This is a genomic window from Mycobacterium bulgaricum (genome assembly GCF_041287165.2).
GTDB classification, from domain to species: Bacteria; Actinomycetota; Actinomycetes; order Mycobacteriales; family Mycobacteriaceae; genus Mycobacterium; species Mycobacterium bulgaricum.
In genome coordinates, this window is the sequence record NZ_JBGGKV020000002.1 from 688,302 (window position 1) to 744,143 (window position 55,842).

Below are 55,842 nucleotides of genomic sequence, written 5' to 3' on the forward strand. Positions count from 1 at the left end.
GCGCCACGCCCCGACCACCAGGAGCACCGACTGCAACGTCACCAGACAGGCCGCGACGACAATGCCGATCCGGATCCGCCGAAACACCTTGGCGCGCAGTGCCTCCCCCGGCTCCCCGTAGAGGTGCGGCACGATGACCGGTTTTGCCCTGTGCCACAGCGCTTTGAGGCGCTGCGGTAGCTCCGTCACAACTCCGCCTTGATCGACGCATGCAGCGCGCGCAACGACGACCTGTCCGCCTTGACCTCGAGCACCCGCATGCCGTCGAAGTCCTCGTCGAGAGCCTCGGCCAGCTGGCCGGTCTCGATCTGGCGGCTTTCCACGTGGTAGGCGCGGCACAGCGCACCCACGTCGACGTCGTGCGGGGTACCGAAGATGCGCGACGACACGTCGGAGAAGCGCGGGTCCCCCTGCTCCAGCAGTTCGAAGATTCCGCCGCCGTTGTCGTTGGAGACGACGATCGTCAGCTTGCTCGGCGTCGGCTCGGTCGGGCCGACCAGCAGTCCCGAGCTGTCGTGCACAAAGGTCAGGTCGCCGATCAGCGCGACGGTGCGCCCGCCGGTGGCGCGCTCGTGCGCGAGCGCCGCACCGATCGCGGTCGACACCGTGCCGTCGATGCCGGCCACCCCTCGGTTGGAGCGGACCTTGACGCCTTCGGTGTTGAAGCCGACCAGCGCGATGTCGCGGACCGGGTTCGACGCCCCGAGCACCAGCTGGTCGCCGGAGCGCACCGAGTCGGCGACGGCCGCGGCGACGTGCAGGCCCGTCGTCAGAGGGTGGGAGCGCAGCTGTCCACGGACCGCGTCGACCGCCCGTCGGTTCGCGTCGGCGCAGCGGCTCAACCATTCCTGGGACGGCTCGCCCCCGAGAACGGCGCGGGTACCCGTCGCCAACGAGTTGCCCGAGACATCCGGCCAGCGCGGACCGGTGGTCAGCGCAAAGACCGGAACAGCGGCATCGGCGAGCAGCGCGGAGACCGAGCGGTGCAGCGTGGGACGGCCGAGCATGATGACCTGCTTGGGCCGAAGAATCCTGAGCGCCAAGGGATGTAGGGGCGTCTGTGCATACGGCGCCGTCGGTTCGGCGACGGTCGGCAGGTGTGCCAGATTCGGATGGACGCCCGCGCCGTGTCCGGCGATGACCACCGTGTCCGGGCTCAGATCGATGTCGAGCGGTTGATCGAACGTCACCGGCGGGGTGTAGGTCCACGGCTTTCCGTCGGGACGACCGTCGGGAGCGTAGGGCCTGCCCGGCTCCGCGACGTCGGGGACCAGCGGCTCCCGCAGCGGGATGTCGAACTGCACCGGGCCCGCGTTTGCCGAGCGAGAACCGATCGCGGCGGCCAACACTCGGCACGTCGCCGACCGCCACTGCGCATTCGACGACTCTGACTCGGCATTCTCCTCGGCCAGCCCGACGCTGATCATCGCGCGCACCTGCGTACCGAAGTAGCCGAGCTGTTCGAAAGTCTGGTTCGCGCCGGTGCCGAGCAGTTCGTAGGGCCGGTTCGCCGACAGCACGATCAGCGGCACTCGGGCGTAGTTGGCCTCGACGACGGCGGGCCCGAGGTTGGCGACAGCGGTTCCCGACGTCATCGCCACGCACACCGGGGCGCGTTCGGCGACGGCGAGCCCGATGGCCAGGAAGCCGGCGGTGCGCTCGTCGATACGGACGTGCAGCCGCAGCCTGCCCGCGCGGTCGGCGTCGTGCAGCGCGAAGGCCAGCGGGGCGTTGCGCGACCCAGGGCACAGAACGACGTCTCGGACGCCGCCGCGGACAAGTTCGTCCACGACCACGCGGGCCTGCGCCGTCGAGGGATTCACCATTACAGGGTATCGGCGAAGAAATTGAGGATCGCGGTGTTGACGACCTCTGGCTTTTCGATGAAGCCGAGGTGACCGGTGTCGGGGATCTCCAGGAACCGCCCGTTGGGCAGCGCGTTGGCGACCTCGCGGCCGAGGTGCGACGGCAGCACGACGTCGTCGGCGAAGCCGATCACCAGCGACGGGATCGTCACGTTCTGGTAGGCGGCCAGCCTGTTCTCCAGCGGCGCGATGGTGAGGTGGGTGCGGATGCCCGGTGTCGGCTTCTGCGGCCACATCGTGAACATGTCGATCCAGTCGCGCACCGTGTTGTCGTCGTTCAGAGTTTTCGGCGAAAAGCTCTCCAAGAGACGAACTTTCGCGTCGAACTCGGCAGGCAGCGAGACCCCGGCGTCGGCGAGCGCGCGTTCGCCCTTCCAGAAGAAGTCCCTGGTGCGGTCGTGGCGGCCGCGGGTGGCCATCAGCACCGCCGAGCGCACCAGTTCGGGGCGCGCGACCATCAGCTCCTGGGCGATGTAGGAGCCCATGGAGATACCGACCACCCGCACCGGGGCAAGGCCCAGCTGCTCGATCAGCGCGGCGGTGTCGCCGACCATCGTCTCGGTGGTGAAGCCCTCGGCGTTCTCGGTGGCGCCGATCCCCCGGTTGTCGAACGTCACACATCGGTAACCGGCCCGGGCGAAGACCGGTACCTGGTGTAGATGCCAGGTGCGCCCGGCCCCGCCGCGACCTGCGATGAAGAGCACCGGGTCGCCGGTCCCGCGGTCATCGAATGCCAAATTCACCCCGACGACGCTACTTCACGGGGATTTCGGCGTGATTCTCGCCGCTGAGCGACGATTTTCACGCCGAAATCGCGCGGTACGGAACCGGCAGACCGCCCGCAGCGTCCGAAGAACATGTTGGACGCATATCTGAAGCGCCACGACGGCGTCATCACGCTCGCCCAAGCGCGTGCTGCCGGGCTGAGCCACTCGGCAGTTCGGCGCCGTCTCCAGTCAGGCCATTGGGTCCGGAGATTTCAGGGGGTCTACTTCGCCGACGACCGGCCGTACACCGACGCCGCACGCATACGCGCCGCGGTCTGGAGTTATGGGCCATACGGCGCGGCGAGTGGCCTGTCGGCAGCGTGGTGGCATGGATTGACGCAGTTCGCCCCCGACACGGTAGAGGTGACGATCCCGCGAGGCAGCAACGGCCGACGTCGCCCCGGGTGTAAACCGCGGCGACGAGACATCCCGAGCGCAGACATCGTCGAGATCAGAGGGATGCGAGTGACCAATCTTCCGTTGACCGTCGTCGAGGCGGCAGCCAGGTACGGCGGAGGCGCAAAGCTGATGGATGCCGCTCTGCAGAGAAGGGTTGTCGAACTGCGCGCGCTGTGGCGAATCCACCTGCAGCACAAGGGAAGGTATGGTTCCCCGAGAGCCAGGAGACTGCTCCAAGCTTCCGATGACGGGGCCCAGTCCGTAGCTGAGCGACTTCTACACGCTCTGTTGCGCGAGGCCCGTATCGATGGCTGGAAAGCCAACTATCGAGTCGGTGGCTATCGCGTCGACGTGGGTTTCCCTGTGCAGAAGGTGGCGATCGAGGTCGACGGGTTCGCGTTCCACAGCGGCGCCGACGAGTTCCAGATCGACCGCACGCGACAGAACGACATCGTCATGTTGCGCTGGAAGGTGCTGCGCTTCACGTGGCTCGACCTCACCGAGCATCCCGAACGGGTTGTAGCCCTGATCCGTGCGGCGATTACGGCGTGATTTTCGCCGCTGAGCGACGATTACCACGCCGAATTCGCTTGAGGGCGGCGTCCCAGAGCAGGCCGGTCGAGGCGGCCAGCGTGGTGGGGCTGGCCATCTCCTTGCCCATCAGCGCGGTGGCGAGAGCTTTGGTGCTCGCCGACGCCTTCGACATGTGCCCGGAATCGAACGGCGGCTGCGGGTCGTACTCCATCGACAGCTGAATGGCCTTGGCCTTGGCTTCCCCGCCGATGCGACCCGCCAGCCACAGCCCCAGGTCGATGCCCGCCGACACCCCGGCCGCGGTCACGGTCTTGCCGTCGGCCTCAACGATGCGCTGATCGCCCACCGGCTGCGCGCCGAGGGTCTTGAGCACCGGCAGCGCCGCCCAGTGCGACGTCGCACGCTTGCCGTCCAGCACCCCCGCGGCGGCGAGGATCACCGAGCCCGAGCACACCGACGTCGTCCATGTCGCCGTCTGGTGTGCCCGGCGCACCCAGTCGAGGACCAACTCATCGCGGGCGTGCTCCATGGTGGCGAACCCGCCAGGGATCAGAATCAGGTCGGGCGCGGGGGTTTCGTCGAACGAGTGCGTGGCCCCGACGAGCAGCACGTGCGAATCCGCGGCGATCGGGCCGGGTTCGTGCCACACGAACCGCACCTCGGTGTCGGGCAGCCAGCGCAGGCTCTCATACGGTCCGATGAAGTCGAGCGCGGTGAAACCCGGGTAGAGCATGATGGCGACCTGCATGGTGAATCTCCTTCGGTGTCAGGCGAATGTCTTGCGGTATTGGTCGGGCGAGACCCCGAGCCGGCGAACGAAGTTGCGGCGCAACGTCTCTGCCGAGCCGAACCCGCAGCGCGCGGCGATCACCGTAACGGTGTCGTCGGTCTCCTCCAGCTGACGGCGGGCCGCTTCGGTGCGGACGCGCTCGACGTAGGCGCCGGGAGCTTCCCCGACCTCGTCGGTGAAGACGCGCGTGAAATGACGGGGGCTCATCGCAGCGCGGCGCGCCAGCTCGGGAATGCTGTGCCCACGACCGGGTTCGGACTCGATGGCCTCCTGGACGTCGCGGATCGGGGTGCGCCGGGCACGCGGCATCCACACCGGCGCCGCGAACTGGGTCTGCCCGCCGGGTCTGCGCAGATACAGCACGAGGTAGCGGGCGACGGTCTGCGCTACCTCCGTGCCGTGATCGTCCTCGACGAGCGCGAGCGCGAGGTCGATACCGGCGGTGACGCCAGCGGCGGTCCACACCTTGTCCGAACTGCGGAGGAAGATCGGGTCGGGATCGAAGGTGACCAAGGGGAATTCGGCGGCAATCTGCTCGGCGTAGGCCCAGTGCGTGGTGGCCACGCACCCATCGAGCAGTCCCGCCTGCGCTGCCAGCACCGCACCACTGCACACACTGACCACTCGCCGGGCGCTCGGGGCGACGGCTTTGATCCAGTCGATCAGCGCATCGTCTTTGCGGGCCTGTTCGGTGCCGAAACCGCCGGGCAGCACGACGGTGTCGATCTCGTCGCCGGGATCGGGCAGTGGCTCGGCGGCGAAGGTCAGCCCGGTCCCCGTGCCGACGGGCTGCCCGCCGACCGAGACGACACGGACGGCGTATCCGTCGACGTCGCGGCCGGACAGGAACAGCGACGCACCGGTGAACACCTCGAACGGTCCGACCATGTCGAGGGCCTGCACGCCCGCGAAGCCGGCGATGAGCACCGTGCGCACCATGTGTTCAGTGTTGGCGGCCGACGCGATGGCGTCTAGGTCACGGACCCCACAGATCAGGACACCAGTGGGAAACAGGTGCGCACACGGTCGATCCACCACTGCCTGCGATCTGCCTGCGCCGCCAAAGCCGAGACCCGCGCGGGGTCCGGCCTGACCGTTTCCGCAGGCAGATAGCCATCGACCGCGCTCAGCGGAGAAGAGACGTCCTCGACGAACAGGCTGCCCGTCCCGAGGCCGCAAGCGTGCTCGAGCGTGGGCAGACACCCCGCGGCGACCAATCCCCCGCCGATACCGACCGCGGTGTCGAGAGCGCTGGACACCACGACCGGGATGTCGATCTGCGCGGCGATGGCGAGCATGGCCTGCACTCCACCCAGCGGCGCCACCTTCAGCACCGCGACATCGGCGGCACCGGAGCGCACGACGTGCAGCGGGTCTTCGGCCTTGCGGATGCTCTCATCGGCCGCGACGGGGACGTCGACACGGCGGCGCACCTCCGCCAGCTCGGCGACCGTGCGGCAGGGTTGCTCGAGGTATTCGAGCGGCCCGCCCGCGCTGAGCGCCCGGGCCGCGGCGACCGCGTCATCGACGCTCCATCCGCCGTTGGCGTCGACGCGGACCGTCAGCCCGGCGGCGCGGACGGCCTCGACGCGCGCCACGTCGTCGGCCAGCGTCTGCCCCGGCTCGGCCACCTTCACCTTCGCCGTCCGCGCACCGGGGAACCGTGCGAGCACGCCGGGCACGTCGCCGGCGGCGACGGCGGGAACGGTGGCGTTGATCGGGATGCGGGACCGGACCACGGCGGGAAGCGGACGGTAGGCGGCGGCGATGCCCGAGGCGAGCCAGTGCGCCGCCTCGGGCGGCTCGTATTCGACGAATGCGCCGAACTCACCCCAGCCGGCGGGGCCTTCGATCAGCGCCACCTCGCGGGTGGTGATGCCCCGGAAACGGACCCGCATCGGCAGCGCGACGACATGCAATCGTTCCAGAACGTCGGCGAGTGCGACCACACCACCATCGTGCGTCAGCGCGGCACGGTCTCGCGTTGGGGGGCCTTCGGAAGCACTTTGAGTCCGGCGACGGCGGCGATGATCCCGGTCAGGAACACCGCCTTGCCCAGCGTCGCGCCCTCGTCTCCGCTGAGCATCGCGTAGCCGACGGTCAGTGCGGCACCGAGACCTGTCCACACCGCATATGCCGTGCCGATCGGGATGTGCTTGGCGGCCCAGCCGAGTCCGCCCATGCTGCCCAGCAACGCGACGAGGAACACCGCCGTGGCGACGGGGGCGGTGAAGCCGTCCGTCTTGCCGAGCGCTGTCGCCCACACCGCTTCGAGAACCGCGCTGACGATCAGAACGAACCACGCCATGATCAGCTCACCACTTTCAGCCCGACGACGCTTCCCACCAACAGGCACAGCAGCAGAACCCTTGCCGTGGAGGCGGCTTCCTTCTTCGTGGCGATCGCCCACACGACGGTCAGCGTCGCTCCGATGCCGACCCAGACGGCGTACGCCGTACCGGTCGGCAGGGAGGTCATCGAGTACGCCAACCCCGCCAAGCTGGCGGGCATCGCGACCGCGAACGCGACGGTGGGCCGCCACCGCTTGAAGTTGTCCGACATTCCGAGCGCTGTCGCCCAGACCGCCTCGAGGAAGCCGCTGAGGACGAGAACCAGCCACGCCACAAGACCCTCCTGCGAGTCAGTCTTGTCCGTGCGGGTACTGCTCCCTCGTCCGCCGGCACCCGGGATCGGGCGCCACACCAGCCACGTTACACACGAGTTCCAGAGTCGTCATGCCCCGGAAACAGATGGTGACGAGGGTCTCCGGCGCAAAAAACACGCGCCCTGACGGCTACCGTCAGGACGCGTGCGTCGCGGGGACCGGATCAGACCGTCGCGCGGTCGCGTCCCTCCCAATGAGGTTTGCGCAGCTCCTTTTTCAAGATCTTGCCGGTGGGATTGCGTGGCAGCTCATCGGTGATGTCGACCGATTTCGGACATTTGTAGGCGGCCAGGCGCTCCCTGGCGAAGGCGATGAGTTCGGATTCGGACGCCTCACCCTCGATCACCACCACAGCCTTGACGACCTCGCCCCACTTCTCGTCGGGCACACCGATGACGGCGACCTCCACGACGGCGTCGTGCTCGGCGAGCACGCGCTCCACCTCGATGGAATAGATGTTCTCGCCGCCCGAGATGATCATGTCCTTGAGCCGGTCCTCGACGAAGATGTAACCACCGTCGTCCACCCGGCCGATGTCGCCGGTGCGGAACCAGCCGTCCTCGGTGATGGCCTCGGCGGTCGCGTCCGGCCGGTTGTGATAGCCCTTCATCAATTGCGGTGAGCGGAACCACAATTCGCCCTGCTGACCTTCGGCCACATCTTCGAGGGTGTCAGGGTCCACGACGCGGACCTCGGCGTTGGGAACGAGCGTGCCCGCGCTGGAGAGCCGCTCCTCTTTTCCGGGATCGCGGTGTGCCTCGGGGAGCAGATGGCTGATGACGCCACAGAGTTCGGTCAGCCCGTAGGCCTGCATGAAATCGGTGTTCGGCCAGGCCTTCAGCGCGGCACGTAGCAGCGGCAGCGGCATCGGAGACGCGCCGTAGGCGAACGTCTTGAGCGAGCCGAACAGCTTGACGGCGTCCTCGCCGGCCTCCAGCACCTTGGCCAGCACCGCGGGCACGAGGAACGTCCTGTTGGCGCCCTTGAGAATCGCCCCGGCCAGCGTCATGCCGTCGACGTCGCGGGTCATCACGCTCGGGAAGCCGTCGTGAATCCCGAACTGTACGTAGGACGATCCGCCGACGTGGAACAGCGGCATCGACACCATGTTCTTGTCGCCCTCGTCGAACTCGAAGCCTTCGTGGGCGTTGATGGTGTGGGCGATGATGTTGGACTGCGTCAGCTCGACGCCCTTGGGGCGGCCCGTTGTTCCTGACGAATACATGATGATGCAGACGTCGTCGGGTTCGACGTCGCCGGACCGGTCGGCGGGCGTCGCCTGCTCGAGGATGGCCTCGTACTCGTCGTCGCCTTCGGGCTTGACGGTGATGACGTGCTCGATATGGGTGAGCTTGTCCCGGATCTTGTCGACCGAGGCCGCGAACTCGTCGCCGACGATGAGCAGCTTGGCGCCGGAGTCGTTGAGCACGTAGTCGAGTTCGTCGGCGGCCAGCCGGAAGTTGATGATCGCGGTGGCGGCGCCGAGAGACGCGGCGGCGAAAGTCAGCTCGACGCAGGCGGGATGATTCTTGTCGAGAAAGGACACCACGTCACCGCGCGCGATGCCGCCCTCCTTGAGCGCACCGGCCAGCCGGCGAACGCGATCGTTCCACTGCGACCACGTCCAGGAGCGGTCGAGATAGTCCATCGCCTCGGCGTCGGGCTGAGCGATCGCCCAGTGCGCAAGGCGTTCGTCGAGGAATTGGGGTGCGGGCAGATCGGCCATGGTCAGAAGCGTGCCACGCCGGTGCGCTGCGCTGACGGGATTTGCCCAATCTCGAATAAGTGACTCACAGTTTCATCCTACTGGCGCGAGCTATGAGCTTTTTGGCCAAACAAGTAAACGCCCGTTTGCCTTACGTGACGAGCGGCGCCAGGTACATCTGGGCGTATCGGGCCACCGCGTCGTCGTCGGTGACGTCGAGGACCGCGGTGCTGAACTGCACCAGCGACGCCGCGAGCCGGATGTGCACCTCGGCCACAGCGAGCAACTGGTCGTCGGGCATCGTCGCACCCGCGGCCCGCAGTGCTTTCGCCATCGCCGTCGCAGCGCTGACGAGGAACAGCCGGGCCTCGTCGACCATCTCGGCCGTCGCGGCGAAGTCGCCGTCGAGTTGCAGGAACCGGCGCATCACCGGCTCGCCGGTCAGCAGCCGCACGCCTTCGCGGAACGCAGCGACGGCCGCCTGTTGCGGGCCGGAATCGATGGCCACCGTTTGCAGCCGTGCCATCGCGAAGTCGAAGGTCTGTCGGCCCAGTTCGGTGATCAACGCGTCGCGGCTGGGGAATCGACGGTACAGCGTGCTACGGCTCACGCCGGCCTGCCGCGCCACCACGTCCATGCTCAGCCTGCCGACACCGACGAGCGCGACCTCTTCGGCCGCGGCCTTGAGGATCGCCGATTCCTGCTCGGTGGGGCTGTCCGTGTTTCGAGCACGTCGCATCGCGATGTCAGCCCGCCGGGCAGCGGCCGGCCGGCGGCGCGAACGAGTCCAGCGCGACGGAGCGGTGCAGCCGAACCAGCTTCTCGTACTCGATTCGGTTGCGCGCCAGGGGAATGAGCAGCACCCGGTCCGGCAGCGTGCGCCATGCCACTTGGAGAAGCCGGGTATACAGTGCGAATTCGCGGTCGTGACGGGGTTCCCAACGGAACCCCGTCATGTCTCGGATACCCGGATGCAGGATGCCGAACGAACACACCGTGACGACGCGGCCCGCCAGGGGCCGCAGGGCCAGCCACCCCGGTGTCAGCGCCAGCCGCATCAGCGGCGGAAGAACGAGTGTCGGCAACGGCAGCTTCGTCAGGTTGTCGGTGACCGTGCGCAGGAACGGATTCGATGCCAGCCCTGACTCGACCATCGATTCGTAGTACGCGGCCGCCTCGGTGTAGGTCGCAGGAAGTTTCGCGTTCTTGCCCGGCAGCTCCAGCGAGCGGAAACCGCCCAGCAATTGCTGGTACGCGACCTCACGCTCCTGGTCGGTCATCGTGATGCCGGTGCAGGGAGTGAAGGAGTTCAACACGAGGAACAGCCCGCTGACAGCGATCCAATTCCACAGCTGGGGGTCCAGGGCGCTGTAGCGGACGTCGGCGAAGTCGCCGGTGCCACGCCCGCGTACGTCGCGGTGCATCGTCTTGAGACGTTCGCCCTCGGCGGCGCGGTCGGTGGCATCGCCCCAGATGGCCAGGAGGGCCGAAAAGCTGCTGCGGACACCGCGATCGGCGAAGTTCGAGGCGAACCGCCCGGTCTTGTCCACCGCGGCAGCGACCGGCACCAGCGCGACCTCGTCGAACGCCGCGGCACCGAAGAAGCCGCCGAGCACACTGCCGGAGTGTTTACGGAACTCGTGGATGACCTTGGGCCGGACCGTGCCCGACACGGGTGGATTGGTTTCCCCGGCGATCGCAACCATGGCGCCTCCCGACGTCGTCGTTGACACAAAGACTAGCCGCATGTGTCAACATGTCACCATCCTTACGCGCCGGTGCACACGCCGGAGTCACGGATCGCCCTGCCGTACACGTTGGCGGTCGCGACGTTGGCGTTGATCTGCCCCGCCGGCAGGCGCCGCGTGATCTTGTCACTGATCTGGGTGAACTGGTACCACAGTCGATAGATCGAATCACCGTGGAACAGCGGCGAATACTCGCTCTGATCGGGGTAGTTGACGATGAACAGCGTGTGCGCTCGAGGGTCGAGGAAAGCGGCCGACTGGTCGAGATTTGCGGCGACCACATTGCCGGCTTGCCTGACCCCGGGGACAGTCCAGTCGTCGTCGTGGTCTCCCAGGAATTGCTGAAATCCGTACACCTGTGCCATGAGTTGGTCGTACTGGGCGTTGAACCACTGGCAGGCCTCCCGCTCGGCGGCGAGCATCTCCGGCGTCACGCGGTTCTGCCACAGGTTGTAGGGGAACACCGTGTAGTCCGGGGCCCACTGCGACGGGTACGGGGCGAACACCGGCATCGTCGGCACCGCATCGTCGACGTCCGGCTGTGCGTGGCCTGCGGGTGCGAACAATACCGGCACCACCAGTAGCGCTGGCAGCCAGCGAAACATGCTCAGGTACCGCCGAATTCGGGTCGCAGAATCGGCGACAGCGCGGTCAGCGGGATATGTGCCTGCACGGCGCCGCCATCCATCGACCACTGCATGATGCCCGGAGTGAAGTTCGTCGGGGAGTCCCGGCCCACCGGATAGTCCGGCATGTACAGCACGAGTTCGTCGGGGGTCAGCGCCCACGCCTTGTAGCCGCCGGAATACACCTTGTCGGGAGTCCAGCGGTCGGCGACAAAGGGATAGCTGCCGGGCTGGTGCGGCGGCGGTGCGGTGTCGAGGGCGCGGACAATGAACGGGTGCGCCAGGGGCGGGATGGCCGCGAGGTCGGTTCCCGGCTTCAGCACATCGACCAGTTGTAGCCTTCTCCCGGCGGACATGTCGAACGTGAAAGTCCGGTAGGCGTTGTTGAAGTCGGGTCCGTCGGCGTGGTAGGTCTCGCGGTAGACGAGGCTCGCGATCGGCCCGCGCCGGAACACCTGAAAGTTCCCCTCGCCGAAGCTGTCTGCGGCCATCTTCACGCCGACGGTCTTCCAATTGTTCACGAGTGCGCTCAGGTAGTCGCGCACCACGGGCCCCGCCGCCGGGTCGTCGATGAACTCGGCAGGAATCGCGATCTTGATGTCGCGGAGCGCGTTTCGCTCGGAGGCGACCGTGGTGCGGCAGTACTGGCCGTCCCAGGTTGCGCCGAGACCCTCGCAGAACGACACTACCGACGCCGACGCGGTCGGTGCCGCCGCCAGCACACCCGCAGCGGTCAGCACCGCTGCTGCGATCCCGGCAGTCCGCCTCACGGCGCTCAGGGCAGCTCGACTTTGCTTGCACGCCATCGACCGTCGACGTGCTCCATGGTCATCTTGACCCGGCTCCGGTCGATCCGCGGATCGGGGGCAGCGCTGTTGGCCACCGACTGATCGACGAACAGCAAGACGACGACCTTGTCTTTGCTTTCGGATTGGATCGCCGACTCCACGACGACACCGTGCGCCGTGGCCTTGTTGTCGATCAGCAACTGACGCAACTGCATGCTCGACTGCGAGTACATGTCCTTGAACTCGCCGGTGGCGCCGTCGAGCACCTGGTTGAAGTTCTCGTCAACCTTGGCCGAGTCGATGCTGGTGAGCACTTGCGCGTACTGCACGGCGGCAGCTTGCGCCTGCTCTCCCGAGCGGGTGACCTGGTGGTCCTGCCACAGCTGCCAGCCCAGGAATCCCGACGCTGCAAGGCTGCCTGCGAGGAGCAGCGCGACACCGACGCCGAGCAACCGCCGTCGCCAGGATCGGCCCGGCTCAGGAGCGTGTTCCCCGGCTTCGGCCGTCTCGGCATCGGCCGTCTCGTCGACGGTTGTGTCGCCGTCGGTTGTCTCGCCTTCGGTTGTCTCGTCGAGATCCGAGTCGGTGGTGACGGACATGTCAGCTCCTTACCTCTGTCAGCGGGGCGGTTCGATCGGCAGTGTCGGACCGCCGTACGGAGTGGGAATCGTGTAGCGGCCCTTGGGTGTCGGGTCGGTGGTGCGCCCCAGGTCGGCGCCCGGAGGCGGCCCGGCAGTGTCGTCCCCCGCGGGCCGCGGGGCGTTCTTGGCGCCGCGCACCAGGACGCCAGGGTGGTCGTCACGGCAGTAGGTGTACATGAAGGGTTCGGGATAGTCGGCCGACGACGGAGGCAGCCGGGGAGTGCCGTAGTCGCACGAATACCGCGGGTAGATGTCGCCGGTCGCCCAGAGACCGTTGTCGTGCATGATGCTTCCGATGGCGTCGAGCACCGACGTGCGGTAGGTCGGGAACAACGCGTTCAGCGCCGGGACGCGCAGATAGAGCAGCTGCGAGGTGGAGGCGAGGCTGCCGAGCAGCTGCAACATCGTCTCCGAGTTGTCGGTGAACAGGTTGTCGACCGACGCCAGCGTCTCCGGCGTCCGGTTCGTCAGCGTGCGGAAGCCCTCCCGCATCCGGTTGACCCCATCGAACGTCTCGCCGAGATTGGCCGACGCCACCTCGATACCTGCGTTCTTGTCGGCCGCCAGCGTCAGCACGACCCGGCTGGTGCGCAGCGTGCTCGATGTCTCGGGGAGCACCGAATCCAGGGTCGTGAGAAGGAATGTGCCGCCGTCGATGACGTCGGCGAGCTTCTGCGGGCCCGCGTCGCTCATGCTCAGTTCGTACTTGATGAGCTCAAGCTTCGCGGGATCGACCTGGGCGAGTGCGCCGTCGGCGTTGGCGAGCAGGTCGGCGAGGCTGACCGGCACGGTCGTGTCGCTCTGCGCGACGACGCTGCCGTCACCCAGATAAGGACCGTCTCCGTTCTCGGCGACGAAGTCGATGTACTGCTCCCCCGCCGGCGAGAGCCCCGAGACGCGGACCGCGCTCGACGCCGGGACGGCGACAGTCGAATCCACCGAGACCACGGCGTTCACCCCCGAAGGGGTGATGTCGAGTCGCTCGACGCGGCCGACCGGGACGCCCCGCATCGTCACGTTCTGATTCGGCAGCAGACCCGCGGATTCGGGCAGCTCGACGGTCACGCGGCAACTCGACGCGAGCGGATTCACCTGCAGCGCACCGAGAAACAGATACACCGATGCCACCACGAGTGTCATGACCAGGGCCGCGGTTGACAGCCACGCCCGACGCCGGTGTCCGGCCCGCGCGACGCGCACCACTGTGTCGGCAACAGACCCGATCATCGTGGCGGCTCCGCAGGCGGTGGTCCTGGGGCGGGCGGAGGTACGGGCACGATCACGCCCGGCGCCGTGGGACTCGGGATCACCGGTCCCTGCGGCACCCCCGGTCCTTTGCCGACGATCCGCTCCTGCAACCGATAGAGCGTGTACTGCAGCGAGCCGACCAGCTGGTGCCAGTTGTACCGCTTGGGTCCGTGCAGTCCCTGGTCTCCGGTGAAGCCGATGTCGGGGATGGATCCGAGTATCAGCCTGTCGATACTGGCACGCACCGCGATCGCGTTACTCGTCGTGGCCTTGACGAACGGGGGCATCAACCTGTTGAGCGCGTAGAGGTTCGCATCCGGTGTCAGCACGACGTCGTTCCAGGCTCCGGCAATCGTGTTGACGTCGGCGACGACGCTGCGTCCGCTGGTGTCGGTGCCCGCCACGGACGGGAACTTCCGCAGCTGCTCGGTGGTGTCGCCGAGTTGTACGACCAGATCGGCGATCTCGGTGGTGTGCGCGGCAAGTGTGTCTGTCGCAGGGCCCGCGGCGTCCATCACCTCACCGAGCGCCTGGTTCTTGTCCTCCAGTCGTTCGACGAGCCGCGACGTCTCGGTCAGCGCCGTCGAGATCTCCTCCGAGCGATTGTTGAGGGTGCCCAGGGTGTGGTTGGTCTTGCGGATCAACGTCCCGAACGCCTGCCCCTGATCACCGGTGGCCTTGCCGAGTCCGTTGATGATGTTGGTGAAGTTCCGTACCGCTCCCCCGTTGACGAGGATCGCCGCCGAGCTCAGCACCGACTCGACAGTCGCGGCCGCCGTGGTGGATTCGAGGTCGATGGTGTCGCCGTCTCGCAGCAGCGGGCCGCCCGGGGCGGCGGCGACCGGAGGTTTGAGCGCAACGAACACATCTCCCAGCGGCGTGGCCGACCGCAGTTCGGCGATACTGCCCTGGGGCAGCTGAACCCCGTCCCTGATCCGCAGTGTGGTGACCGCGGTGTAGTTGCGGGCCTCCATGGAGACGAGCTCTCCCACGTCGGCTCCGGCGAGCTTCACCTTCGCCATCGCGGGGAGGTTGAGGGCGTTGGAGAACACGGCGGTGAGGGTGTAGCCGCCCGACCCGCCGCCGGGCGCGGGCAACGACAGGCTCGCCAAACCCTCGCTGGCGCAGGCGGACACCGACAGACACGCCGCCGTCGCGAGTGCCAGTGCAGCTCTGCTCGACCGGGCGGTCACTTCTGCCCCATCGCGGCAAGCCCGTCGAGGACATAGCTCAGCCCGAAGTCGGGCCCGAAGTCCTGCAAAGTACCTGTGCTGCAGCCTAACTGGCGCAAGCCCATCATGTTGCACATCTCCTTGACCGTCTGCGTGTCGAAGAGCACCTTGTCGGTCAACACGTGGACGCGTACCGCGCCGTTCGTCCGGTCGATCGCGTTGTAGAGGTTGTCGAGTGTCATCGGGGCCAGGTCGAGCAACTCCGCGAGATCACGCTGATGCTCGACAGTCGTGGTGAGAGCGGTGTCGCCGTTGGCCACGATCTGCTTGATCGTGTCGCGGTGCGTGTCGAGCACCTCGCCGAGCTGATCGATGACCTCGTTGAGCTTGCGGCCGGTGCTGCCCGAACCGAAGTTCTGGTCGGCCAGAATCTGGCTGAGTTGCCGGATGGTCGAACCGAAGTCGCGCAGCGTGGCATCGTTGTCGGCCGCGGCCTGGAACAGCGTGCTGACGTTTCCGATGATTGTCGTCAGCTGATCGCGGGTCACCTCGCCGCGGTCCGAGCTGAGCCGTAGCGCAGCCGACAGTTCACCCAGCGCATCCTTCATTGCCTGGCCGTTACCGTCAGCGATGGCCGCGCTGGCGTCGACGACGTCGGCGACGGGGCCCTGCCCGCGGCCGTCCCCGCGAAGAGAGGTGGACAGCTTGTCGAGAACGTCGAGGACGCGGGCGAACTCGACCGGCGTCCGAGTGCGGTTGAGGCCGATGGTGTCGTGGTTCTGCAGGGTCGGGCCGTCCTTGTAGGGCGGCGTCAGCTCGATCTGGCGGTCGGTGAGAATCGAGTTGGAGATCGTCACCGCCATCACATCGGCGGGGACTCGGACATCCCCGTCCACCGAGAACTCGACCTCGACGTAGCCGCCTTTGGGAACGATCTTGTCGACCGTGCCGACGGGCATCCCGAGTACCACGACGGTGTTTCCTTCGTACAGGCCTGCAACACTGTCGAATTGGGCTGTCACCGAGATGGAGTTCATCCTGTCGCCGAGGTACGTCCATGCCAGCGACGCCGCCACCACCGCCACGATGAGGCCGGTCACCGCCAGTGCGATCCACTTCGACCTGGTGCTCGTCACTTGCAGTCCTTGAGGTACTCGATCATCCCGAACTGTTTGGCGCGGCCGCTGATCGCGCACATCCACGAATCCACGAGCAGGCCGTTGGCGGCGTTGAAGTCGACCGCGTTGCCTGAACCGGTGGCGTTGGCGAGGTTCCTCAGCGCGACGGGACCGGCCTGCAGGGTGCTGCGGAGCAGATCGTCGTGCTGTCCCAGCATGTTCGACAGGTCGCGCACGTTGACCAGCAGCGCTTCGAGCTCGGGTCGGTCCTCGATGACGAGATCGCTCAGTGTCTGAACCAAATTCGTGATCGAGTCCAGCATCGCGTGAAAGGACGCTCTGCGCATCACGAATTCGCCGACCAGGTCATTGCCCTGCCGGATCATGCCGGCGATGTTGGACTGCTGACGCCGCAGCGTGTTGCTCACCACCTCGGTCGTCTCCAGCAGCGAGCCCAGCTGGTCGCGCCGCTCGGCGAGGATCCTTGCGAGCGTGTGCGTGTTCTCCAGCGCCTGGGGCACCACCGGCGGAAGTCCTTGGAGCTGCCTGCCGAGAATGGACAGCGTCTCGGCGAACTTGTCAGAGTCGACCTGCTCGTAGGTCGTCGTCACATCGGTGAGCGCCTCCTGCAGGTCGTAGGGCACCTCGGTGTGGGACAGATCGAAGGTGTCCTCGGGCAGCGAGCCCTGACCTCCGGGTTCCAGCGCCAGGTACCGCGACCCCAGGATGGTTGTGATCTTGATGACGGCCAGCGAGTCCTCGCCGAGGGCGACGTCGTTGCGCACGGTGAACGTGCCGACGACGTGGTCACCCGCGAGTTCCATGCTCTTCACCTCACCGACGGGAATGCCGGCCACGGTCACCGGATTTCCCTTCTGCAATGCCGCGGCTTGCAGAAACTGAGCGGTGAGGGTGCGGTAGCCGACATCGGCGGCCTTGAACAGCAGCATGGCGCCGATCAGGACGGCGACGACAGCGATGGACACGAAGCCCAACGTGGCCCGGTTGTAGGTGCGCAGCCTCGCGCGCAGCGAGGTGTCAGCCATTGGCCATGTTCCTGCACTTCGGCGAGTACCGCGCGTCGTTGCCCGGGGTGGCGGCGTCGACGACGATGGGCACCACGTCGTTGAGACCGGGGAAGAACCCGGTGGCGTTCAGGTCGCACGCATAGGCGTTGGCGTAGGCGCCCTCGCTGGTGATGCGGGCGAATCCTTTCAGCAGCAGCGGAAGATTGGCGCCGGTGAACGCCAATTGCGGTTCGATGCTGACCATGTGCTGCGCGAATCCTGGTTCGCGCTCCACGAGTTCGTTCAGCGACGGGTACACCTCGTCGGAGATGGTCGACAGCCGGCGCACCACGCGCGCCATCGAGCCGGTCGAGTCCACCAGCTCCTGGCGTCGCCCGTCGAACGTCGTCACGGCGGACTGCACCTGGGTGAGCACCTGGTCGAGGCTCTCGTTGTGCTCTGCCAAGTTGGCCATCACGGTGTTCAGATCGGTGATCACGGTGCCGAGTTCCTCGTCGCGACCCGCGAAAGACTCAGTCAGCTCGGAGGTTTGGGCCACCAGCGCAGTGATGGACCCCTCGTCACCCTGCAGGGACTGGATCACACCCTTGGTCAGGTTGTCGGCGTCGCGCGGGTTGAGGAGGCTGAACAGCGGCTCGTAGCCGTTGAGCAGCGTCGTCACGTCGAACGACGCCTCGGAACGCTCGAGCGGAATCAGCGAACCGGCAGGCAGCGGACCCGGATCACCCGTCTTGCCCAGCGACAGACCGAGATAGCGCTGCCCGACGATGTTCTGATAGGTCACCGACGCCACCGTCGTGCCGAGCAGCTGCTGATCGTCCTGCACGACGAACGACACTCTGGCGAGATCGCCTTCGAGCTCGATCTTTTCGACCCGGCCCACCCGCACGCCGGCCATCCGGACGTCGTCGCCTTCCCGCAGGCCGAACACGTCGGTGAACATCGCGCTGTAGGGCAGCGTCGAGCCCGCCACGTCGCGCCGCAACGTCACGTACACCAGCCACGTCAACGTGACCGCCACGACCATGAAGAGGGACAAACCAACCAGAGCACCACGGTATTTCATCGGGACCCCCCGCTCCCGTGCCCGGTTGTCGAGACCGTGGTACCGCGTGCGACGGGACCCAACAGCAGCTGGGTGGCCACGGTGGCCGGTTGGCCGGTGACAGCCCCGAGCTGACTGCGTTCGTATTTGCTCCCGACCGGCCCGACATTGCCGCCGTAGCTTGCGGGAGCAGCCTCCGCGGCCCCGGGGGGCGGGTCGCCGAGGCGCGGCGCCACCGGTGCGGGCGGCGAGAGCGGCACCGGCAGCGGAACGACCGGCACGAGTGCCGGATTCGCCGTTCCCGGAACGGGCGGTGACGGACTCATCCAGGGCGGTAGCGGCGGATTCGGGTCAGCCAGGCTGGGATTCGGGTTCACCAGCGGCGGCCCGACAGCGACCAGGTTTCCGTTGGGGCCGACCTCGGTGCCCGGCGGCGGCATCAGATCCGGCGGCGGCTGATAGTTCTGCGGCAGAAGCACATCCGGCAACTCGGGACGGGTCGGCACCAGCGGAGCGGTGAAGCAACTCGGCCCCTTCAATCCCGAATACTGCGGACAGTCCGCCCGCGTGTACGAGTACGTAGGCGTGAAGGAAAGGTTCACCCGCATGTTGCCGATGTCCTGCTCATGGATCCACACCTCGTCGAAGAATTTCTGCGACAACTGATTCAGCTTCTCGAAGGCAGGCACCCAGTGGTGCGATGTGTCGGCGAGGTTGCCGACCACCGGGGTCATATCGGAGGTGATCCGCACCAGTCGGTCGGTGTGGTTGTTCAGCGCCGTGTGCGTCGTACCCACCGTGTTGATGCCGCCGTTGATCAACGCCGTCAGCTGCGCGTTCTGTTCCACCAGCGTCTGCATGGGCTTGACGGCCTGATGAAGGGCGTCCACCAGTTCGGGCGCCGTCTGCTGCAGGCCGCGGGTCGCGTCGACCAGCGCCGACACCGTCGTCGGCCCTGGCTCGGTGGCCACGATGCGGTCGAGCTCGTCGACGAGCCGGTTGAGTTGCGCTCCGCTGGTGAGCAATTCGGTGCGGCGGTCTTCGGTCGCGGCATTGACGGCGGCCAGGATGCCGACCGTGTCGTCTTCGCGACCACGGCCTGTCGCGGCGAGGATGTCCCGCAACTTGCTGATGGTCGTCTGGAACAGCACCGTCGGAAGCTCGGTGTCCTCGGGGATCTCGGCACCCGCCTGGATGGCCGGCCCGCCCGAGCGGTCCACCAATTGCACCGACGACACCGCGAACACGTTGCTCGGCACCACCCGCGCCGTCACCCCGGCCGGAATAGAGCTGGCGTACTGCGGATCGAGGTCGATCTGCACGAAGTTTGGACGGCCGTCCTGTGCGGGCGTCACGTCGGTCACCGCTCCGACCAGCACGCCGTGGTATTTGACGTCGGAACGCTGCGGGAGCCCGTCGCCGACGTTGGTCAGTCCGGCCACGACGCGCACGCGGGCATCCATCCGGCCGGTCGACTTCACCAGCAGGGCGGCCGAGACCACAGCGGCGACGACCAGCAGCGCCAGGCCGCAGGCAAGCAGCTGGCGGTCGGAGGGCCCACGGCCGTCCAGCTCAAAGGAATTCGCCATCAGCCGCCGAACCTCGCTCCGGCGTCCACCGACCACAGCGCCATGGTCAGCAGCATGTTCACCATGATCACGACCGTGATGCTGGCGCGCATCGCGTGGCCCGCCGCGACACCGACCCCGACGGGGCCGCCGCTGGCGTAGAAGCCGTAGTAGCACTGGACCGTCGAGGCGATCCAGACGAAGATCACCGTCTTCACAACGGAGTACAGGATGTCCTGACCGGACAGCATCAGCGTGAAGTAGTGCAGGTAGGAGCCGGCCGATCCGCCGCTGATGATCTGCACGACGAACTGGGTGGTCAGGTAGCTCACGGCGAGGCAGGCGACATACAGCGGGATCACCGCGATCACCGACGCCATGAGCCTGGTGGTGACCAGATATGGGATGGGGCGGATGCCAAGGGATTCGAGGGCGTCGATCTCCTCGGCGATGCGCATGGAGCCCAGTTGTGCGGTGAAGCGGCAACCTGCCTGGGTGGCGAACGCCAGCGAGGCAGCGATCGGCGCGAGCTCGCGGGTGTTCACCAGCGAGGAGATGATTCCCGTCGCGGGCCCGAGCCCCAGCAGATCGAGAAAGTTGTAGCCCTCGATCCCGACCAGTGCTCCGACCGTGATGCCGAGCACCACGGCGACCCCGGCCGTTCCGCCGCCCACCACCAATGATCCGTTGCCCCAGGCGATGTCGGAGAGGAGCCGGACGAACTCAGAGCGGTAGTGGCGTACCGCGACGGGAATCCCGACCACTGCCCGTCCGAAGAACACCAGCATGTGCCCGAGTTGCAGGATCGGTGCCGTCGTCTTCTTGTACAGCTTTTTGGCCGGTGCCAGCACCGTCGGTGTGAACGTCGACGCCGACACCGTTACAACCCGACCCTGGGGAACATCATGATGTAGAGCTGGCTGATCGCCACGTTGACGACCATCAGCACCAGAATGGATTCGACCACCGCCGCATTCACCGAGTTGGCGACACCTGTCGGACCGCCTTGAGTGGACAGACCCTTCTGGCAGGACACCACGGCGACAATCGCACCGAAGATCACGGCCTTGACGAGTGCGACGATCATGTCGCCGGTGGTGGCGAATGACGCGAAGGTGGCCACGAAGCTACCCGGTGCCCCATTTTGGAAGTAGACGTTGAACAGGTAACTCGCGAGGAATCCGACGAAGCAGACGACGCCGGTGAGCGCGACGCCCACCATGATCGCTGCGGCGAATCGGGGCACCACCAGACGGCGGATCACCGAGACACCCATGACCTCCATCGCGTCGGTCTCCTCACGCATCGCCCGCGATCCGAGGTCGGCCGTGATGGCCGAGCCGACCGCGGCGGCCATCAGGATCGCAGCGGTGAGGGACGCAGCCTGGCGGATGACGGCAAGTCCGCTCGCGGCGCCGGCGAGCGACGTCGCACCCACCTGACCGGCGAGCAGCGCGAACTGAATGGACAGGGTGACGCCGATCGGCAGCGCGACGAGCACGGTCGGCAGAACGGCGGTGCCCGCCATGAAGGCGCCCTGCTGGACGAACTCCCGCCACTGAAACCGGCCGGTGAAAAGATCGACGACGAAGTACTTAATGGTCTCCAGGCCGAGGATGAACTGATCGCCGACGGTGGTCAACGATGCCAGCGGATGACGGCGAACATAGCCTTGCGCCCAGTCCTGCGCGACCTGCACGCCCTGGGCGTCGCTGACGCCGCGGGAAGTCATGCCGGCCAGTTCCAATAGAAAGCGTTGGCACACAACGCCATTGACCATTCATCCGATATGCGGGCGTCGGCGTGTCGTCGCGTTGCCACGCACGTCACCTCCCCGCCTCGAAAACCCTTCGGCACTCCAGCGCTACTTGTGTAACTATGTTGCAGCCGAACGACACGCTATGGTGGTGGCGTCCGTCACGTCAAGCTTCTGCCGAACATTCATTAACATACGACCGCGGATCGACCTTCGAGGCGGAAATGGCGACAGCCGTTCGACGAGCTCGGCGGGAGTGCTTCGCAGCGCAGGCTGACAAGAAGTCACCGACGTTCGCCGTGACAGACGAACTCCACGGCGAGACGCTTCAGCCGGTAGTCTTCCCGCCGGTTCGGCGGCGCCGCACCGGCGCCGCGTCCTCGGCGAGCAGAAGTACCCTCAGCAGCCCCGCCACGACCTGGCGTGACGGTTCGGAGTTCTGATACCGCACCAGCCTGCCGATGTCCACGACGAGCGCAAAGGCCGCGTGCACCGCGAACCGCGCTTCGTCGGTCGACGTTCCCGGTCGCGCGGCGGCGACCTGACGCGCCCACGCCTCCACTGTGGCGCGCTGAATGTTGTGCAAGACAACGCGATCCTCGGCGGGCACGTTCACGCGCTCGGCGAAATAGACATAGGCGAGCTCGGGACTGACGAACGACCGGTGAACGTAGGCGTCAATCAACCGGGTGACAGCGTCTTGCGCATCTACGGTCTCGCTCAGGATCGCCGTCACGTCACCGGACACCCGATCGGCGGCCCGTCGGTACACCGCAGCCAGGATCGCGCCCTTGCCGTTGAAGAAGCGATAGAGACTCGAGGTGGGCAGACCTACCGCCGCGGCGATGTCGTCCATTCCCGTCTCGCGGTAGCCGTGCCGATTGAACAGCAAAAGCGCCGTGTTGAGAATCAGCTCGTAATCGCCTGCGGCACTGGTGGGTTTACTGCGCGCACCGACCTTGCGAGATGACTTCGGAACCGGGGGGATCTTTGCGTCGCGGATGCGAGAAGCTATCTCCGCCAGTAACTTTCGCAGATCCGGTGTCGCCAGTTTCGCCCGGTGGTCGGTGGTGCTACCCAAGGTGCTCAGCACCGCCACGGAGATCGTCCACCTCTGCGCACTGTCAAGGCCCGGACGCAGCTGCATGAGGGGGCGCTGTAGCCGACGGTTCACCAGCTGGATCTGGGCGTTGAGCAGTGCCTGATCCTCCGCGTGCAGGTAGCGGCCTTCCCACCGGTAGAGCCCGCCGCTGGCGCGATTCTTGATCGTCACATCGATCAGCGCATCGACGATCCGGTCCCACAACGCCTTCGGTTCGGCGTCATCCGCGTCGTCGGCGAAAGCCGTACAGGCGACCAACTGCTCTCCGAGCCCCAGAACGGCCGCCCGGAACAGTTCGTACTTGCCCGCATAGTGGCGGTACAACGACGCCGCGGTGACTCCGACGCGCGTTGCGATGTCCTCCATGCTCACCGCGTGGTAGCCGAGCTCGCTGAACGCCTCTGCCGATGCCTTGGCGATCTGTTGCTTACGGTCTTTAGGACGTCTGCGGTCCTCCGAGCGGAGAGCCGCGGATGGTGACACGCATTCAGACTAGTCGCGTAGCTACTCGGGGCAAACACGGCGCGTCCTGACGTCAGAGGTTCGTATGAAATCGAACTGATGCGCCGCACGGCGACACACATGTCAGGCGAGCCTTACGGGAAAGCCGTTGCAAATGCTGCGGTTATCTCCCCCGTCCTTGTTCCGTTTCTGAGCACTGTGCGAAAACTTGTTAACTTACGGGGTTGGCGACGCCTGGCGATACCGCATTCTCAGGCGGACCGACGGACGTGGGCCGACTATCGCAGCCGGCTACCACCCTGATGCAGATCGGTCTGCTGCGCGGCGCGGCATTCCGTCACGTCGAATAAAAATTTTCCCGCTCGTGTCGATTCCAGGTCTTGCCACTCGACGCAGTGGTGAGGGCACGATTGCAGAGCCCCTTCCCCACCGATAGAAGGAGACACGAGATGACCCGCTACATGCTGATCCTGCGTTCAACCCCCGAAGCGGAGAAGGCGATGGAGAACGTCGACTTCGAAGACGTCATCGCCGACATGGGTCGCTACAACGAGGAGCTGATCAAGGCCGGCGTGTTGCTGGCCGGTGAAGGTCTGGCCGGACCCGAGGAGGGTTTCGTCGTCAACTTCGACACCGAGACCCCGGTCGTCACCGACGGGCCGTACACGGAGGCCAAGGAACTGTTCAACGGGTTCTGGATGCTGGGCGTGTCCTCGATCGAGGAGGCCAAGCAGTGGGCGCTGAAGTGCCCGCTCGGAGCGGGCGCCCGACTGGAGGTCCGGCGCGTCACCGAGACCGAGGAGTTCCCGCAGGACAACGAATGGGTCCAGAAGGAACTGCAATGGAAGAAAGACGGCCTGATCTAGGGGTTTCGGCGTGGTTGTCGTCGCCCAGCGGCGACAATCACGCCCAAATTGCAAGACCCTGCTGACTGGAATTGGAACACGTTCTAGTCTGTCGGTATGAGCCAGGTCGATCTGCTGCGTTACCCCCTGCACTCCGGACATCTCACCGTCGGCGCGCTCAAGCGCCACAAGGACCGCCCCGTCCTGTTCCTCGGGGACACGACGCTGACCGGCGGCGAGCTCGCCGACCGCATCAGCCAGTACATTCAGGCCTTCGAGGCGCTGGGCGCGGGCACCGGCAGCGCCTCGGGCCTGCTGTCGCTGAACCGGCCCGAAGTGCTGATGATCATCGGCGCGAGCCAGACCCAGGGCTTCCGCCGCACGGCACTACACCCTCTCGGCTCGCTGGACGATCACGCCTATGTGTTGTCCGACGCCGAGGTGACGTCACTGATCATCGACCCGAACCCGATGTTCGTCGAGCGGGCGCTCGGCCTGTTGGAGAAGGTGCCGTCGCTGAAGCAGATCCTGACCATCGGGCCCGTCCCGGAGGCACTCGTCACAGCCGGCGTCGAGGCCACCGATCTGAGCGCCGAGGCCGCGAAGTACGCGCCCAAGCCGCTGGTCGCCGCAGACCTGGCCCCCGACAACATCGGCGGTCTGACCTACACCGGTGGCACGACCGGCAAGCCCAAGGGCGTCATGGGCACCACGCAGTCGATCACGACGATGACGACCGTGCAGCTGGCCGAATGGGAGTGGCCGGAGAATCCGCGCTTCCTGATGTGCACCCCGCTCTCGCATGCCGGCGCGGCGTTCTTCACGCCCGTCATCGTCAAGGGCGGCGAACTGATCGTGCTGACGAAGTTCGACCCGGCCGAGGTGCTACGGGTCATCGAGGAGCAGAAGATCACCGCGACGATGCTCGTGCCGTCGATGATCTACGCGTTGATGGACCACCCCGACTCGCACACCCGCGACCTGTCGTCACTGGAAACGGTGTACTACGGGGCCTCGGCGATGAACCCGGTGCGCCTCAAGGAGGCGATCAGGCGGTTCGGCCCGATCTTCGCGCAGTACTACGGGCAGTCCGAGGCGCCGATGGTGATCACCTATCTGTCGAAGAAGGACCACGACGACAAGCGGCTGACGTCGTGCGGACGCCCGACGCTGTTCGCACGCGTGGCGCTGCTCGGCGAGGACGGCCAGCCCGTCCCGCAGGGCGAGGTCGGCGAGATCTGCGTGTCGGGGCCGCTGCTCTCCGGTGGCTACTGGAACCTGCCCGACGCGACGGCCGAGACGTTCCGCGACGGCTGGATGCACACCGGCGATCTGGCGCGCGAGGATGAGGACGGCTTCTACTTCATCGTCGACCGCACGAAGGACATGATCGTCACCGGTGGTTTCAACGTGTTCCCGCGGGAAGTGGAAGATGTTGTGGCCGAACATCCTTCGATCGCGCAGGTGTGCGTGATCGGTACGCCGGACGAGAAGTGGGGCGAGGCTGTGACGGCCGTGGTGGTGCTGCGGCCCGACGCTGCTTCCGACGATGCCGCGGTGCAGACCATGATCGCCGAGATCCAGGCGTCGGTGAAGGAACGCAAGGGGTCGGTGCACGTGCCCAAGCAGGTGGTGGTCGCCGATTCGGTGCCGATCACCGCGCTGGGCAAGCCGGACAAGAAGGCCGTGCGGAAGCAGTTCTGGGAGGGCTCGGGACGTTCAGTCGGCTGAGCCCTGAGCCCCCGAATCGTCCACAAACCGCACATTCGGCGCGTCAGGAGCCGGCCAGAAGTCCGTCCAGGAGTTCGCCGGCGGTGTGCCCCGCGCGGTCGACGTCGCCCGAGGCGATGTGGTCGATCAACACGCCGTGGTCGAGTACCTTCGCCGGTCCCTCGTGTGTGGTCGCGACGCTGGCGGTGACCGTCTCGATGAGGCCTCGGTAGAGCTCGGTCAGGATGCGGTTGCCCGAGGCGCGCACGACGGCGAGGTGGAATTCGGCATCGGCACGGGCGAACGCCTCGGTGTCGGGGCAGTCCCTGGTCCGCTCCAGCAGCGCCCGGAGTTCGGCGATGTCATCGGGATTGCGGTGGGCGGCGGCCAGGCGTGCGCCCTCCACCTCCAGCGCCCGCCGCACATGCAGGATCTCGCGCAGTTCGGGGCCGCACAGTCTCCGCAGCGCCCCCGACACTTCGCTGGTGGCGCGCACGTAGGTGCCGTCACCCTGTCGCACTTCGAGGATCCCGGCGTGGGACAGCGCGCGCACGGCTTCCCTGACCGTGTTCCTGCCGACCCCGAGCTGTTCGACGAGGACGGCCTCGTTGGGGATGCGTCGACCGACCGGCCACTCACCGCTGGTGACGGTATGCCGGATCTGCTCGATGACCTGGTCGACCAGCCCGGCGCGACGTGCTGTGCTCAACGGCACACGAAACCCCTTTCAACCAATCATGGGATGTATGGCACCGTAGCAACATGCATACCGACCGGCAGGACTTCGTCGTGGCTCCCCCCGGGTCCCGCCGCGTACCGGCCGGCGCCGGCGGAGCGCTGCTGGCCGTCGCCGTCGTCCTCACCGCGCTCAACCTGCGCCCGGCCGTCACCAGCATCGCCACGCTGCTCGGCGACATGCGCGCCGAATTGTCGGTGTCGGCGACGTGGGCGGGCCTGCTGACGACCGTTCCCGCCCTGTGCTTTGCGGGCGCAGGGTTCACCGCGCCCTGGCTCGCAGCCCGGATCGGTCTGGGCCGAACGATCTCGGCGGCGATGGTCGCACTCACCACGGGCCTGGCACTGCGCGTTGTCGGCGGTTCTGCCCTGGTCATCGGTGCGACACTCATCGCGTGCGCGGGCATCGCCCTCGCCAACGTGCTGATCCCTGTCGTCATCAAGAGTTCGTTCCCGGCCCGTATCGGGTTGATGACCGGCATCTACACCGCGGCACTGCAAGGCGGCGGCGCGCTCGGATCGGCGCTGACACCCGGCCTGGAGGACCCGCTCGGCGGCTGGCGCGCCGCGCTGGCCGCCTGGGCGGTGGTCTCGTTCCTGGCGCTCGCGGTGTGGATTCCGGCGACGCGGCGCCACCGCGGAGCCTGGGCGGCGCACTCGGCGCACGCCGGTGAGCGGCGCTCGCTGCTGCGCAACCCGCTGGCCTGGACCGTCACGCTGTTCTTCGGCAGTCAAGCCTTCATGGCGTACATCGTGATGGGTTGGCTGCCTGAGGTTTTCATCGACAGCGGCGTCGACAAGGTGCACGCGGGACTGCTCGTCGGGCTCACGTCGTTGATCGGCGTGCCGCTGTCGCTGATCCTGGCGCCACTCGCCGCGCGCAACCCGGCGCAGAGCACGTGGATCGTCGCAGTCGGCGGCTTCGGCTTCGCCGGTGCCATCGGGTTGATGGTGGCCCCCGGGGCGCAGCCACTGCTGTGGAGTGTGCTGATCGGGATCGGGATGAGCGCGTTCTCGATGGCGCTGACGGTGATCGGCCTGCGGGCCCGCACCGCCGCCGACACCGCCCAATTGTCGAGCATGGCTCAGGGATTCGGATACCTCATCGCGGGTGTCGGGCCGTTCCTGTTCGGCTTCCTGCACGACGTGTCGCACGGGTGGACGGTGCCGTGGGCGATGTTCCTCGCCGTCTACGTGGTGCAGATCGTCGCCGGGGCGATGGCCGGGCGCGCCCGCTACGTCTGACCGGCACAATGGGGCGGTGGCCGCCAGCTCAGATGATCTGCGACGGACCGTCGACGCGGTGTGGCGTATGGAGGCAGCCAAGATCGTCGCCACGCTGACCCGCACCGTCGGCGACATCGGCCTGGCCGAAGACCTCGCGCAGGAAGCTCTGGTGGACGCACTCACGCAGTGGCCGTCGGGCGGCGTACCCCGCAATCCCGGCGCGTGGCTGACCACCGTCGCCAAACGTAAGGCGATCGACCACTGGCGGCGGCAGGACAACCTCGACGCCAAGTACGCGGCCATGGCCCGCGAGATGGAAGACCACGTGCACGACGCCTGGGATCCCGACCGCATCGACGACGACGTCTTGCGGCTGATCTTCATGTCGACGCACCCGACGCTGTCGCGGGAGAACCAGATCGCGTTGACGCTGCGGGTCGTCGGCGGATTGACGACCGAGGAGATCGCCAGAGCATTTCTGGTGCCGAAATCGACTGTGGCCCAGCGCATCGTGCGCGCCAAGAAGACGCTGGCGGGCGTGCCGTTCGAGGTACCCGACCGCTCGGACTTCCCCACCCGGCTTTCGGCGGTGCTCAGCGTCATCTATCTGGTGTTCAACGAGGGCTATTCCGCCTCGTCGGGCCGGCAGTGGATTCGCGACGAATTATGCTTCGAGGCACTGCGTCTGGGGCGGATTCTGGCTGCGCTGACATCCGACGAGGCCGAGGTGCTCGGCCTGGTCGCGCTGATGGAGTTCCAGTCCTCACGGCTGCGGGCCCGCACCGACCGCGACGGAACGCCGATCCTCCTCCACGACCAGAACCGCGCCGCATGGGACCGGGCGCAGATTCAGCGCGGTGTCGACGCACTGCAGCGCACATCGGATGTGCTGCACCGCAAAGGTATCGGCTGGGGTTACTACTCGTTGCAGGCCGCGCTGGCTGAATGTCACGCCGTGGCCGCGACGTACGCCGACACCGACTGGGCCCGCATCGTCTCCCTCTACGACGCCCTTCTGCGTCTGGCCCCGTCGCCGGTCGTCGAACTCAACCGCGCGATCGCCGTCGCGATGGCCGATCCGGTGGGCGGGCCCACCGCCGCCCTGGCGACCGTCGACGCGATCACCGGTCTCGACGGCACACACCTCGTGCCCAGCGTTCGGGGCGAATTGCTGGTCAGAATGAGACGGGTCGAGGAGGCGGCCGCCGAGTTCGACGTTGCTGCCGAACTGACGGATAACGACCGTGAGCGAGAGGTGCTGCGGGACAAGGCGCGTCGGGCGCGTCAGGAATGACGTTCTCGCGGCGCGCGAGCGTGCGCAAATGTACAAGGATTGCGGCGCGTCGGCGTGCAGACACGCGCGCTCGCGGTGCGGAGGGCAGGCGCGGTGCGGAGGTCAGGCGCCGGGCACGCCGGTGCGAGCGCCCACCGACAGTCCTCCGCAGTTGTCGAACACGTCGATGACGACGTCGGCGTCGCGATAGCCGCCGAGGTGGTACAGACCCTCGGTGGCGCCGATGATGTCGTTGGCGTGGTCACCGTTCATCGGATATTCCTCGACATCGTGACGCCAGTGCGCCGCGACGACGGTGGCGGTGGGGGCCAGGCGGGGAACCTCACGGTCCAACACCTCCCGCAGCGTGGCAGGCTGTAGGTAGTAGCAGAGCTCGGAAAGCAGCACAAGGTCGAAAGGACCTGGGGGCCAATGATTGTCCAGCGATCCGCGCAGCAGGGTCACCCGGTCCCGGATCCGGCGCGCCGTCAGCCTGCGGTGGGTGGCATCCAGCGCGGCGACGCTCACGTCGGTGCTGACCACGTGGTCGCAGCGCCCGGCCAGCTTCTCGGTGAGCACTCCGACCGAACAGCCCGGCTCGAATGCGCGCCGGTAGCGCGGAAACGGCAGGAGCGCGGTGGTGATCGCGTACTTGCGCTGTTCGTACCACCGCGATTCCAGCTGCCATGGATCGGCCGCTTCTGCGTACATGTTGTCGAAGAAGCTGTCGGGCAGCCGGGACGTCAGCAGAAGACCACCTCGCCGACAGTCAGCAGCCGGGGCAGAAAGTATGGCGGCAGCACCGGCTGCTCACCGGGCGACGGCGACACAAACTGGCTCTGAAAGCATTGCGCTGCACGCTTTTTACGCTCGACCGCAATAGGCGTGGACGGCACGGCGAAAGTGCGGTCCCACGGCACCGCGATGTCGCCGGGTTGCGCCCAATGCCACATCCACACGGGGTATTCGACGAGGGTCGCGCCGGTGTAGGCCACCGCGGCGGCCGCGGCGCGGCCGACCGCCTCGTGATCGGGGTGCCCGTCGCCCCGCCATGTCGCCGCGCACCACGTGCCGGCCGGCTTCGTGGACAAGATCTCGATCAGCAGATCTGTGAGCCGCTGCTCGTAGCACGCGATGTCGCCGTCCGGCAGTCCGAGGCACACGGGCGGGGGCAGGCCGAGCACACCGGTGGCGCGCTGCAGCTCTGCGCGGCGCGTCCTTTCCAACTGATAGCGCTGCAGCAGTGAGTAATTCGGAAACGCTGCGCCTCCGTCGCTCGCCGATACGATCTGCACGCGCACCCCGGCCGCCGCCAGCAGCCCTGCCGCGGCGCCGAATCCGACCGTCTCGTCGTCCGGGTGCGCCCCGACCACCACGAGCTCCCGACAGCCGGTGAGGTCCAGCGTCGGGAATCGCAAACCGGCGCGGGACCACACCTCTGCGGGCGTTCCGCCACCGGCCAGCGGGCTCTGCGCCATCCGTTCGGTGTTGCCGACATGTGAAGTTGTCATGAGGCTCCCGCCGCAAGAAGCCCGAGCCGCTCCAGGTCGCGCTCCGCGTGGCTCTGCCGGACATAGATCGAGAGATCCGCCACCCGCTGGGAATGGACGGGATCGAGGCACAGTGGCGAAGGTCCCAGCGCGCGAGCGGTTCTGGTGAGGGTCTCGTCCACAGCGGTCTCGACGGTGGCGCGGGCGCGTCGTGCCAGCAGCTCGGCGCGGCCCGAGTGATTCAGCCGATCAGCGTCGAACTCGCCGGCCACCGCATTCACCAATGCGGCGGCGCCCGCCAGCGCAGCATCGACCGCGCCGAGATGCGCGGTCGTGTGCGCGTCCGCCCTGCCTGACTCCACACGTTCGTACAGCGCGGCGGCGACGGCGCGGGCGCCGCCGAGCCAGCAGGCCGCTACCCCCACCGCGCCGTGCCAGAACCCGGGCCGCGACAGATACTCCCCTGGCGCACCGACCGCCACGGCCGGCGTTGCGGTGAATTGTACTGAGCGCGTGTCTGATTCCGTCATCCCGGCATGACGCCACCTGCTGGGCAGCGGACGGACTCCGTGGCCGCCGAGGTCGACGGCGAACAGCCCACGCTCGCCCGACGAGACCCGGGCCGTGACGAGAGCGTGAGTACACAGACCCGCACCCGAGCACCACACCTTCGTGCCGTCGAGCAGAGCCTCGTCGCCGACGCGGGTCGCGGTCAGGACCGCCTCGCCGGATTCCGCGGCCCACACACCCCACCACTGCCGCGGCGACGGCGCCGGGCCGTGCAGTTCGGCGAGGATCGCGACGGCGTCGGCGTGTGCCTCGGCGAGACGTCCGGCGGTGATGTCGGTCTGAGCCAACTCCGTCAGGCGCTGCCACCGCTGCGCGGTGTGACCGTGGCCGGGAAGCGGCAGGTCGAGTTCGCCTGCGTCGAGCCAATTCCTGACCAGAGCGGCGCTCACGAGGCTTTCGCTTTGCCGGTCCGGGGAGTCCGGGACAGCTTGCGCAGATGGTCGGCGAAGCCGCCCGGCGCACGGGCATCGCGGCGGTCCGATGTCGCCACCGATAGGTCCCGGTCGCGGTGGATGGACAGCTGCGCCCGTTCGAACCGCTCGACCAACTCGACGTCTTCACCGGTGCGCAGCGCCCGGAAACCGCCAACGCCCCAGTACAGGTCGGCGCGGAACCCCATGTTGGCGCCGTGGACGTGACGGTGGCCGGGTCCGCGGGAGCGGTAGTTGCTCAGGTAGCGCCGCGCCACCGCGGGTGAGAAGTTCCGCCAGTTGGGCACCCGCACGACGCCCAACACCATGTCGGCGTCCGCAGCGACCATGCGCACCAACCAGTCGGCGTCTACCACACTGTCGGCGTCGGTGGTCGCATACCAGGTGTCCCCGGTCAACTCCTCGCCGCACAGGGTGCGCGCGTACTCGAACCCGGCGGCGCGCGTCGCGCCGACGTTGCCGGCGTCGACGGAGATGAAGTGGACGTCGGGCCCGAATTCTCCGGCCAAGGCCTCGCTGCCGTCGTCACAGGAGTCCAGCACCACGACGATGGTGACCGGCATCGGCAGGCACAGGCCGGCCGTCGTCAACGCCCGCAGGCACTGCGGCAGGTGCTCGCGCTCGTTGTGCGCGGGCACCACCACGACGACCTGTGAGAAAGGGGCGTCGAACGAAGTCATGACGCTATTTAGCCGCTCTGCGAAGTTTTCACACCTGGCAGGATGGTGGAGTGAGCGACCTGGACGCCGTCTTGTTCGACTACTCCGGCACCCTGTTCCGCCTGGAAGAGGACGAGAGCTGGTTCGCGGGCATGACACTCGACAGCGACGAGCGCCGTGACATCGACGGGCACGTCCAGGCCGAACTGATGCGCCGGTTGACAGCACCCACCGGCCGGTCGGTCTCGATGCCCCCTGACGCGCTGGAAGCGTGGATGAACCGCGACCTCGCGCCGCACCTGCACCGCGAGGCGTATCTGCATGTACTGCGCGAGTCAGGGCTGGCTCGTCACCACGCGGAAGCGTTGTACGCCCACGTGATCGACCCAGCCTGCTGGACGCCGTACCCCGACACCGCGACCGTGCTCGACGGCCTGCGGCAGCGCGGCATCAAGACCGCGGTGGTGTCCAACATCGCGTTCGATGTGCGGCCGGCATTTCGCGCGCTCGGCCCCGGAGGCGCTGTCGACGAGTTCGTGCTGTCGTTCGAGGTGGGTGCCGTCAAGCCGGACGCCGCGATCTTCCAGGCCGCGTTGGACCGGCTCGACGTACCCGCCGGACGCGCGCTGATGGTCGGCGACAGCGACGAAGCCGACGGCGGCGCCCGCGCCCTCGGCTGTGCGTTCGCACTCGTCGACCCGTTGCCCACCCGGGACCGCAAGGACGGGCTGATCGCAGCCCTGTGGGAGCACGGGATCCAGATGTAGCTTCGAGACCATGGCAGAGCGGATCCGGCCGCCGTGGTGGCTCAAATACGTGAACAAGGCGATGATCGCGGTCAACAAGACCGGCCTGCTCAAGGACGGCCCGGTGGTGCTGACCGTGACGGGCCGCAAGTCCGGCCAGCCCCGGTCGACACCCATCACACCGTTCGAGGTCGACGGACAGCGCTATGTGGTGGGCGGGTTACCCGGCTCGGACTGGGTCCGCAACGCGCAGGCCAACCCCGACGCCGTGCTTGTGCGCGGCAAGAGCCGCGAACCGGTGCGGATGGTCGAGCTGCCGGTCGAGCAGGCGCGGCCGCTGCTGCGGCAGTTCCCGATCCTGGTGCCGACCGGTGTGGGGTTCATGAAGAACGCCGGGCTGGTGACCGGCCCCAAGCCCGACGAGTTCGAGTCGCTGGCCGGGCGCTGCCCCGTGTTCCGCTTCGATACTGTCTGATCCTGTGACCAACCCGTTCGACGCGAACCTGTGGGAGCCGGTCGCCGGCTTCGACGACCTGACCGACATCACCTATCACCGCCACGTCGAGCAGCCGACCGTCCGGGTCGCGTTCGACCGGCCTGAGGTGCGCAACGCATTCCGCCCCCACACCGTCGACGAGCTGTACCGCGTCCTCGACCACGCACGGATGTCGTCGAACGCCGGGGTGGTGCTGCTGACCGGCAACGGACCGTCGCCCAAGGACGGCGGCTGGGCGTTCTGCTCCGGCGGCGATCAGCGCATCCGTGGACGCAGTGGCTACCAGTACGCCTCCGGCGAAACCGCCGAGAGCGTCGACCCGGCGCGGGCGGGCAGGCTGCACATCCTCGAGGTGCAGCGTCTGATCCGCTTCATGCCCAAGCCCGTCATCTGCCTGGTCAACGGGTGGGCCGCAGGCGGTGGACACTCCCTGCACGTGGTGTGCGACCTGACGCTGGCCTCGCGCGAGCATGCCCGCTTCAAACAGACCGACGCCGACGTGGGCTCATTCGACGGCGGTTACGGGTCGGCGTACCTGGCGCGGCAGGCCGGGCAGAAATTCGCCCGCGAGATCTTCTTCCTCGGCCGGCCCTATACCGCCGAGCAGATGCACGCGATGGGCGCGGTCAACGAGGTCGTCGACCATGCCGACTTGGAAACCGTTGCGCTGGAATGGGCTTCAGAGATCAACGGCAAGTCGCCACAGGCCATCCGGATGCTCAAGTATGCGTTCAACCTGCTCGACGACGGCCTGGTCGGCCAGCAGTTGTTCGCCGGTGAGGCCACCCGGCTGGCCTATATGACCGACGAAGCCGTCGAGGGCAGGGATGCGTTCCTGGAGAAACGCGACCCCGACTGGTCACCGTTCCCCCGCTACTTCTAGCGATTTCGGCGTAGTTGGTCACGCTCAGGTTGACGAACTACACCGAAATCACCGGGCGGCGGCGGCTGCACGGGAGCTCAGCGAGAAGCTCATTGCCTGACCACAGGACCGCTGGAATACAGTTTCGGCGTGAGTAGCAGGAACCCGCTGCGGCGGCTCGCCGACCAGGTAGTGCTGAGCAGCATGCGACCCCCGATCCTCCCGGAGCTTCTGAACCGCCCCAACCGCGAGACCTTCGAGCTGAAGGGCAAGCGCGTGCTGCTGACGGGTGCGTCGTCGGGTATCGGTGAAGCTGCCGCGGAGAAGCTGGCCCGCCGCGGCGCGACGGTGGTGGCGGTAGCCCGCAGAAGCGATCTGCTCGACGACCTCGTCGCCCGCATCACCGATGCGGGCGGCCAGGCTCGAGCGCATGCCTGCGACCTGTCCGACCTCGACGCCGTCGACGAGCTCGTCGCCACCGTCGAGGAAGAACTCGGCGGCATCGACATCCTGGTGAACAACGCCGGCCGCTCCATCCGGCGACCGCTGGAGGAGTCCCTGGAGCGCTGGCACGACGTCGAACGCACCATGGCGCTCAACTACTACGGCCCGGTACGACTGATCCGAGGGCTCGCCCCCGGGATGCTGGAGCGCCGGGACGGGCACATCATCAACGTTTCGACCTGGGGTGTGAAAACAGAGAGCCCGCCGTTGTTCGGCGTCTACAACGCGTCGAAGGCGGCGCTGTCGTCGATCAGCCGGATCATCGAAACCGAATGGGCCGACCGGGGTGTCAACTCCACGACGCTGTACTACCCGTTGGTGAAGACCCCGATGATCGCGCCGACCCGGGCCTACGACGGCCTGCCCGGGCTGTCGGCCGAAGAGGCCGCGGGCTGGATCGTCACCGCCGCCCGGCACCGACCGGTCAGCATCGCGCCGCGCATCGCCGTCACCGCCCACGCGGTCAACAGCATCGCGCCGGCGGCCGTCGACCTCATCATGAAACGTCAACGGATGCAGCCCAAGGACTGAAAAGCGTTGTTCCACAACCTCGCCGACATCGTACGCGTGCACGGCCGCGAACGTCCGCACGCGCGGGCGCTGATCGTCGGCGACGAGACGATCACCTACGGCGAGCTCGACGAACGCTCCAACCGGGTAGCGCAGGCGTTCGCGAGCGCGGGCGTCGGGGTCGGCGACAGGGTTGCGTTCGTCGAGCGCAACGGCGCCGAATTCTTCGACGTCGCTTTCGCTTTGGCCAAGCTCGGCGCCGTCGGCGTGCCCGTCAACTGGCGGCTTGCCGCACCGGAGATGCGGCATGTCATCGCCGACTCCGGGGCGTCGGTCGTCGTGGTCGGGCAGGAGTTCGTCGGGCATCTGGAAGCCATCGAGAGTGAGCTGGACGCGACCATCGTCGTCGTCGGAAACCACGACCGCTGGCCGACTTTCGAACGCTGGGTCACCGGACACCCCGCCGTGGACCCGGGCGTCGTCACCGGGCCCGACGATCTCGTGATGTTGATGTACACCTCGGGGACGACGGGGCTTCCCAAGGGCGTCATGCTCGGCAACGCGAACTACGTCTGCAAGACCGGCGGCGTGGCGGGACCGTGGAAGTTCGACGCCGATTCGGTCAGCCTCGCGGTGATGCCCCTGTTCCACATGGCCGGCTTCGGATGGGCGCTGGCCGGCCTCTGGGAGGGCGCGACGACGGTGGTTCTCCGTGACGTCGACCCGCAGGCCATCCTCGACGCCGTCGACCGTCACGCCATCACCAATATGCTGCTGGTACCCGCGGTGATCCAGTTCCTGCTCGACACACCGGGACTCGACGACGTCGACTTCTCAGGACTGCGGGTGATCGTCTACGGAGCATCCCCCATCAGAGACGATGTCCTGGTCCGAGGGATGCGGCGGTTCGGCCGGATCTTCGCCCAGGTCTACGGGATGACCGAGACGTCGGGGTCGATCACCCAACTCGACGGGGCCGACCATGTGCCGCACCTGCTTCGATCGTGCGGCAAGCCCTACCCGTGGGTGCGAATTCGCATCGTTGATACCAGCGGGGCCGATACCAGCGGGGCCGACGCCGCCCCGGGCGTCGTGGGAGAGGTGTGGACCCGATCGGATCAGAACATGCTGGGCTACTGGAACAACCCCGACGCCACGGCTGCCACCCTGACACCGGACGGATGGATTAGGACCGGCGACGCCGGCTACCTCGACGCCGAGGGCTACCTGTACCTGCACGACCGGCTCAAGGACATGATCGTGTCCGGCGGGGAGAACGTATACCCCGCCGAAGTCGAGAACGTCCTGATGACCCACCCTGACATCGCCGATGTCGCCGTCATCGGCGTGCCCGACTCCCGATGGGGCGAGGCGGTCAAGGCGGTCGTCGTCGCGGCCCGCGGCAGCCAACCCACCGAGGCCGCGCTGATCTCGTTCGCGCGGACCCGGCTGGCAGGCTTCAAGCTCCCCAAGTCCGTCGACTTCGTCGACGCACTGCCGCGCAATCCGAGCGGCAAGATCCTCAAACGCGCACTGCGCGAACCGCACTGGACGGGCCGGGACCGTCACATCGGCTGACAGGCGTGGTAGACACTTCACCCATGGAGATCCTGGCCAGCCGGGTGTTGTTCCGCCCGAAGGATTACGAGCGCTCGATCGCGTTCTACCGCGACGGCATCGGGCTGGCCATCGCCAGGGAGTACGCCGGCGGCACGGTGTTCTACGCCGGGCAGTCGCTGGTCGAGATCGCCGGCCACGGCGGCCCTGCCGACGGGGCGCCGCCGTTCCCCGGCGCGCTGTGGCTGCAGGTGCGTGACCTCGCCGCGGCCCAGGACACGCTGCGGGGCCGCGGCATCGAGATTGCGCGGGAAGCCCGTCGCGAGCCCTGGGGTCTGCACGAGATGCACGTCGTCGACCCGGACGGCATCACCCTGATCTTCGTGCAGGTGCCCGACGATCACCCGCTGCGGCGGGACTCTCGCGGCTAGCCTGCCGGAGCCGCCAGCGGCCAGCCCACCGACGCCAGCCGCGCGGCGACCTGATGCATCTCCTCGGGGTTGGGCTCCTTGTCGGTGACCAGATGGATCGCCGCGCGGATCTCCTCGGGCGTCACGCTGTCCGAGTCGTTGCTCTTCAGCACGGTCTGGGCAACCTTGACCACCTCGTCCTCGGTGAGGGTGCGAGCCAGCAGTGCGAGCAGCGCGAAATAGTCGGTCTGCGGAACACCCTGCGGGTAGCCCTGATGCAGCCAGCCCAGGACGTTCGCGAAGGCGTTGCGGGTGTCGTTCTCAGCCATGGCGCGTCAGCTCACTTCTTGGGGAGGAACGGGAACAGGTCGATGCCTGTGTGGTGGATGATCGTCGCCCGCGTGATCCACAGGACGGCGGTGAGGATCACCCATCCGACGAACACGAACAGGGCCACGCCGAGAAACTTGACCGCCGCGTTCGGGGCCACGGCGGCGCCGTCGGTCCCGTCGCTGCCTGCGCCGCGCGAGTACGCGACCAGACCGAGCGCGAAGACCGCGGGCAGACCGGCACCGAGAAGCAGGCCGATGCCGAGCACTTTGAGAATGCTCTCCAGGTAGACCATGTGGATTCCTTGGTTTCGTCGGGGTCAGACCGTGGCGGACGGCTTGGGGGCGACAGTGGCCTCACGGATATCCGCGGGCACCACCGAGTTCGTCGAGGCGTCCCAGTCGGCGTTGACGTTGTTGTGGTCGACCTTCTGCTGCTGCGCGCGCCACCACATGTAGAAGGAGAGGCCGACCAGGACGAGGAAGATCAGTCCGTCGCCGGCCAGAGCCGCGCCGGTCACGGCCTCGACGCCGTGGGAGAGCCAGTAGGCGAGCGCACCGACCAGGCCGGCGGCGGGCAACGTGATCAGCCACGCGACGGCCATCCGGCCCGCGACCGCCCAGCGCACCTCGGCACCCGGCTTGCCCACACCACTACCAAGGATCGAGCCGGTGGCGACGTGGGTGGTCGACAGCGCCATGCCCGCCGCGCTGGAGCTCAAAATGATTGCGGCCGAAGAGGCTTCAGCGGCGAAGCCCTGAGGTGACTCGATCTCGACCAGGCCCTTGCCCAGGGTGCGGATGACACGCCAGCCGCCCAGGTAGGTGCCGAGACCGATGGCGACCGCACAGCTGAAGATGATCCAGAACGGCAGGCCCTGCTCCTTCACGTCACCGGTCAGGTGGCCGGTGGTGATGAGCGCGAGCGCGATGACACCCATCGTCTTCTGCGCGTCGTTGGTGCCGTGTGAGAGCGCGACGAGGGACGCGGTGGCGATCTGACCCCAGCGGAAACCCTCGCGACGGCGCTTCACGGCGACCCGCTTGGTGATCGCGTAGACCGCCCAGGTGCCGCACGCGGCGACCAGACACGCGATGACCGGCGCGGCGACGGCCGGGATGAGCACCTTCTGCGTGACGCCGGACCAGTTCACGCCCGAGGTGCCCAGCGCTGCCAGGCCCGCGCCGATGAGGCCACCGAAGAGCGCGTGCGACGAACTCGACGGGATACCGAACAGCCACGTGAGCAGGTTCCACAGGATGCCGCCGATCAGACCCGCGAAGATGATCGTCAGACCCGTCGACGCGTCGATCCCCGGAAGAAGTTCACCGGACTTGCTGTCCTGGACCTTGAGCACCGACGTCGTCACGGTCACGGCGACCTCGACCGAGAGGAAGGCACCCACGAGGTTGAGAACTCCCGCGAGTAGGACAGCCGTCTTGGGCTTCAACGCGCCGGTGGCGATCGACGTCGCCATCGCATTCCCGGTGTCGTGGAACCCGTTGGTGAAGTCGAAAGCCAGTGCTGTAGCAATCAACAGCACCAGGACGATCAGCTCTGCGCTCATGGGGTTGATTGTGGGGTGTCGATGGCCGTTTCTCCAATCGCAGTTACCGGCAAACGCGCAGGCTACGTCGCATTTCTCCTGATGCCGAGAACCCGTTCACCGGATGTTCATCTTGACGCCTCAACATGTTGGCCCAGCCAATTTGCAGCAACCTCACAGAAACCGATCTGCCGCTACGATCGAACCGCCGAGGGGGCCTTCCGGCCCCGTGGGGAGTTGAACGTTGTGACCAAGTTTCTGGCCAAGATCGTGGCATGGATCTCCGCCGGATATCCGGAAGGCGTGCCGGGGCCGGACCGGGTTCCTCTGCTGGCCCTGCTGCGCCGCCGGCTCACCGACGACGAAGTCAGATCCGTGGTCGCCGATCTGCAGGCCCGCGCCGAACTTCCGGGCTCCCCTGACGTCGGCACCGTCGACATCGGGGTACTGATCACCCAGATCACCGACGAGCTGCCCTCGCCCGCCGATGTCGAGCGTGTCCGGGTGCGCCTGGCCGCCCAGGGCTGGCCGCTCGACGATCCGCGCGACGAGTCAGGAGACGAGCGATAGCTGTTCTGCGCCCCGTCGGCTTCGGTTCGGACGCCGCGGCACTGACCGGCCTTCCCGTGATCGTCGATGTCCTCGAGGGCCGCGCCAGCGTGCTCCCCGTGCCGGCCGATGACCCCGCCCAAGCCGGTGCGTTGGCCACGACCCTGCGGGCCGGTGACGAGATCGCCGACGATGTCGGCGCGGTGCTGTCGACCTCGGGAACCACGGGCATTCCGAAGGGCGCTCAGTTGACCGCCGCCGGGCTTGCCGCGAGCGCCGAGGCGACACACGACAGGCTGGGCGGCCCGGGGCAGTGGCTGTTGGCGTTGCCCGCCTACCACGTGGCCGGGTTCCAGGTGCTGGTGCGCAGCGTCGTCGCCGGCACGAGCCCGGTGGCTGTCGCAGCGTCCTTCGACCCGGCGGATCTCGTCTCCGCGATCGACGGCATGGGCGGGGGCCGACGCTATGCGTCGCTGGTCGCGGCGCAGTTGGACAAGGCACTGAAGGACGATCGGGCCGCGGCGGCCCTGGCGGACATGGACGCCGTACTGATCGGCGGCGGTCCGATGCCCGCGGGTGTCGCCGAAAAAGCCTCAGCCGCCGGCATTTCCGTGGTCAGGACGTACGGGATGAGTGAGACCGCAGGCGGGTGCGTGTACGACGGTGTCCCACTGCGCGGCGTCGAGGTCGCGGTCGACGGCGACGGACGGATCTCGCTGGGCGGCCCGACCGTTGCCGCCGGTTATCGCAATCCGGTCACGCCGGATCCGTTCCGCAACCCGGGCTGGTTCCGCACCGACGACATCGGTGTGATCGACGACTCCGGGGCGCTGAAGGTGGTCGGCAGAGCCGACGACGCGATCAGCACCGGAGGTCTGACCGTGATGCCGGGGGTCGTCGAGGCCGCGCTGGCCACCCATCCCGCCGTCGACGAGTGCGCCGTGTTCGGGGTGCCCGACGAGCGACTGGGTCAGCGGGTGGTGGCCGCCGTCGTCGTCACCCCGGCAGCGTCGGTGACGCTTGCAGAGTTGCGAACCCACGTCGCCGCGACGCTGCCACCGACGGCTGCGCCCCGCGAACTGCACGTCGTCGACGAACTCCCGCGCCGCGGCATCGGCAAGGTGGACCGTCGCGCGCTGATGCGACGCTTCGGCGCCTGACGGGAGCCCCCACCGCAGCACGCCGGGGACGCATGATGGTCCCATGAGCCGTGAAGTGACCTCCGTCGACGAACTGCGCGCGATCGTCGGGCATCCGAACGCCTTCGTCGCCGAGAAGGTGCACGATCGTCTGCTGCCCATCGAGCAGGTGTGGCTCTCACACTCGCCGCTCGGTTTCGTCGCCACCACGGATGCCGACGGCCGGCTGGACGTGTCGCCCAAGGGTGACCCGCCGGGGTTCGTGCACGTCATCGACGAGCGGACCATCGCGATCCCCGAACGCCCCGGCAACAAGCGCGTCGACGGCTACCTCAACGTGCTGCAACGTCCCCGCGTCGGCACCCTGTTCGTCATCCCCGGCCGCGGCGACACCCTGCGGATCAACGGCAGCGCCCGCGTCATGGCCGACGCCGACTACTTCGACGCGATGGTCGTGCAGGGCAAGCGCCCGATCCTCGCGCTGGAGATCGCGATCGAGGAGGTTTTCTTCCACTGTGCGAAAGCCTTCCTGCGCTCCGACGCGTGGAACCCCGAAGCGTGGAACCCGACGGCGGTGCCCAGCGTGGCGCAATTGGTCAAGTTGATGGACGCCGACGCCGACATCGACGAGCTCCGCCGCCACCTCGACGAGGACAACATGCGCAAGATCCTCTACTGATCCTTACGAACCTCTGACGGGCTGCGGCACTTTCCCGCAGCTCACGGGGCGCGAGCGCGCGGTTCTGCACGCCCCGGCACGGAGTGTCGGCGTGCAGACACGCGCGCTCGCGGAGAATCGGGGGATGCGTAAAGAGGCGGGTGCAGTTGGCGTCGCCGTCGTGCTCGTCGTCGCGGCGTTCGTCGTCCCGCATCTTCACCTGGAGACGGTCACGCCGTTGCTCAACGCGACGCCGGAACGCTTCCGCGACTTCGCCGCGACGTCGCCGATCTTCGGTTGGTGGAACACCCACGTCGGCCCCGGCACCATTCCCGCCGTCGCGATCGCCCTCGCCGCCGTCCTGTGGGGGCCCACCGTGGCGCAGCGGCTGCCGTGGCGGTGGCTGCCGTGGACGGCCTGGGCGGTGTCGTGCGCGTGGGCGTTCAGCCTCGCGATGATCGACGGCTGGGAGCGCGGCTTCGCCGGGCGCCTGACCGCCAAACACGAGTACCTGCGCGAGGTGCCGACGGTCACCGACATCCCGGTCATGCTGCGCACCTTCGCCGACAGGATCCTCGACTTCCAGCCGGACTCCTGGATCACCCACGTGTCGGGGCATCCACCCGGTGCGCTGCTGACCTATGTGTGGCTCGACCGCATCGGCCTGGCAGGCGGCGCGTGGGCGGGACTGCTCTCGCTTCTCGCCGGCTCCAGCATCGCGGCCGCTGTCGTCGTCGCGGTGCGCGCGCTGGCCGACGAGGACACCGCGCGCAAGGCCGCGGTGTTCGCCGCCGTCGCGCCGACGGCGATCTGGATCGCCGTCTCGGCCGACGGGTACTTCGCGGGCGTGGCGGCCTGGGGTATCGCACTGCTGGCGCTGGCCGTCACCCGGACCATCCGCCTGCCGCTCGCCGCGGCGGCGGGCGCCGGCCTGCTGCTGGGCTGGGGCATCTTCCTCAACTACGGCCTCGGGCTGATGGCGCTGCCCGCCGTCGCGGTGTTGGTGAGCGCACCGTCGTGGCGCGCTGCGCTGCGTGTCCTGGTCCCGGCGGTGCTCACGGCAGTCGCGGTGGCCGCTGTCTTCTTCGCAGCCGGCTTCTGGTGGTACGACGGCTATCTGCTGGTGCAGGAGCGTTACTGGCAGGGCATCGCGCTGGAGCGACCGTTCCAGTACTGGGGCTGGGCGAATTTCGCCGCCACGGTGTGCGCGATCGGGCTGGGCAGCGTCGCCGGTCTCGGCAGGGCCTTCGACATCGCGGCGATCAAGCGACGGTCCGGGTTGCATCTGCTGGTGTTCGGAGCGCTGCTCGCGATCGTCTTCGCCGATCTGTCGCGGCTCAGCAAGGCCGAGACCGAGCGCATCTGGTTGCCGTTCACCGTATGGCTGGTCGCGGCGGCGGCGTTGCTGCCGTGGCGATCCCTGCGATGGTGGCTGGCGCTCAACGTGATCGGTGCCCTCGTGATCAACCACGTCATTCTGACCAACTGGTAGCCGCGGCGACGCTCAGGCGACGAGGCTCGCGACCACTCGGCCGCCGATGCGATGCACGTCGGCCAGCCCGAGACCGACGTCGGCGGCCAGCTCGGGCACCGAGTCGATACCGACGACCGCCCAGCGGAACCACGGGCCGATCGTCTTCGCCGATTCCAGCCTGACCCAGCCGACGTCGATACCCGTTGTCGACGGGTCGAATTCAGCCAGACATCGGCCGCCGCGGCGCAGCAGCTCGGCTGCCCGCTGCAGGATCCGGCGAGGGTCTCCACCCAGCCCGACGTTGCCGTCGGCCAGCAGCACCGTCTGCCAGCGCCCCATCGCAGGCAGCTCGGCGAACACGTCGCGGTGCAGTGCGGGCGCGCCGCTGTTGCGCGCCAATTCGACCGCGGTCGCGGACAGGTCGACCCCGAGGGCAGGAACTCCCCTGTTCACCAGGTGCGCCACCAATCGCCCCGGCCCGCAGCCCAGGTCGATCGTGGGGCCGTCGCACAAGTCGACCAGCGCCTCGTCGAACTCGGTGTCGGCGCCGCTTCCACCGAGCCAGCTGTTTACCGGCAGCCGGCTGACCCGGCCGTCGTCGCGACGCACCCAACATCGTTCGCCGTCCAGAGCACGGTCGTACAACTTCCCGAACATTCAGTCCTCCCCTGCTGAGACATTCGCGGTGACGTGCCAGAACCGGGACGTGCGCGCACAGGCCCGCCGAACGCCGTCGACGTCGTCGATGGTGTCCACGTCGGCCAACTCGTCGATGGAAGCGACTCGTAAGCCGTTGCCCTCCAGGGCTTTCCGAGTCAGCAACCCGGTTTCGGGGACTGACATGGGCACATCCCGCAGACATTCGGCATGAATGCCGTCTCGTACGCCGAGCACCCACCAGCCCCCGTCCGGCGCCATGCCCAACGCGGCGTCGTGGTCGGCGAGTGCTTCCGCGCACCGGCTCAGCCTGTCGGCGTCGACCTGGGGAGTGTCCATCCCGATCTGGACGATCGGCAGCCCACCGGTGGCGGCGGCCGCGTCGTGGTGCGCGTTCGCGAGCCTGTCGGCGAAGCCGTTGCCGCGCTGCGGCAGGACGGTGAAAGATCCCAGCCGGCAACGGATTTCGTCGCTCGATGAGGCCGCATCGAGGTCACCGGTCATCGCGACGACGCGGGCGGCGGCGGGCATGCGCGCCACCGCATCCAGAGTGTCCAGCAGCGCCGCCGCGGCAATTGCGGCAGCCTTCTCGTCACCCAGCGTCGCGGCCAGACGGGTCTTCGCCAGTCCCGGCACCGGAGCCTTCGCGACGACCAGCAGGCACACCTGCGTCACGAGATCGCCCGCCAGAAATCCCACGCCGCGATCGCGCTTCCGCGCACCGAGCCGCTGACCTTCGACGTCCCCCCGGTGCGGGGGCCGTAGTCCACATCGCGCTCGGTGACCGTCCAGCCTGCCTGCGCAGCCCGCACGAGCAATTCGAGCGGGTAGCCAGACCGCCGGTCCGCCACGCCCAGAGCCAGCAGCGCGTCGCGACGGGCCACCCGCATCGGTGCGATGTCATGAACCTGGAGTCCGTGCCGCTGTCGCAGTCGCCAGCACACCGCGGCCGTCCCGAGCCGGGCATGCCACGGCCACTTCAACCCGGGTGTCGGGCGGCGTCGCCCGATCGCCATGTCGGCGCCCGCCTCGACGTCGGCCACCATGGCGGGAAGCTCGCGAGGATCCAGCGACCCGTCGCCGTCGAGGACGGCCACGATCGGCGTCGTCGCAGCGACGACACCGGCGTGCACCGCCGCGCCGTACCCGGGTGTCTTCTCGGCGACGACCTGCGCACCGAAACGGCGCGCAACCTCGGCCGTACCGTCGGTGCTGTTGTTGTCGACCACGAGAGCGCTGTACCCCTGCGGTATTTCGGTAAGCACGCCGGGCAGCGAGGCTGCCTCGTCGAGGCAGGGCAAGACCACCGTGACGTCGGGCATAGGTCCACGCTAGGCGGGCTGTCCAGGCCAGATGCCGGGCAAGCCTGACGAAACCGTGACATCGGCGCTGGTAGTGGGTTCGAAAGGCTAACCTCGATGCAGTGACCAGAGTCCTCATCGCCGATGACGACGACGTCGTCCGCGACGTCGTCCGTCGCTACCTGGAGCGCGACGGGCTCGACGTGTCGACCGCCCACGACGGCACCGAGGCCCTGCGGCTTCTCCGTTCCCAGCGCATCGACGTGGCCGTCCTCGACGTGATGATGCCCGGCCCCGACGGTATGGCACTGTGCCGGAGCCTGCGCCAGGGCGGCGACTACTCGGTGCCGGTGATCCTGCTGACGGCACTGGGCGAGGAGGACGACCGCATCGCGGGACTGGAGGCGGGCGCCGACGACTACCTGACCAAACCGTTCAGCCCCAGAGAACTGGCGCTGCGCGTCAAATCGGTGCTGCGCCGGTCCCCGTCGGCCACCGGGGTGCTGCCGATGGACATCACCTCCGGGGATCTGACCGTCACGACGGCCTCGCGCTCGGTCACCGTCGGCGGCAAGCCGGTGAGCCTGACCAATCGGGAGTTCGACCTCCTGCTGTTCTTCCTCACCCACGCCGACACCGTCTTCACCCGGGAGGACCTGCTCAAGCAGGTGTGGCACTGGGATTTCGGCGATCTGTCGACGGTCACGGTGCACGTGAAACGGTTGCGCTCCAAGCTGGGCGACCGTCACCGCGTGCAGACCGTCTGGGGCCGCGGTTATCTGTGGTCGGCCGAGGGTTCACCAGCGGAGCACCCGGATGCCCGCGACTGACTTCTGGGAGATCATCGGCTGGGCGCTCGCATGCTCGATCCCCGTGGTGCTGGCGGGCGCCGCCGTAGTCCGGTTGGCCCGATCGTGGTCGCTGGCGGCGAGCATGGTGGCGCTGGTGCTGATCCCGGTACTGGCGACCCTGGCCGGGGTTCTCGGCGCGAGCGGATTCATGATCACCCAGACGTTCGAGAAAACCACCGTCGTGCTCGTGATCGTCTCCGTCGTCGCGATCCCGGCGGCGGTCATGCTGGGCCGCTATCAGGCGCGACGCACGGTGTGGGAGGCCGAGATCCGCGACTCCGAGCGCGCCGCCGAGCAGTCGCGGCGTCAGCTCGTCGCGTTCGTCAGCCACGATCTGCGCACCCCGCTGGCGGGCATCCGCGCTGTGTCGGAGGCGATCGCCGACGGCGTCGTCCCCGACGAGGAAGTGCGGGTACACGCCAAACACATTGAGCACGAGTCGATCCGGCTCTCCGAGATGGTCGACGACCTTTTCGAGATGTCGAAGATCAATGCGGGCGCGCTGACCCCGTCCTTCGACAAGGTGGCCCTCGACGAAGTCGTCGACGACGTGCTCGCCGCGCACCGGATCGCCGCCGAGCGCGCCGGGGTGCGGCTTGCGGCGAATCTGCCCGAGCAGCCGGTGCGGGTGGTCGGCAGCGACCGTGCGCTGGTACGGGTGCTGTCCAACCTCGTGGCCAACGCGATCGCCCACACGCCAACGGGCGGCAGCGTGGAGCTGGCACTCGGCGCGGACGAGAACAGTGCCTGGGCCCGCGTCGACGACACCGGTGTGGGTATCGACGAGGCGGATCTGCCGCGGGTGTTCGACGTCGCCTACCGCGGCTCCAACAGCCGCATCCCGCGCGCGGATTCGTCGCTGCCGAGCGGTTCGGGGCTCGGCCTGGCCATCGCCGCCGGGCTGGTGCAGGCCCACCGCGGAACGCTGTCGGCGCACAACCTGCCGACGGGCGCCCGCTTCGAGGTGCGGCTGCCGCTGGCCATCGACTAGCTGGCCATCCACTAGCCGGCCGCCGCGAAATATCATTCCGGGCTGCGGTTTGCCGTCAGACCACGACCAGGAATGATATTTCGCGAGGTGCCTCAGCCGGGCAGTGAGCTGCTGAGGCGCTCCGCGGCCGCCAGGTAGTCCTCGATGAACTCGCGCACGACCTCGCGGGCCGGCTTGACCTTGTTCATCAGCCCGACGCCCTGGCCGACGAAGTAGGTCGCCAACGCCTGCGCACCTTCGTGGCCCTGCGACGCGAGCACATCGATGCGACGGATCACCGGCTCGCACAGCATCGACTGCAGAGGAAGGCCCAGGGGCTGATGCCCGTCCCGCGACGGCGCCCACGCGTTCGTCCAGTCCGACACCAACTGGCGCGACGGCTTGCCCGTGCGGCCCGCCGAGCGCACGGTGTCGCGCGACGTCGCGGCCAGCATCTTGGCCACCGTGTGTGGCGCGGTCTCGGCCTCCTCGGTGGTCAGCCACACCGACCCGGTCCACGCCCCGGCCGCGCCCATCGCGACCATGCCCGCCATCTGCCTGCCCGTCACGATGCCGCCCGCCGCGAGCACCGGGGTCCGCGACCCCGTCTGTTCGATCGCTTCCAACACTTCGGGCACCACGACGAGCGTGCTGACCTCGCCGCAGTGCCCGCCGGCCTCGGTGCCCTGCGCGACGATCACGTCCACCCCGGCGGCCACCTGCTTGACGGCGTGCTCCTTCGCGCCGACCAGCGCCGCCACCGGAATACCGCGCTCTTTGCCGGCCTCGATCATGTAGTCCGGCGGCACGCCGAGCGCATTGGCGATGAGCTTGACCGGGTGCGTCAAGGCCACGTCAAGCAGTTCGCGGCCGGTGTTTCCCGACAGCGACGAGCCGCCGAGGCGGCGGTTGGGCTCGGGTTCGATGTCGTGGGCGCGCAGCAGGTCGTCGACGATGTCGCGGTACTCCTGCGGGATGCGGCCGGCCAGATCGGAGCTCGTGAGCTTCTCGCCCTTGCCTTCGAACTTGGCGGGCACGATCAGATCAACGCCATACGGTTTACCGCCGACGGCCTCGTCGATCCAGGCCAGCTCCTGGTCCAGCTGCGACGGCGAGTAGGCGGTCGCGCCGAGCACGCCGAACCCGCCGGCGTTGGTGACCGCGGCCACCACGTCACGGCAGTGGCTGAACGCGAAGAGGGGGAAGTCGATGCCAAACTGTTCACACAGCGCTGTGGACGTCATGGACAACAGTATGACTTGACGGGTGTCAAGAGGTCTTGGGAACCCCTCGCAGCGGCGCCGTCGCGAATTCTCGCAGCCCGTCGGCGGGATCGACCGCTGCCTTAAATCCGAGTAGCTCAGTCGCTTTGGCCGGATCCGCCACGATGTGGCGCACGTCGCCGCTGCGGTACTGCCCGGTGACCTGCGGCGTGACGTCCCCACGGGTCTCGCACAGCGACGAGGCCACGTCGAGGATCGACACCGGCCTGCCCGAACACACGTTGAACGCCGAGAACCCGTCCAGGCCCGCTTCGACCGACGCGACGTTGGCCGCGGCGATGTCGTCGACGTGGACGAAGTCACGCATCTGCCCGCCGTCTTCGAAAACTTTTGGCGCCTCGCCTAATTCGAGGGAGGAGCGGAAGATCGCGGCGACCCCGGAGTAGGGGGTGTCGCGGGGCATGCCCGGCCCGTAGACGTTGTGATAGCGCAGCGCGACGACCGAGCCTCCGGTCGATTCCGCCCAGGCCAGCGCGTAATGCTCCTGCGCGACCTTGCTGGCCGCGTACAGGCTGCGCGGCTTCAGCGGCGCGTCCTCGCCGACCAGTGCCCAGTCGACCGACTCCCCGCCAACGGGGCAGCGATGGTCGAACTGCCCGGAATCGAGATCTGCACGGGTGCGCGGCAAGGGTTCGACGTCGCCGTGTTCCGGGCACACGTAGCGGCCCTGGCCGTACACCACCATGGACGACGCGAGCACCAACCGTTGGCAGCCCGCCCTGAACATCTCCGCGAGCAGCACCGCCGTCCCGTAATCGTTGTGGGATCCATACGACGGCGCATCGGCCGCATTCACCCCCGCGCCGACCACCGCCGCCTGATGACACACCACGTCCACACCCGCAAGTGCTTCGGCGACCGCGGCGGCGTCACGCACGTCGACCCGCCGGACGTCGTCGGGCAGTGCCGCGTCGTCCCCGTGCGCGGCGGGCAGCATCACATCGACGGCAACCACGTCATGGCCCGCGTCGCGAAGCTGCGCTCTGATCCGCGTACCGATGAAACCGGCTGCGCCGGTGAGCAATATCCTCACGGCAGCTCGATCGGAAGGTTCATGCCCTCATGCGGAAGGCAGTGCGTGCACGTGCGCTCGACGGCGGTGTTCTCGATGGCTTCGTGGACGAGTTGCTTGAACGGCACCAGGTTTCGCTCGAACTCGGCGAAGACGTCCACCGCCTTGACGCCCTGCCCAGACTCCACGCCCGCGTCCACATCGGTCACTAAAGCGATTGCCGCATAACACATTTCGAGCTCACGCGCCAGCACCGACTCGGGATATCCTGTCATGTTGACCAACCGGAAACCCTGCGCGGCGAACCACTGGCTCTCCGCCCGCGTCGAGAACCTGGGTCCCTGGATGACCACCATCGCGCCGCCGTCCACGACACCGGGCAGTCCCGTCACCGACTCGCGCAGCGACGGGCAGTACGGGTCGGCGAAACCGACGTGGATCCCGCCGGTGTCGAAGTACGTGTCGGCGCGGCCGGTCGTGCGGTCGACCAGCTGATCGGGCACCACCATCGCGCCGGGACCCAGCTCCGGGTCCAGGCTGCCGACTGCGCACGGCCCGAAGATGCGTCGCACCCCGAGCGCGCGCAGGGCCCACATGTTGGCCCGGTACGGCACGGTGTGCGGCGAGAATTCATGGTCGACGCCGTGGCGCGGGAGGAAGGCGACCTCATGCTCGCCCACGGTGCCCACCGTGATCGCCGCGCTCGGCGGACCGTAGGGGGTGTCGACATTGACCGAACGCGCGTCAGGGCCGAAGAACGAGTAGAAACCGCTACCGCCGATGACGCCTAACAATCGAGAGCTCCGGTGCGCATCCCACCATTGTGCGCACCACACGACGCGCGACCCGTGACGGGCGTGTGACGTTCAGCCGACCCGGGGGTTCCCGCGGACGCTTCTACGGGCACGCTGGCGGGCGATCCTATGCGGACCCACACCCCACGACACCACATCTGCGTCGCCCTCTTCGTCGGACTCATCGGCGTAGCGACCGCCCTGGTGTTGCCGTTTGCGCCGGTCATCGCCGAGACCACCACGCTGACGTGGCCCGCTCCGGGCCGGCCCGCGACCTCGAGCACCGCCCTGATCGCGCCCGACCGGCCGAACACTCTCACCGCGTCGATTCCGTGCGCCGCGCTGCGGGCGGCCGCTGCCCAGCCGATTCCGACGACGGTGCTGGCAACCGGAGCCGACGGTGCCGGACTGGTGGTGACCGCGTCCACCGCCTCGGTGCGCATGCGCCTCGACGACCACGAGGAAGAGCTCGCGCTCCCGGCCGAGCCGGTGGACTGTCAGGTGAGGGTCGAATCGGTGGTCGGCGGGATGACGATCGTCGGCGCCGACGGCCGGACCACCCATCTCACCGGCGCGCGCGTCCCGCAGGTGTTCGGGTTCCACACCGATCTCCCGGCGGCTGCGGCCTCGGGACTGTCGGTCGCCGTCACCGTCGGCGGGCCGTTCGCGACGACGCCGACCGTGCTCAAGGGTGTCCTGATCGCCGTGCAGCTGATCGCGGCCACCGCGGCGCTGATCCTGTTGCACCGGGGTCGCGGCCCGCCCGCCTTGAGGCGGTGGCGATGGCGCGGCGTGTGGTGGATCGACGTCGCCGTCGCGGGGACGCTCGTCGGATGGGCGGTCATCGGGCCGCTGGCGGTCGACGACGGCTGGGCGACCACCATCGCGCGCAACTTCGCCGCGACGGGAAACCCGGGCAACTACTACCGGTGGTGGGATGCCGCCGAGGTGCCGTTCGCGTTCAGTCAGCAGTTGCTCGCGCCGCTGACCGAGATCAGCATCGCGCCGCTCTGGTTGCGCCTGCCCGGCACGGTGGCGGCGCTGGCGACGTGGTTCGTCGTCAGTCGCGGCGTGCTCGGGGCGGCGCTGCCTGCTCTGTCGGCGACGGTGCGGGTGCGCGCGTTGGCCGCGCTCTGCCTGCTGGCCGCGTGGTTGCCGTTCAACCTCGGGACGCGGCCGGAGTCCTATGTCGCGCTCGGCGTCGCGGCCACCTTGGCGCTGGCCTGGCGCGCCCGTGACCCCGCCGATCTGGGCGTGCTGGCCCTCGTCGCCGCCCTGACCATCCCGATCAGCCCGACCGGTCTTCTTGTGGCCGCACCGGTGGTGGTCTTCGCCCCCCGGCTTGCCGCGGCCGCGCGGGCCACGACGGCACACCGGGTGGCGACCGCCGCTCTGGTGAGTTGTATCGGCGCCGTCGCACTGACGGTGATCTTCGGTGACCAGACCTGGGATGCCCTCGTCACGGCCACCGACTGGCATACCGCATTCGGGCCCGCGCTGCCGTGGTACGAGGAACCCAGCCGCTACGAGCATCTGCTTCAGCCCGATCAGCAGGGCAGCTTCGCCAAGCGCCTGCCCGTCCTGCTCACCGCGGCGCTGTTGCCCGTCGTGGCTGCGCTGGCGGTGCGACGTGGGGACCGCGACGCGGTGGGGACGGCGGCCGCCCGGATGGGCTGCGTCGTCATCGTGGCACTACTGCTGCTCGCGGTCGCGCCGTCGAAGTGGTCGTATCACCTCGGCGCGCTCGCAGGCGTGTTCGCGTCGTTCCTGACCGTGGCGATCGTGCTGCTCGTCCGGCGGGCGCGCGGTCCGGATGGCCACGTCGCGGTCGTGGGCGTGGCGGGCTCGGCACTGCTTGCCGCTGCTGCCGCACTCGCGTTCGTCGGCCCCAACGCCTGGTGGCTGCCCGCCATGTACGACCTGCCGTGGGCGACCGACTCGGTGCGGCCTGCGGGGGTGCCGCTCGACAGCCCGCTGCTGTGGGCGGTTGCGGTCGCGGCCGGCGGTGTCACCGTGGCCCTCATCGGACGGACCGCGGGCGCGGGCCGCCTGTCGCTCCTCGCGCCCGCGGTGCTGACGCTGGTCGCATTGGGCACGTCGCTGATCGTCCTGGTGGGCACGTTCGCGACGGCACCGGTGCGCCGCGGCACAGGCTCGCTGGCGATGATCAACGTGGACCGGCTCACGGGCACCCGCGTGTGCGGGCTCGCCGACGACATCGAACTTCTGCCCGACGGTCCCGTGCTGACGCCGGCCGAACAGGGCGGGCAGTCCTCCGGTTTCAGCGCGCTGGCCGGTTTCTTCCCCGGGGCGCCGCCGCCGGATCCGCCGGGCGCCGGCACGTCCGCCTTCCTGTGGGGAAGCCGAACGACCGGTGCGCAGGCCACCGGCGAGATCACCACGCAGTGGTTCGACCTGCCCGCGTTGAAGCCCGATGACGGTGTCGCACTGTCGGTTTCAGGCCGAACGTCGGGGGCGAACTCGCTGACATTGGAGTTCGGAACTGCTGCCGGCACAACCGTCGAGGTGCTGGGCGCGAGCACCCCGGTCGACCGACCCGCCGCCGACGAGGACCCGTCGCACCCGTTGTGGCGGTCACTGGGTGTCGACGCCGCCGACGTGCCTGCGGGCGCGAACAGGGTTCGTGTGCGCGCCGTCGACGGCCGCACCGACGGCGCGGGCTGGCTGGCGTTCACGGGGCCGAGGCTGCGCCATGTGGTGCCTCTCAACGACTTCCTGGCCGACAACGGGCCGGTGCTCGTCAGCTGGCCGCAGTCGTTTCTGTTCCCGTGTATCCGCGACATCCCCACGGTGTCCGGTGGCGTGGCCGAAACGCCGCGCGTCGTGATCGAATCGCCGCGGCCCTGGCTGACCGAGGACCGCGACGCCGAGATCGGCGGGACCTTCGCCGGGTTGGTGGCGTTCGAACCGCTGAACGAGATTCCGAGCAGAATGGTGGGCCACCCGGAGCTCGATTGGGGCTCGGTCAGGATCCCCGGCGACACCGCATCGCCAGATGCGTACGCGCGCAACACCACCCGCATCGAGGTGTCGGGCGTCGGAGCGCTACGGGGCCTGCGCCCCGACGGCTAGTCCTCGTCGGGATCCCCGGCGGCACGCCGGGCGCCGTCGCGGATCTCGAACACGTCGGTGGCGAACCCGCCGATCGCGTTCGCGACGTCCTTGACGGCGCCGGTGATGATCGAGGTGATCTCACCGACCGTCGACGCGCCCGCGCCGACGATCTCCTGCACCGCGTCCTTGCCGATCTCGGCCTTGCTGAGCCGGTCATCCATGCGCTCAGTCTGCCACGGCCGGCACCTGCAAGACTGGCGGTCGTGGCCACTTTCGCCCAATGGGTCGAGGGGGCGCGTCCCCGCACGCTGCCCAACGCCGTTGCACCCGTCATCGCAGGGACGGGCGCCGCGGCGTGGCTCGACGCCGCGTCGTGGTGGCGGGCGCTGCTCGCGCTGCTGGTCGCCGTCGGCTTCATCGTCGGCGTGAACTACGCCAACGACTACTCCGACGGGATCCGCGGCACCGACGACGTGCGCTCGGGGCCGTTGCGGTTGGTCGGCTCCAAGGTGGCGGCGCCGAAATCCGTGCTGACCGCGGCGGTGATCGCGCTGGCCGTCGGAGCCGTCGCCGGGCTGGCGCTCGCGTGGTTCTCCTCCCCGTGGTTGATCGCCGTGGGCGCGGCGTGCATCGCCGGGGCGTGGCTCTACACGGGCGGCTCCAAGCCCTACGGGTACCTGGGGCTCGGTGAAGTTGCGGTGTTCGTGTTCTTCGGCCTGGTTGCGGTGCTCGGCACGCAATACACGCAGGCGCTGCGGGTCAACTGGGTGGGGTTGACGTTGGCGGTCGCGACGGGCTGCCTGTCGTCGGCGGTGCTGGTGGCCAACAACCTGCGCGACATCCCGACCGACAAGGTGTCGGGGAAGATCACCCTGGCGGTGCGACTCGGCGACGCGAAGACGCGGGTGCTGTTCCAGGTGCTGCTGGTCGTGGCGTTCGCGCTGACGCTGGTGCTGATGCTCGCGACTCCGTGGTGCGCTGTGGGCCTGGTGGCGCTGCCGCTGGCGGTGCGCGCCGCCAAACCCGTCCGCGGCGGACTGGGGGGCCGGGACCTGATCCCGGTGCTCAAGCACACCGGATTGGCCATGCTGGTGTGGGCGATCGCGGTATCGGCGGCCCTGACCTTCGGCTAAACCTCGTCCACGCTGGCCAGCGTGATCAGCGTGCTCGACGACCCCTGCGTCGGTTTGCACGCCGGACTCCGGTGGTACACGCCCGGGGATGACTGCTGCGCCGATGCCCCGACAGTCCGACGACGCCCGCGCGGCACAGCGGGTGGTCGCGGCGCTCGCCGACGCGTTCTCGGCCAAGGTCGTAGGGCAGGAGCATCTGCGCGAGACGCTGCTGATCGGCCTGCTGACAGGTGGCCACATCCTGCTCGAGAGCGTGCCCGGGCTCGCGAAGACGACGGCGGCCCGCGTGATCGCAGAATCCATCGACGGGCAGTTCCGACGCATCCAATGCACCCCCGATCTGCTCCCCAGCGACATCATCGGCACGCAGATCTACGACGCGACGACCTCGTCCTTCGTCACCCAGCTCGGTCCCGTACACGCCAACGTGGTGCTGCTCGACGAGATCAACCGCTCCAGCGCCAAGACGCAGAGCGCGATGCTGGAGGCGATGGAGGAACGGCAGACCACCATCGCAGGCACGGAATATCCGATCCCTGAACCGTTCCTGGTCATCGCGACGCAGAATCCGGTCGACCAGGAGGGCACCTACGCGCTGTCGGAAGCCCAGACCGACCGGTTCCTGCTCAAGGAGGTCGTGCGCTATCCGACGCCGGAGCAGGAGGTCGAGGTGATGTCACGCCTCGACGCGGGTCTTTTCGAGAAGCACCATCACAGCAGGCCGGTCGCGACCCTCGACGACATTCGGGTTCTGCAGAGATTCGCGCGCGACGTCTACATGAGCCGCGACCTGATGCTCTACGCCAGTCGCCTGGTCGGGGTGACCCGCGATCCGGGCAACCACCTGCCCAGCCAGCTCGCCAGACTCATCGAGTACGGCGCCAGCCCACGCGCCACCATCGCGCTGTGTACGTCAGCGCGCGCACTGGCGGTCCTCAACGGACGGGACCATGTGATCCCCCAGGACATCGCCGATCTCGCGCATCGCGTACTGCAGCACAGGCTGATCCTCGGGTTCGAGGCGGCCAGTGCGGGCGTCACTCCGACCCGGGTGATCGACGCCGTGCTGCAGGCGGTTCGGGTTCCCTGAGCGGCGGCGTAGATTGGGCAAGCATCTCAACAGGGCCAGAACGTTTTTCGGCACCGATACCCGCGGCATGCTCGAAGGGGGCCGGCACGCGCTGTTGCACACCCGCAGCATGGAGTTCGACGAACTGCGGCCCTACGTTCCCGGTGACGACGTACGCGACATCGACTGGAAGGCCTCCGCCCGCTCGGCGAGCGTGCTGATCAAGCGGTTCGTCTCCGAAAAGCACCACAAGGTGCTGCTGGTCGCCGACGCCGGGCGCAACATGGTGGCGCTCGCACCCGATGGTGAACGCAAATGCGAAGTGGCTCTTCATGTTCTGGGCACGATCGGGCTGATCACGCTGGGCCGATCCGATGAGATCGGGATGGTCTACGGCGACGCCCGCGGCAGCCTGCGGGTTCGCCAGAGCCGCGGGGAGAACCACATCGAGAGCATGCTGACCAGCTACCAGAGCCACGCCGGCCAGCACGGACCGAGTGACATCGTCGCCCAGTTGACTTATGTGGCAACGCATTACCGACATTCGATGATGATCGTCGTGGTGTCCGACGAGCCGGAGCCCGGCGACAGGCTCGACGACGCGCTGAGGCGGCTGGCGTCGCGGCATGACGTGATGTGGGCGATGGTCGCGGACATGCCCGCGGCCGGCGTGAAGGACGGCGGCTACGACGTCGCCACCGGCAAGCCGGTGCTCGGCCCTGCCGCGATGGACCCCCGCGTCATCGCCGCCTATGAGCGGGCCCAGGAGCGTCGCGGCAGGCTGCTCACCGAGATCCTGACATCGCATGCCGTGCCCCACACGGTCGTATCGGGGTCGGGCCAGATCCGCCGGGCCGTCGGCGACATGACCAGGGTGTGGTCCCGTGCCGGATGATCTGCTCGAGTTCGTCAGCGGTCCGCCCGGCTACTCGCTGCTGTGGCTGTGGCT

The 55,842-nt window shown here is 68.0% G+C and carries 60 protein-coding genes and 1 riboswitch (2 of these 61 running past the window's edge); of the genes, 22 read left to right on the forward strand and 38 right to left on the reverse strand.

Translation table 11 applies throughout. The annotated features are described in order from the left end of the window. The 3 genes in view from ACAG24_RS09885 to ACAG24_RS09895 are tightly spaced (at most 2 nt apart) and all read right to left on the reverse strand, a layout consistent with a single transcriptional unit that may run on beyond the window. Nucleotides 1–189, reverse strand: the 5' end (the start) of a protein-coding gene (locus ACAG24_RS09885) for a DUF3592 domain-containing protein (RefSeq protein WP_370472009.1). It extends 360 nt beyond the left edge of the window; 189 of the gene's 549 nt are visible here — the first part of the coding sequence; it begins with the start codon at nt 187–189; the stop codon falls past the left edge of the window. Beyond that, on the reverse strand, nt 186–1,823 hold the full coding sequence (menD, locus tag ACAG24_RS09890; RefSeq protein ID WP_370472008.1) for a 2-succinyl-5-enolpyruvyl-6-hydroxy-3-cyclohexene-1-carboxylic-acid synthase: 1,638 nt from the start codon (nt 1,821–1,823) through the stop codon (nt 186–188). The genes ACAG24_RS09885 and menD overlap by 4 nt, the downstream gene beginning before the upstream one ends. Nucleotides 1,824–1,825: 2 nt before the next feature. Further along, entirely contained in the window at nt 1,826–2,608 is a 783-nt protein-coding gene (locus ACAG24_RS09895; RefSeq protein WP_370472007.1) for an alpha/beta fold hydrolase, read from the reverse strand. 114 nt (nt 2,609–2,722) lie between these two features. Here ACAG24_RS09895 and ACAG24_RS09900 point away from each other — a divergent pair, with 114 nt between their 5' ends. Next, nucleotides 2,723–3,583: a PDDEXK-like endonuclease domain-containing protein gene (locus ACAG24_RS09900; protein ID WP_370472006.1), complete on the forward strand. Its 861-nt coding sequence runs from the start codon at nt 2,723–2,725 to the stop codon at nt 3,581–3,583. Here the strand turns inward: ACAG24_RS09900 and ACAG24_RS09905 are convergent. The 20 genes from ACAG24_RS09905 to ACAG24_RS10000 form a co-directional block, all read right to left on the reverse strand. After that, the gene (locus tag ACAG24_RS09905; RefSeq protein ID WP_370472005.1) at nt 3,573–4,313 is read right to left on the reverse strand and encodes a DJ-1/PfpI family protein; all 741 of its coding nucleotides are present in this window, start codon (nt 4,311–4,313) and stop codon (nt 3,573–3,575) included. The two genes, ACAG24_RS09900 and ACAG24_RS09905, sit on opposite strands and share 11 nt — an antisense overlap. An 18-nt stretch (nt 4,314–4,331) precedes the next feature. After that, complete coding sequence (locus ACAG24_RS09910) at nt 4,332–5,294, reverse strand: GlxA family transcriptional regulator (RefSeq protein ID WP_370472004.1); 963 nt, start codon at nt 5,292–5,294, stop codon at nt 4,332–4,334. Between the two features lie 53 nt (nt 5,295–5,347). Continuing rightward, complete coding sequence (locus ACAG24_RS09915) at nt 5,348–6,304, reverse strand: o-succinylbenzoate synthase (RefSeq protein ID WP_370472003.1); 957 nt, start codon at nt 6,302–6,304, stop codon at nt 5,348–5,350. A 14-nt stretch (nt 6,305–6,318) separates the two neighbouring features. After that, complete coding sequence (locus tag ACAG24_RS09920) at nt 6,319–6,663, reverse strand: DMT family transporter (RefSeq protein ID WP_370472002.1); 345 nt, start codon at nt 6,661–6,663, stop codon at nt 6,319–6,321. A gap of 2 nt (nt 6,664–6,665) precedes the next feature. Then, nucleotides 6,666–6,980, reverse strand: a complete 315-nt coding sequence (locus ACAG24_RS09925; protein WP_370472001.1) for a DMT family transporter — start codon at nt 6,978–6,980, stop codon at nt 6,666–6,668. 10 nt (nt 6,981–6,990) lie between these two features. Next, a riboswitch (guanidine-III (ykkC-III) riboswitch) is annotated at nt 6,991–7,056 on the reverse strand. Nucleotides 7,057–7,183: 127 nt separating this feature from the next. Continuing rightward, complete coding sequence (locus ACAG24_RS09930) at nt 7,184–8,746, reverse strand: long-chain-fatty-acid--CoA ligase (protein WP_370472000.1); 1,563 nt, start codon at nt 8,744–8,746, stop codon at nt 7,184–7,186. Nucleotides 8,747–8,876: 130 nt separating this feature from the next. Continuing rightward, nucleotides 8,877–9,464 (reverse strand): TetR/AcrR family transcriptional regulator, encoded by a 588-nt coding sequence (locus ACAG24_RS09935; RefSeq protein ID WP_370471999.1) that lies wholly within the window; start codon nt 9,462–9,464, stop codon nt 8,877–8,879. A gap of 7 nt (nt 9,465–9,471) precedes the next feature. Next, nucleotides 9,472–10,431: an oxygenase MpaB family protein gene (locus ACAG24_RS09940; RefSeq protein WP_370471998.1), complete on the reverse strand. Its 960-nt coding sequence runs from the start codon at nt 10,429–10,431 to the stop codon at nt 9,472–9,474. Nucleotides 10,432–10,493: 62 nt separating this feature from the next. Further along, entirely contained in the window at nt 10,494–11,078 is a 585-nt protein-coding gene (locus tag ACAG24_RS09945) for a hypothetical protein (RefSeq protein WP_370471997.1), read from the reverse strand. Between the two features lie 2 nt (nt 11,079–11,080). Then, nucleotides 11,081–11,905 carry a mannan-binding family protein gene (locus ACAG24_RS09950; protein ID WP_370471996.1) on the reverse strand — a complete coding sequence of 275 codons (825 nt, stop codon included), beginning with the start codon at nt 11,903–11,905 and terminating at the stop codon, nt 11,081–11,083. Beyond that, nucleotides 11,875–12,486, reverse strand: a complete 612-nt coding sequence (locus ACAG24_RS09955) for an Rv1363c family protein (RefSeq protein ID WP_370471995.1) — start codon at nt 12,484–12,486, stop codon at nt 11,875–11,877. The genes ACAG24_RS09950 and ACAG24_RS09955 overlap by 31 nt, the downstream gene beginning before the upstream one ends. A gap of 18 nt (nt 12,487–12,504) precedes the next feature. Then, on the reverse strand, nt 12,505–13,755 hold the full coding sequence (locus ACAG24_RS09960; protein WP_370471994.1) for an MlaD family protein: 1,251 nt from the start codon (nt 13,753–13,755) through the stop codon (nt 12,505–12,507). Beyond that, complete coding sequence (locus tag ACAG24_RS09965) at nt 13,752–14,969, reverse strand: MlaD family protein (protein ID WP_370471993.1); 1,218 nt, start codon at nt 14,967–14,969, stop codon at nt 13,752–13,754. The genes ACAG24_RS09960 and ACAG24_RS09965 overlap by 4 nt, the downstream gene beginning before the upstream one ends. After that, nucleotides 14,966–16,084 (reverse strand): MlaD family protein, encoded by a 1,119-nt coding sequence (locus tag ACAG24_RS09970; RefSeq protein WP_370471992.1) that lies wholly within the window; start codon nt 16,082–16,084, stop codon nt 14,966–14,968. Before ACAG24_RS09970 ends, ACAG24_RS09965 begins: the two co-directional genes overlap by 4 nt. After that, nucleotides 16,081–17,112 (reverse strand): MCE family protein, encoded by a 1,032-nt coding sequence (locus ACAG24_RS09975; RefSeq protein WP_370471991.1) that lies wholly within the window; start codon nt 17,110–17,112, stop codon nt 16,081–16,083. Before ACAG24_RS09975 ends, ACAG24_RS09970 begins: the two co-directional genes overlap by 4 nt. Continuing rightward, the gene (locus ACAG24_RS09980; RefSeq protein ID WP_370471990.1) at nt 17,105–18,160 is read right to left on the reverse strand and encodes an MlaD family protein; all 1,056 of its coding nucleotides are present in this window, start codon (nt 18,158–18,160) and stop codon (nt 17,105–17,107) included. Before ACAG24_RS09980 ends, ACAG24_RS09975 begins: the two co-directional genes overlap by 8 nt. After that, the gene (locus tag ACAG24_RS09985) at nt 18,157–19,728 is read right to left on the reverse strand and encodes an MlaD family protein (RefSeq protein ID WP_370471989.1); all 1,572 of its coding nucleotides are present in this window, start codon (nt 19,726–19,728) and stop codon (nt 18,157–18,159) included. Before ACAG24_RS09985 ends, ACAG24_RS09980 begins: the two co-directional genes overlap by 4 nt. Next, nucleotides 19,728–20,558 (reverse strand): MlaE family ABC transporter permease, encoded by an 831-nt coding sequence (locus tag ACAG24_RS09990; RefSeq protein ID WP_370472621.1) that lies wholly within the window; start codon nt 20,556–20,558, stop codon nt 19,728–19,730. The genes ACAG24_RS09985 and ACAG24_RS09990 overlap by 1 nt, the downstream gene beginning before the upstream one ends. Nucleotides 20,559–20,587: 29 nt before the next feature. Then, on the reverse strand, nt 20,588–21,439 hold the full coding sequence (locus ACAG24_RS09995) for an MlaE family ABC transporter permease (RefSeq protein WP_370471988.1): 852 nt from the start codon (nt 21,437–21,439) through the stop codon (nt 20,588–20,590). Between the two features lie 352 nt (nt 21,440–21,791). Continuing rightward, a complete protein-coding gene (locus ACAG24_RS10000; protein WP_370471987.1) occupies nt 21,792–23,048 on the reverse strand; it encodes a TetR/AcrR family transcriptional regulator in 1,257 nt (418 codons plus the stop codon). A gap of 428 nt (nt 23,049–23,476) precedes the next feature. Here ACAG24_RS10000 and ACAG24_RS10005 point away from each other — a divergent pair, with 428 nt between their 5' ends. Both ACAG24_RS10005 and fadD8 read left to right on the forward strand, forming a co-directional pair. Further along, nucleotides 23,477–23,893, forward strand: coding sequence for a YciI family protein (locus ACAG24_RS10005; RefSeq protein WP_370471986.1), 417 nt, complete (start codon nt 23,477–23,479; stop codon nt 23,891–23,893). A gap of 96 nt (nt 23,894–23,989) precedes the next feature. Then, nucleotides 23,990–25,603, forward strand: coding sequence for a fatty-acid--CoA ligase FadD8 (gene fadD8 / locus ACAG24_RS10010; RefSeq protein ID WP_370471985.1), 1,614 nt, complete (start codon nt 23,990–23,992; stop codon nt 25,601–25,603). A 43-nt stretch (nt 25,604–25,646) separates the two neighbouring features. On the opposite strand, the gene ACAG24_RS10015 is transcribed toward fadD8, so the two are convergent. Next, nucleotides 25,647–26,297 carry a FadR/GntR family transcriptional regulator gene (locus ACAG24_RS10015; RefSeq protein WP_370471984.1) on the reverse strand — a complete coding sequence of 217 codons (651 nt, stop codon included), beginning with the start codon at nt 26,295–26,297 and terminating at the stop codon, nt 25,647–25,649. 47 nt (nt 26,298–26,344) lie between these two features. Here ACAG24_RS10015 and ACAG24_RS10020 point away from each other — a divergent pair, with 47 nt between their 5' ends. Beyond that, nucleotides 26,345–27,562, forward strand: a complete 1,218-nt coding sequence (locus tag ACAG24_RS10020) for a CynX/NimT family MFS transporter (protein WP_370471983.1) — start codon at nt 26,345–26,347, stop codon at nt 27,560–27,562. A gap of 67 nt (nt 27,563–27,629) precedes the next feature. Continuing rightward, nucleotides 27,630–28,838 carry an RNA polymerase sigma factor gene (locus tag ACAG24_RS10025; RefSeq protein WP_370472620.1) on the forward strand — a complete coding sequence of 403 codons (1,209 nt, stop codon included), beginning with the start codon at nt 27,630–27,632 and terminating at the stop codon, nt 28,836–28,838. A 102-nt stretch (nt 28,839–28,940) separates the two neighbouring features. On the opposite strand, the gene ACAG24_RS10030 is transcribed toward ACAG24_RS10025, so the two are convergent. From ACAG24_RS10030 to ACAG24_RS10045, 4 genes are read right to left on the reverse strand one after another with little or no spacing between them, the layout of a single operon-like run. Beyond that, nucleotides 28,941–29,564 (reverse strand): SAM-dependent methyltransferase, encoded by a 624-nt coding sequence (locus ACAG24_RS10030; RefSeq protein ID WP_370472619.1) that lies wholly within the window; start codon nt 29,562–29,564, stop codon nt 28,941–28,943. Next, nucleotides 29,561–30,328, reverse strand: coding sequence for a PIG-L deacetylase family protein (locus ACAG24_RS10035; protein WP_370471982.1), 768 nt, complete (start codon nt 30,326–30,328; stop codon nt 29,561–29,563). The genes ACAG24_RS10030 and ACAG24_RS10035 overlap by 4 nt, the downstream gene beginning before the upstream one ends. Continuing rightward, complete coding sequence (locus tag ACAG24_RS10040; protein WP_370471981.1) at nt 30,325–31,266, reverse strand: acyl-CoA dehydrogenase family protein; 942 nt, start codon at nt 31,264–31,266, stop codon at nt 30,325–30,327. Before ACAG24_RS10040 ends, ACAG24_RS10035 begins: the two co-directional genes overlap by 4 nt. Further along, on the reverse strand, nt 31,263–31,988 hold the full coding sequence (locus tag ACAG24_RS10045) for a glycosyltransferase family 2 protein (protein ID WP_370471980.1): 726 nt from the start codon (nt 31,986–31,988) through the stop codon (nt 31,263–31,265). The genes ACAG24_RS10040 and ACAG24_RS10045 overlap by 4 nt, the downstream gene beginning before the upstream one ends. Before the next feature lie 50 nt (nt 31,989–32,038). On the opposite strand from ACAG24_RS10045, the gene ACAG24_RS10050 reads away from it, so the two are divergent. From ACAG24_RS10050 to ACAG24_RS10075, 6 genes are all read left to right on the forward strand, one after another. Next, entirely contained in the window at nt 32,039–32,734 is a 696-nt protein-coding gene (locus ACAG24_RS10050) for an HAD family hydrolase (RefSeq protein ID WP_370471979.1), read from the forward strand. A gap of 10 nt (nt 32,735–32,744) precedes the next feature. Further along, entirely contained in the window at nt 32,745–33,188 is a 444-nt protein-coding gene (locus tag ACAG24_RS10055; RefSeq protein WP_370471978.1) for a nitroreductase family deazaflavin-dependent oxidoreductase, read from the forward strand. Then, nucleotides 33,181–34,092 carry a 1,4-dihydroxy-2-naphthoyl-CoA synthase gene (locus ACAG24_RS10060; protein WP_370472618.1) on the forward strand — a complete coding sequence of 304 codons (912 nt, stop codon included), beginning with the start codon at nt 33,181–33,183 and terminating at the stop codon, nt 34,090–34,092. The genes ACAG24_RS10055 and ACAG24_RS10060 overlap by 8 nt, the downstream gene beginning before the upstream one ends. Nucleotides 34,093–34,221: 129 nt before the next feature. Next, on the forward strand, nt 34,222–35,106 hold the full coding sequence (locus tag ACAG24_RS10065; protein ID WP_370471977.1) for an SDR family oxidoreductase: 885 nt from the start codon (nt 34,222–34,224) through the stop codon (nt 35,104–35,106). 6 nt (nt 35,107–35,112) lie between these two features. Beyond that, a complete protein-coding gene (locus tag ACAG24_RS10070; protein ID WP_370471976.1) occupies nt 35,113–36,663 on the forward strand; it encodes a long-chain-fatty-acid--CoA ligase in 1,551 nt (516 codons plus the stop codon). Between the two features lie 23 nt (nt 36,664–36,686). Beyond that, nucleotides 36,687–37,073, forward strand: a complete 387-nt coding sequence (locus tag ACAG24_RS10075; protein ID WP_370471975.1) for a VOC family protein — start codon at nt 36,687–36,689, stop codon at nt 37,071–37,073. Here ACAG24_RS10075 and ACAG24_RS10080 read toward each other — a convergent pair. Genes ACAG24_RS10080 through ACAG24_RS10090 form a run of 3 tightly spaced genes read right to left on the reverse strand, consistent with a single transcriptional unit; the run spans nt 37,070 to nt 38,949 of the window. Further along, a complete protein-coding gene (locus tag ACAG24_RS10080) occupies nt 37,070–37,381 on the reverse strand; it encodes a DUF3349 domain-containing protein (RefSeq protein WP_370471974.1) in 312 nt (103 codons plus the stop codon). The two genes, ACAG24_RS10075 and ACAG24_RS10080, sit on opposite strands and share 4 nt — an antisense overlap. A gap of 11 nt (nt 37,382–37,392) precedes the next feature. Beyond that, nucleotides 37,393–37,677, reverse strand: a complete 285-nt coding sequence (locus ACAG24_RS10085; RefSeq protein WP_370471973.1) for a hypothetical protein — start codon at nt 37,675–37,677, stop codon at nt 37,393–37,395. Between the two features lie 24 nt (nt 37,678–37,701). Then, nucleotides 37,702–38,949 (reverse strand): inorganic phosphate transporter, encoded by a 1,248-nt coding sequence (locus ACAG24_RS10090; RefSeq protein ID WP_370471972.1) that lies wholly within the window; start codon nt 38,947–38,949, stop codon nt 37,702–37,704. Between the two features lie 225 nt (nt 38,950–39,174). Between ACAG24_RS10090 and ACAG24_RS10095 the strand changes: the two genes are divergently transcribed. The 4 genes from ACAG24_RS10095 (at nt 39,175) to ACAG24_RS10110 (ending at nt 42,766) form a co-directional block, all read left to right on the forward strand. Continuing rightward, a complete protein-coding gene (locus ACAG24_RS10095; RefSeq protein WP_370471971.1) occupies nt 39,175–39,498 on the forward strand; it encodes a DUF3349 domain-containing protein in 324 nt (107 codons plus the stop codon). 56 nt (nt 39,499–39,554) lie between these two features. Next, the gene (gene menE, locus ACAG24_RS10100) at nt 39,555–40,637 is read left to right on the forward strand and encodes an o-succinylbenzoate--CoA ligase (RefSeq protein ID WP_370471970.1); all 1,083 of its coding nucleotides are present in this window, start codon (nt 39,555–39,557) and stop codon (nt 40,635–40,637) included. A gap of 43 nt (nt 40,638–40,680) precedes the next feature. After that, the gene (locus ACAG24_RS10105) at nt 40,681–41,295 is read left to right on the forward strand and encodes an MSMEG_1061 family FMN-dependent PPOX-type flavoprotein (RefSeq protein WP_370471969.1); all 615 of its coding nucleotides are present in this window, start codon (nt 40,681–40,683) and stop codon (nt 41,293–41,295) included. A 124-nt stretch (nt 41,296–41,419) separates the two neighbouring features. Further along, nucleotides 41,420–42,766, forward strand: coding sequence for a hypothetical protein (locus ACAG24_RS10110; protein WP_370472617.1), 1,347 nt, complete (start codon nt 41,420–41,422; stop codon nt 42,764–42,766). Between the two features lie 12 nt (nt 42,767–42,778). On the opposite strand, the gene ACAG24_RS10115 is transcribed toward ACAG24_RS10110, so the two are convergent. From ACAG24_RS10115 to ACAG24_RS10125, 3 genes are read right to left on the reverse strand one after another with little or no spacing between them, the layout of a single operon-like run. Then, a complete protein-coding gene (locus ACAG24_RS10115; RefSeq protein ID WP_370471968.1) occupies nt 42,779–43,405 on the reverse strand; it encodes a methyltransferase domain-containing protein in 627 nt (208 codons plus the stop codon). Further along, a complete protein-coding gene (locus ACAG24_RS10120; RefSeq protein ID WP_370472616.1) occupies nt 43,406–44,080 on the reverse strand; it encodes a TIGR04282 family arsenosugar biosynthesis glycosyltransferase in 675 nt (224 codons plus the stop codon). It lies immediately after the preceding gene. Then, nucleotides 44,077–44,727, reverse strand: coding sequence for a glycosyltransferase family 2 protein (locus ACAG24_RS10125; RefSeq protein WP_370471967.1), 651 nt, complete (start codon nt 44,725–44,727; stop codon nt 44,077–44,079). Before ACAG24_RS10125 ends, ACAG24_RS10120 begins: the two co-directional genes overlap by 4 nt. A gap of 101 nt (nt 44,728–44,828) precedes the next feature. Here ACAG24_RS10125 and ACAG24_RS10130 point away from each other — a divergent pair, with 101 nt between their 5' ends. Together ACAG24_RS10130 and ACAG24_RS10135 are read left to right on the forward strand one after the other, a co-directional pair. Then, nucleotides 44,829–45,536, forward strand: a complete 708-nt coding sequence (locus tag ACAG24_RS10130; protein WP_370471966.1) for a response regulator transcription factor — start codon at nt 44,829–44,831, stop codon at nt 45,534–45,536. Continuing rightward, entirely contained in the window at nt 45,523–46,548 is a 1,026-nt protein-coding gene (locus ACAG24_RS10135) for a sensor histidine kinase (protein WP_370471965.1), read from the forward strand. The genes ACAG24_RS10130 and ACAG24_RS10135 overlap by 14 nt, the downstream gene beginning before the upstream one ends. A 92-nt stretch (nt 46,549–46,640) precedes the next feature. Here ACAG24_RS10135 and ACAG24_RS10140 read toward each other — a convergent pair whose 3' ends face one another. From ACAG24_RS10140 to ACAG24_RS10150, 3 genes are read right to left on the reverse strand one after another with little or no spacing between them, the layout of a single operon-like run. Continuing rightward, a complete protein-coding gene (locus ACAG24_RS10140) occupies nt 46,641–47,771 on the reverse strand; it encodes an NAD(P)H-dependent flavin oxidoreductase (RefSeq protein ID WP_370471964.1) in 1,131 nt (376 codons plus the stop codon). A 25-nt stretch (nt 47,772–47,796) separates the two neighbouring features. Next, entirely contained in the window at nt 47,797–48,843 is a 1,047-nt protein-coding gene (locus ACAG24_RS10145) for an NAD-dependent epimerase/dehydratase family protein (RefSeq protein ID WP_370471963.1), read from the reverse strand. Next, entirely contained in the window at nt 48,840–49,616 is a 777-nt protein-coding gene (locus tag ACAG24_RS10150; protein WP_370471962.1) for an S-methyl-5'-thioadenosine phosphorylase, read from the reverse strand. The genes ACAG24_RS10145 and ACAG24_RS10150 overlap by 4 nt, the downstream gene beginning before the upstream one ends. Nucleotides 49,617–49,745: 129 nt before the next feature. Between ACAG24_RS10150 and ACAG24_RS10155 the strand changes: the two genes are divergently transcribed. Continuing rightward, nucleotides 49,746–52,709 (forward strand): arabinosyltransferase domain-containing protein, encoded by a 2,964-nt coding sequence (locus tag ACAG24_RS10155; protein ID WP_370471961.1) that lies wholly within the window; start codon nt 49,746–49,748, stop codon nt 52,707–52,709. On the opposite strand, the gene ACAG24_RS10160 is transcribed toward ACAG24_RS10155, so the two are convergent. Continuing rightward, nucleotides 52,706–52,912 carry a hypothetical protein gene (locus tag ACAG24_RS10160; protein WP_370471960.1) on the reverse strand — a complete coding sequence of 69 codons (207 nt, stop codon included), beginning with the start codon at nt 52,910–52,912 and terminating at the stop codon, nt 52,706–52,708. The genes ACAG24_RS10155 and ACAG24_RS10160 overlap by 4 nt on opposite strands. Nucleotides 52,913–52,954: 42 nt before the next feature. Between ACAG24_RS10160 and ACAG24_RS10165 the strand changes: the two genes are divergently transcribed. From ACAG24_RS10165 to ACAG24_RS10180, 4 genes are all read left to right on the forward strand, one after another. Next, nucleotides 52,955–53,824, forward strand: a complete 870-nt coding sequence (locus tag ACAG24_RS10165; protein WP_370471959.1) for a 1,4-dihydroxy-2-naphthoate polyprenyltransferase — start codon at nt 52,955–52,957, stop codon at nt 53,822–53,824. Nucleotides 53,825–53,912: 88 nt separating this feature from the next. After that, nucleotides 53,913–54,914 carry an AAA family ATPase gene (locus ACAG24_RS10170; RefSeq protein ID WP_370471958.1) on the forward strand — a complete coding sequence of 334 codons (1,002 nt, stop codon included), beginning with the start codon at nt 53,913–53,915 and terminating at the stop codon, nt 54,912–54,914. Nucleotides 54,915–54,927: 13 nt separating this feature from the next. After that, on the forward strand, nt 54,928–55,788 hold the full coding sequence (locus tag ACAG24_RS10175) for a DUF58 domain-containing protein (RefSeq protein WP_370471957.1): 861 nt from the start codon (nt 54,928–54,930) through the stop codon (nt 55,786–55,788). Beyond that, nucleotides 55,778–55,842: the 5' end (the start) of a hypothetical protein gene (locus ACAG24_RS10180; RefSeq protein ID WP_370471956.1), read on the forward strand. It continues 409 nt past the right edge of the window; the window shows 65 of its 474 coding nt (coding positions 1–65); its start codon is at nt 55,778–55,780; the stop codon falls past the right edge of the window. The genes ACAG24_RS10175 and ACAG24_RS10180 overlap by 11 nt, the downstream gene beginning before the upstream one ends.

Bases quoted from the DNA above. Each gene is read 5' to 3' on its own strand.
- ACAG24_RS09900 (WP_370472006.1), top strand. From the start codon at position 2,723: ATGTTGGACGCATATCTGAAGCGCCACGACGGCGTCATCACGCTCGCC.
- ACAG24_RS09905 (WP_370472005.1), bottom strand. From the start codon at position 4,313: ATGCAGGTCGCCATCATGCTCTACCCGGGTTTCACCGCGCTCGACTTC.
- ACAG24_RS09910 (WP_370472004.1), bottom strand. From the start codon at position 5,294: ATGGTGCGCACGGTGCTCATCGCCGGCTTCGCGGGCGTGCAGGCCCTC.
- ACAG24_RS09920 (WP_370472002.1), bottom strand. From the start codon at position 6,663: ATGGCGTGGTTCGTTCTGATCGTCAGCGCGGTTCTCGAAGCGGTGTGG.
- ACAG24_RS09930 (WP_370472000.1), bottom strand. From the start codon at position 8,746: ATGGCCGATCTGCCCGCACCCCAATTCCTCGACGAACGCCTTGCGCAC.
- ACAG24_RS09935 (WP_370471999.1), bottom strand. From the start codon at position 9,464: ATGCGACGTGCTCGAAACACGGACAGCCCCACCGAGCAGGAATCGGCG.
- ACAG24_RS09940 (WP_370471998.1), bottom strand. From the start codon at position 10,431: ATGGTTGCGATCGCCGGGGAAACCAATCCACCCGTGTCGGGCACGGTC.
- ACAG24_RS09945 (WP_370471997.1), bottom strand. From the start codon at position 11,078: ATGTTTCGCTGGCTGCCAGCGCTACTGGTGGTGCCGGTATTGTTCGCA.
- ACAG24_RS09950 (WP_370471996.1), bottom strand. From the start codon at position 11,905: ATGGCGTGCAAGCAAAGTCGAGCTGCCCTGAGCGCCGTGAGGCGGACT.
- ACAG24_RS09955 (WP_370471995.1), bottom strand. From the start codon at position 12,486: ATGTCCGTCACCACCGACTCGGATCTCGACGAGACAACCGAAGGCGAG.
- ACAG24_RS09960 (WP_370471994.1), bottom strand. From the start codon at position 13,755: ATGATCGGGTCTGTTGCCGACACAGTGGTGCGCGTCGCGCGGGCCGGA.
- ACAG24_RS09975 (WP_370471991.1), bottom strand. From the start codon at position 17,112: ATGGCTGACACCTCGCTGCGCGCGAGGCTGCGCACCTACAACCGGGCC.
- ACAG24_RS09980 (WP_370471990.1), bottom strand. From the start codon at position 18,160: ATGAAATACCGTGGTGCTCTGGTTGGTTTGTCCCTCTTCATGGTCGTG.
- ACAG24_RS09985 (WP_370471989.1), bottom strand. From the start codon at position 19,728: ATGGCGAATTCCTTTGAGCTGGACGGCCGTGGGCCCTCCGACCGCCAG.
- ACAG24_RS09995 (WP_370471988.1), bottom strand. From the start codon at position 21,439: ATGACTTCCCGCGGCGTCAGCGACGCCCAGGGCGTGCAGGTCGCGCAG.
- ACAG24_RS10005 (WP_370471986.1), top strand. From the start codon at position 23,477: ATGACCCGCTACATGCTGATCCTGCGTTCAACCCCCGAAGCGGAGAAG.
- fadD8 (WP_370471985.1), top strand. From the start codon at position 23,990: ATGAGCCAGGTCGATCTGCTGCGTTACCCCCTGCACTCCGGACATCTC.
- ACAG24_RS10020 (WP_370471983.1), top strand. From the start codon at position 26,345: ATGCATACCGACCGGCAGGACTTCGTCGTGGCTCCCCCCGGGTCCCGC.
- ACAG24_RS10025 (WP_370472620.1), top strand. From the start codon at position 27,630: ATGGAGGCAGCCAAGATCGTCGCCACGCTGACCCGCACCGTCGGCGAC.
- ACAG24_RS10035 (WP_370471982.1), bottom strand. From the start codon at position 30,328: ATGACAACTTCACATGTCGGCAACACCGAACGGATGGCGCAGAGCCCG.
- ACAG24_RS10045 (WP_370471980.1), bottom strand. From the start codon at position 31,988: ATGACTTCGTTCGACGCCCCTTTCTCACAGGTCGTCGTGGTGGTGCCC.
- ACAG24_RS10055 (WP_370471978.1), top strand. From the start codon at position 32,745: ATGGCAGAGCGGATCCGGCCGCCGTGGTGGCTCAAATACGTGAACAAG.
- ACAG24_RS10075 (WP_370471975.1), top strand. From the start codon at position 36,687: ATGGAGATCCTGGCCAGCCGGGTGTTGTTCCGCCCGAAGGATTACGAG.
- ACAG24_RS10080 (WP_370471974.1), bottom strand. From the start codon at position 37,381: ATGGCTGAGAACGACACCCGCAACGCCTTCGCGAACGTCCTGGGCTGG.
- ACAG24_RS10085 (WP_370471973.1), bottom strand. From the start codon at position 37,677: ATGGTCTACCTGGAGAGCATTCTCAAAGTGCTCGGCATCGGCCTGCTT.
- ACAG24_RS10090 (WP_370471972.1), bottom strand. From the start codon at position 38,949: ATGAGCGCAGAGCTGATCGTCCTGGTGCTGTTGATTGCTACAGCACTG.
- ACAG24_RS10105 (WP_370471969.1), top strand. From the start codon at position 40,681: ATGAGCCGTGAAGTGACCTCCGTCGACGAACTGCGCGCGATCGTCGGG.
- ACAG24_RS10110 (WP_370472617.1), top strand. From the start codon at position 41,420: ATGCGTAAAGAGGCGGGTGCAGTTGGCGTCGCCGTCGTGCTCGTCGTC.
- ACAG24_RS10115 (WP_370471968.1), bottom strand. From the start codon at position 43,405: ATGTTCGGGAAGTTGTACGACCGTGCTCTGGACGGCGAACGATGTTGG.
- ACAG24_RS10125 (WP_370471967.1), bottom strand. From the start codon at position 44,727: ATGCCCGACGTCACGGTGGTCTTGCCCTGCCTCGACGAGGCAGCCTCG.
- ACAG24_RS10135 (WP_370471965.1), top strand. From the start codon at position 45,523: ATGCCCGCGACTGACTTCTGGGAGATCATCGGCTGGGCGCTCGCATGC.
- ACAG24_RS10140 (WP_370471964.1), bottom strand. From the start codon at position 47,771: ATGACGTCCACAGCGCTGTGTGAACAGTTTGGCATCGACTTCCCCCTC.
- ACAG24_RS10155 (WP_370471961.1), top strand. From the start codon at position 49,746: ATGCGGACCCACACCCCACGACACCACATCTGCGTCGCCCTCTTCGTC.
- ACAG24_RS10160 (WP_370471960.1), bottom strand. From the start codon at position 52,912: ATGGATGACCGGCTCAGCAAGGCCGAGATCGGCAAGGACGCGGTGCAG.
- ACAG24_RS10170 (WP_370471958.1), top strand. From the start codon at position 53,913: ATGACTGCTGCGCCGATGCCCCGACAGTCCGACGACGCCCGCGCGGCA.